The organism is Pseudoalteromonas sp. AWH4_217, assembly GCF_056161105.1.
The window spans coordinates 1-46,411 of the sequence record NZ_JBSWYM010000027.1; the positions used below are offsets into that span (position 1 = coordinate 1).

A 46,411-nucleotide genomic window follows, 5' to 3' on the forward strand; every position below is an offset into this window, starting at 1 on the left:
GAAAATACAGGCGCGGGATGGAGCAGCCTGGTAGCTCGTCGGGCTCATAACCCGAAGGTCGTCGGTTCAAATCCGGCTCCCGCAACCACTTTCTAAGTGGTAACGAATGAAGGTCGTCGGTTCAAATCTGACTACCAACTTCTTTAAGTAGAAGTAAAACACTGAAAATACAGGCGCGGGATGGAGCAGCCTGGTAGCTCGTCGGGCTCATAACCCGAAGGTCGTCGGTTCAAATCCGGCTCCCGCAACCACTTCCTTATGTGGTAACGCCGAAGGTCGTCGATTCACTCTTCATAAATCAAGGTCTCCCGCAACCACTTCCTTATGTGGTAACGTCGAATATCGTCGGTTCACTCTTCATAAATCAAAGGCTCCCGCAACTACTTCCTTATGTGGTAACGTCGAATATCGTCGGTTCACTTTTCATAAATCAAGGTCTACCGAAAACACTTCCTTTTATGGTAACGCCGAAGGTCGTCGATTCACTCTTCATAAATCAAGGTCTCCCGCAACCACTTCCTTATGTGGTAACGCCGAAGGTCGTCGGTTCACTCTTCATAAATCAAGGGCTCCCGCAACCACTTCCTTATGTGGTAACGCCGAAGGTCGTCGATTCACTCTTCATAAATCAAGGTCTCCCGAAATCACTTTTTAGTGGTAAGGCCGAATGTTGTCGGTTTACTCTTCATTAATCCAGCTTTGTAACATTCAGCACAATTTTATGATTCAGCACAATTTTATGTCTAATCTGTGGTGGGTTGGGCAGTTAATGTCTTTCCATGCCCTAGGCTTGGTATTCGTTCGGTGTGGTGAGTATTTAAATGCGTGTGTTCACACACACGCGTCAGGACCTGTGACCTGCATTAACACAGACAGCTGTAATCTGTTCTGTTGCAGCTCATAAGATCCGAGTGGTTACATCCACCAGATGGACAGTCCACAGTATCACGGCAAGTACCTCCAGGGTATAGCGTTCTGCAGGTAAGCGTGTTGTTATAATCGCCGCCAGCCACATTCGGTGTTGCATTACGATTAAGATCCTGAGATGCGTTCAGTTTTTTCAAGCTTTTCTTGTGTAGTGATAGTTTCATTTTCATTTCCCTAAACAACTAAATTATTATTTGATTTTCATTGGCTAGAGTTAAAAAATTCCTTTCTAGCGAATTGAAGTTAGCACTTTAATTGCACAGTTGTAAATAGCTATTTGTGATTGTTGTTATTTTGTATAAAGTTGAGGGTGCGCATCGTAGAGTCTGAACTGAGAGAGTTTAATTCGGGAAGCTGCCGGGCAGCCTCCGAAATAGGAAAGTAGAGACTGTATTAAAACTGTCTGGCGTACTCTTCAGCCTGTCGCCATACACGCAGGGTGTTACCGCCGAGGATTTTCTTGATCTGACCTTCGGTGTAGTTACGATCTAGCAGTCCCTGAACCAGGTTCGGGTACGTCGAAACATCTTTTAGCCCGATAGGTAATGAATCACCTACACCGTCATAGTCTGAACCAATGCCTACATGGTCTATGCCGATCAGCTTAACCACGTGATCAATGTGATCGAGTACTTGTTCTAGGGTCGCGAAAGGAAACGGGTTTTTCGCCCGATAAGCCGCTCTGAAATCGGTTTTACTCTTGCCCTGACTGGTGGCCTGCGCTTCTGCCTCATTACGTTGGTCGTACCAAGCGCGTGAGCTGCTGGTAACAAAGCTGGAACCAAAGTTAATCTGAATCACACCACCATTCTTTTTCAGTGCTTTAAGCATCTTGTCATCCATATTGCGCTCAAAACCTGGTGTGTATTTACGCAAGGATGAGTGTGAGGCAATCACAGGCACTTTTGACAACTCCATTACCTGATAAAACGCAGCATCTGAGATATGGGAAACGTCGATCAACATGCCAATCTTGTTCATTTCTGCGACCAGCTCTTTACCAAATGGGCTCAGGCCTTTCCACTTGCGGCGAATATCGTATGATGAGTCGGAAATATGGTTGCTTTGCGAGTGGGCCAGTGTGATGTAACGCACACCACGGTCGAAGAAATGCTTCAGGTTGGCCATATCGCCTTCGATAGGCGAGCCGTTCTCCATGCCCATAGCGACAGAGATTTTCTTTTCACGGAAGTGGCGAAATATGTCTTTGGTATTGTAGGCCATGGCAAACTTGTCTGGTGCACGTTGTGCCAGCGCTTCCATCCCGTCGATCAGCTGGTTAGCCAGCTGGTAACTCTTGCCTTTACCCTCAAATTCCAGATTAGCAGGAATGTAGATCGACATAAACGGCGCATTCAATCCACCTTGCACAGCACGAGGGTAGTCGAAGTCGCCGCTTTTGGTGGCTTTTGTCACATCTTCCCAGTGCTCCAGAATACGATAGGGCACATCAATGTGGGTATCGATCAGAATATTTTGCTTCGCGATGTGTCTGGCGCGCTCAGACGCCTGAATATCGTTGGCATAGGCGTTCGACAGGCTTAAAGCCAGTGCGCAGAGTGTAGCGGGTAACTTCATGGATTGACCTTATTATTCTTTGTAGTGTGTATCGATTGTAGCAAGTTGGTGCTTATCTACAATTCATTCTGTCGGTCAGCCAGGCTGGCTGACCGCATTTATTCGTAGTCGTATTCCTGTGTCTGCATGGCGTGGAACTGAGCTTTTGAAACAATATTCACCGACTCGTGTAGCTCGGAATAAACAAGCAGAGCTTCACCCGATTTGAGTTGAGCGTGAACCTGCTCGACCTTGCGCTCTGTGCTGACTTCATTGTCACCATAGTCGGTGCCTTCACGCAACACATAGTGTTCAATCAGATTGCTCAATGTGGTTGGGTCCAGTTGTTGATATGGAATGATCATAAATTTCTTAAACTCGATGAGTGTGTAATGAATGCAAATAGGCCGGTATGATCTGCTCAAGCCAGAAAACCGGCTTAAAAGGATTACGGCCTGAAATAAAGCCCACATGTCCGCCACGCTGTGACACGGCCAGGGTAACCTGATCACTGATCTGAGCCTGAGTGGGCACTGCACGGCTCGATAGCATAGGATCATCGGCTGCGTGGATCAGCAAGGTTGGTGTGGCTATCTGTTTTAGATAGGGTTGAGCACTGGCCTTGGCGTAGTAATCTTCAGCGCCTTTAAAGCCGTGCAATGGCGCCGTGATCCGCTCATCAAATTGCCACAGATCGCGGATCTGTTGTATCTCGTCGCGGCCGATCTGTAAGGCGTGCTCTATCTGATCAAACTTACGGGCGAACGATCGCTTCATGCGATCCAGCAAATACTTTTGATACAGTTTAAAACAACTTTTTCGGATCACCTGGCACGAGGAGGACAAATGATAGGGCGCAGAGATCACGGCAGCACCATCGAGCTGACTATTACGACCTTGTTCACCTAAATATTTGGCCAATACATTGCCACCGAGTGAGAATCCCACGGCGTATATTGGGCGCTCTGCAAAACGTTGCCTCAAAGTGCGGAGCAAAAAGTCTAGGTCGCCCGTTTCGCCACTGTGATAGGCTCTGGGCTGGCGATTCACCTGACGTGAACAGTTGCGGAAATGCATCAGGACGGCATCCAACCCGGTGGCAGTCAATGCACGTAGTAAACCCTTTGCGTAGAAGCTGTTGATATTACCTTCGAGTCCATGCAAGACCACAACCAAGGGAGCGTGTTCATCTGCATTTTTTGCCCACGCGAGTTCCAAAAAGTCATCGTCGGGTGTGTCGAGATGCTCATAGCGTACATTGGCTTTCAGAGTGGGTCTGAACAGGCGAGGCAAAATGGTTTGCAAGTGGCGATTACGCATCCACCAGGCGGGTTGAAAGGTTAACTCTGACGGCTTTAACATGTGGTTCGTATTTCCTGTAAATACCTCTGCAACGGCGAAGCTCATACCCTGAGTAGCATTGTGGTTTGTTTCTGTGTTGTCCGCGATATTGGCGAGACTGGTATGATGAGCCTGAAATGGGATCAGTGTATCAAACTGAGGGAAATAACCCAAAAAATGTTCGGGTAATACCAATTTGCTTAATTAAGTGTTCTATTTTGAGGCGAGAAAATATGGTCGATAACAAGGCGAAAATTTTGCTATTTAGTTGTTCTAAATGAGAAATTTTTAACGCCGTTAGCGTCATATTTGCTCCGTCAAATTGAACAGGTATTAAGTGAAATTGGTATAATAAAAAGCACCCGACCAGCAGGGCTGATAAGGTGCTTTGTGCGTCGTGCTTAATTCTAGAACGGGAACTAATTGCTTAACGTTTTAACAACATGTTTCGAATAACATAAAAGAGTGTCGACTGTTACTCAGGTACTTCTGCTTCTTGCACTTTCTTGATGAAATAGTAGACGTAGAAACAACACAGTACGATTACCACGCCCAAGATGCCGAAAGAGAGAAATAACACTGGGTCAGTAAAAAAGTCTCTGAAGAATACGTTCATGTCTGTGCCTCCTGATTTGTCGATGAGGTAATCTTAGTCGAGCACTCACAAGGCAGATATGATCAAGATCAAGTTTCACCAGTGCCCACGCGGGACTTGGTAAATTGCTTGATCCCGATCATGTTTTTGTGGGGATGCAGGCTTGTTGAGCGGGTGTCAGGTAGTGATTTAGATTGTCTGGTGTTGGGTTTTGCTGCAGAGGGTGTTGATTAAGGTAGTCGATAAGCAGAGACTGTTGCAGCTTCTCCTGGGCCAGCTCCGCTTTGAGCATGTGCTGACGCAGTTCAGCATAAGCCTGGTAGTGCTTATGCTGTTGCTTCAGTGTGGCGCGTACTTTACGTTGGGGGTGCAAAACGCAGCGGTCAAATGCTTCGCACTCCGTGCACAGTTCTGCAAACTGCTCAGCTGTGAGCGTGATACCGAGTTCGTCGAGATACATCAGCAACAAAATCAGGTTCACATTTTTGTGTTCAGCCTCTTGTAGCGTGAGTAGTGCGTCCTGCATACCTGCACGGGCATAGTGCGTGCAGGCATAGCTCCAGAACTCTTCGGCATCTAGCATATTTCGCCACTTTGCTCGAAGTGAGCCTGTTTCTCTTCCAGCTCTTCAAGCGCCAGTAACAGGGCTTCCTCGGTGTCATTCAGCTGAGGTGTCAGCTTGGCCTGTTGAGCCAGCATCTCACTGAGTTTGCCTTTATTTTGCTCTGAGTACAGGTCGTTGTCGGCCAATGCCGTTTCCACTTCGCCAAGGGCAGCGCTGAGCTTATCCAGCTCTTTTTCGAGCTTATCTATCGATTTCTTCAGCGGTTGAACAGCCTTGCGGAACTCGGCTTCCAGGCGTTTCTGCTCTTTACGGTTCACGCTCGAGTGGGCTTTGTCTTCACAGCTGTCTTTGCGCACCGCTTCTTTATTGACGTTGAGTAGCCACTGGTAATAGGCATCCAGGTCATAGCCAAATGCACTCACCTCGCCCTGATCAACCAGGTAATACTCGTCTGCGGTGTGTTTAAGCATGTGGCGATCGTGCGAGACGGTGACCATTGCACCTTCAAAGCCTTGCAGTGCCATGACCAGCGCATGGCGCATCTCCAGATCCAGGTGGTTGGTTGGCTCATCCAGCAATAACAGGTTAGGCTTTTGATAGACCAGCATGGCCAGCACCAGACGCGCTTTTTCACCACCGGAAAACGGCTTGACCGGCTCCAGCGCTTTGTCGCCATTAAACGCAAATCCCCCCAGAAAATCGCGCAATGATTGCTCGCTGGCCTGAGGATCAAGACGTTGTAAGTGGGTTACCGCACTGGCAGAAAGATCCAACGACTCCAGCTGGTGCTGGGCGAAATACCCAATTTTCAGCCCCTGATGCTGAAAGACTTCCCCTGCCTGCGGGGATAGCTCACCTGCGAGCAGTTTGATAAGCGTTGACTTACCGGCGCCGTTACGGCCCAACAGGGCAATGCGGCTGCCTGGCACCAGGTTGAGTTTGATCTTGTGTAAGATAGTCACATCGCCATATCCGGCCTGAGCCTGATCCAGTGTCATCAGTGGGTTAGGCATATTGTCCGGGTTGCTAAACTCAAAACTGAACGGCGAGTCGGCATGAGCGGGGGCCAGTTTTTCCATCCGTTCCAGCGCTTTAACCCGGCTCTGTGCTTGTTTGGCTTTACTCGCTTTGGCTTTGAAACGGGTAATAAACTGCTCCAGGTGAGCAATGGTAGCTTGTTGTTTTTCGTACAACGCCTGTTGCTGCGCCATGCGCTCGGCCTTTTGGCGCTCAAACTGCGAGTAGTGACCTTTATACACATTGAGCTGTTGCTGGTCGACATGCCAGATCTGATCGACCACGGCATCAAGGAATTCACGGTCGTGTGAGATCAGCACTAACGTGCCCTGGTAGGCTTTTAAGAAACGCTCCAGCCAGTATACAGCATCGAGATCAAGGTGGTTGGTTGGCTCATCCAGCAGTAACAGATCGGCATCGCGGATCAGTGCCTGAGCGAGGTTCAGACGCATTCGCCAGCCCCCGGAAAACGCGCTCACAGCATCGCTGAGTTGTGCATTACTAAACCCTAAGCCATGCAGTAGTTCTCCCGCTTTGGCTTCAATACCATAGCCGCCAACCACTTCTATCTGCTGATGCAAGCGCGCCTGTTCGGCACCATCGCCGGATGCTTCGGCACTGTGCAGCGCACTACGCAGGGCATAGTATTCCGGATGACCCTGCAGCACGTATTCCAGTGCACTGACAGCCAGTGCCGGGGTTTCCTGTTTTACAGATGCAATGGACCAGTCTTTCGGGATTTGTAACTCGCCCGCATCCAGGTGTAATTCTGATTTGAGCAAAGCAAATAGGGAGGACTTGCCACAGCCATTGGCCCCGACCAAACCCACTTTGTGCTGTGGGAATAAGGTGGCACTGGCATTTTTCAGCAGTGTTTTACCACCGCGCATAAGTTCAATAGTCGAAAGCTGGATCATACCGTTACATCACTGTTTGATAGTGCGCTCATCATAACACGGATCCCCGAAGACACTCCAAGCGTATCAACAGTGAGTAATATAGGATAAAATACACGGAGAGGGCGCTGTGCCCATACTGTGAGTTGTAAACTGAACCACAAACCTGAGGTAACTAAAGGTGAGAAAGAAAAAGCGCTTTATTGCAGGAGCATCCTGCCCTGAATGTCATGAAGCAGACGTCATGATGTTGTACAAAGAGCACGACGTGGAAAAGGTTGAATGTGTGAAGTGTGGTCATATCATGACGCAACCGAAAGAGGCTGTTCAGGCTTCAACGCGCCAGTTTGAACAGGTTATTGGTGTGTTCAGACCTGAATAATCGGAGCCAGAACGGCTCCGTAGCACTATCAATAGTGTGGCGGAGGCGGCTCCTGATGCTGCGGCATCATACCCGAGTCTTTACCTTCTTTAATCTTTTCAGCCAGTAATTCAATCTGGCGCTGCATTTTGGCAAGGCGTACCTGATGCGCACTCAGCTCATTGTTTAAAGTCTCTATGGTATCGTCCTGAAACGCCACTTTGGCTTCCAGCTCATTAACACGATTTTCGAGGTCTGTCATGGTTACTCTCTTGCAAATTGTTCTAACAGGCCGCTGGAACTTTCTGTCAGCAGGGTTGCATCGTCTCCTGTAAATGCGACATCAAAGACAACGGCAGACTTGGGGCGGCTCCCCTGCCTTGGTTTTACGCGCCAGGTAGCGAGTTTTTCACCGTCTTCAACCTGCCACAGGGTGAGTTGTCGGTTTGGTGAGCCTGTTGCAATTAACCGCCCATCCTGATTAAAGCGCACGGCACTGAATATCTTTTGTCGCGCAATATACTGTAATTGCGCTTTGATTTCACCTGAAGTGAGCTGCCAGATACTGGCCTTTTTCATACTGTCAGCGGTAAAGGCATAACGTCCCTCGGGATCCAGCGCGACTTTAGTGACCCGGCTGGGGTGGTTAAAACGGTGGATCACCTGCCCGGTACGGGTGTCCCAAAAGTAAGCACTGTAATCGTTGGCGCCACTTAATGCGAAGTGGCCATTGGGTGACAACGCAATACTATTAATTTTTTCTTGGTGACCAAGGAACTCTATGCGCCTGCCGCTATCTAAGTCGAGATGTACGACGACGTTGTCGCTGCGTCCGTATAGGACATAGCGACCTTCGTTGCTGATTGCGATGTCTCTGATGGTGCCTTGTTCTATCTGGTAATAGCCAATATTCTGGCCGTCAGATAAACGCCAGATGGCAAAGCGATCATTGGCCGCTGTGACGGCGCTGGAGTTATCGTGGGCAATGGCCAGTGAGTGAACCAGTTCATCGGCCTGTTGAGACTGGGACCACTGATATTTTAGTCCATGTGTGGTGTTGTCCCATAAAACCACCCCATGTTCGATGGATGACACTAAACTGTAACGCCCATCGTGTGAAATAGCGGCGGCGAATGCACCTCGGGCGGCATGTTCGACGGTTAACAGGGCGTCAGAGCTGTCCCCTGAACAGCCAGATAGTGATGAAGTGATGAGTAATAAGGCATATTTTGTATTGTGCCGTAAATTTTTGGGCATAAATTCGGTATTTCCTCTTAACTCCATGATTTGCACCGAGTAGACTAGTGGGTAATTTGCAGAGGCCGCTCAACAGATATTAGCCTATCGGTACATGAATGTCGCCGATCACGAAATGAATTTTATGTCAAATTAGAGAAATTTGGCTTTATGCGCTTCGGATGTTAATGTGGCATCCACCCTTTTTAAGATTAATATAATTTTAACAAAGACACCCAACCAGGATAGTGATTGTCGCACTCTGAGCCTGGGTTTGTCGGAGAGAAAACATGAAACACACAATTAAGTTATCTTTAGTGGCTGCCGCAGTTCTGGCACTGACCGCTTGTAATCAAAAAGCAGAAGAAAAAACTGCCAAAGTTGAAGAAGTGAAGCTGGAAACAGAAGTTCAGCAGCAGGCTTATGGTATCGGTGCATCGGTTGGTAACTTCCTGCAAAAAGACATGGCAGACAAAAAAGAGCTGGGTATTGAGTTAGACCAGGCTTTGATCATGCGTGGTTTCAAAGATGCGCTGGATGGCAATGCAAAGCTGGACGAAGCGAAAATTCGTGAAGTGCTGACTGCATTAGATTCATCTGTACGTGAAAAGCAAACTGCAAAAGCACAAGCAGATGCTGAGAAGAACAAAGCGGAAGGCGCTGAGTACCTGGCCGCAAACGCTAAGAAAGACGGTGTGACTGTAACCGAATCAGGTCTTCAGTATGAAGTACTGAGCGAAGGCGAAGGTAAAAAACCAGTCGCCACTGACATCGTTAAAGTACACTACAAAGGTACTTTGCTGGACGGTTCTGAATTTGACAGCTCTTACTCACGCAACCAGCCTGCAACTTTCCCTCTGAACCAGGTTATCGCTGGCTGGACTGAAGGTCTGCAGCTAATGGCAGTTGGTTCTAAGTATAAGTTCACTATCCCTTCAGAGCTGGGCTACGGCGAACGTAACCTGGGTAAAATCCCTGCTAACTCAACACTGGTATTCGAAGTAGAGCTACTTGAAATCCAGGAAGAGAAAGACCACGGTCACGCACACGACTCTGAGTAATATGTTGTGTTGTTCCAGCCTCGTCTATCGGTGGGGCTGATAAAACAGACAATAAAAAAGGACCTGAGCGGTCCTTTTTTATTGGGTCTTCAATCAACGTATATCAGTCTTCACTGTGGTTGGCGTAGAGGTTGTCAATCAACTCATCTTCGAGTGCAAAGCGCAATTCCAGTGCTTCTCCCAGCTCAGAGAGATCCTTATCAAAATCAGACATCAGATTATCTGATTGCATTTCTGCGTACTTGTCGTTGAAGTCCAGTGCCAGGTCGGTTGTATCTGTGATCCTAGGATACAGAGACTGCGCCAGTTTCAGGCTTTGCGGGCCTTTTTCTTTACAGGCTGCGACCAGGTTATCATAAATTTCAAAGTGCCCGGCTGACAGGTAATCCATCAGGATCTGACAAAAAGTCTGGATCTGTAGCTGGTCAGGCAGGGCGTGGTCATCTTGTTCGAAAGGTGACAGTCCTGCGACTTTACAATACAGCAGCAAAAGCTCCTGTCGCTCAGCTAACCAGTTGTCGATAACGCTATGGCTACCTCCCCACCTTTGTTGGGCTTGTTCTAAGCGTGACAGCATAGTTATCTCCTTAGCGGGTCATTATCTGCCCGTGGCTTGCCAAAAACATCGGCACAGATTGACCCAAAATGGGGTCAAAACTTGATAGTAAACACCGAAAACCGGTTATGCCGAAATTGTTTATCTGACCTCTATAAAAAGGAAAACTGATGCAAAGGTCAACCTCTTTTTTTACCAAGTGAGCAATTTGCAGGAAGTGTTTCTGATGTAGGTTCGGTAATAACTCTTGTTTACAGGTCAAACAGTTAAGTATTGGGTAGGGTGACTGAAGATATGTTTAAAAAAGTTAAACAAAAAAGCCGCCTCAGGTGGTATTCCTGAGCGGCTATCAATGCAGTTTAGCAATAGAGCTTTATTATTATTGGTTTTAAAGGTGTTTTTATTCTTCTTAGCGCAGCAAATTTATAGCAAGCTTTTACCCTTGTTGCAAACAGTTTAATCGAGTGTTTTAAGTCTGGTTTGTAATTTGTTGAAGTAAAAGGGTTTTAATTTTACGCGTGTTGGGTGAAAAGTGACCGCTCTCTCTGAGTTCTGTTAATCCAGATCATACTGACGGGAATTTGCATGCTGTTTCAATAGTGACGTATTCAAGTTAATGATACAATCTGAGCAATTTTTACAGCATTGGAATGAAATTACGCTATGAGCGAGTTGAAAAATGATCGTTACCTGCGCGCGTTGATGAAGCAACCCGTAGATGTTACGCCCGTTTGGATGATGCGTCAGGCTGGTCGCTATCTTCCTGAATACCGAGCGACCCGTGCGCAAGCCGGCGACTTTATGAGTCTGTGTAAAAACGCGGAACTGGCGTGTGAAGTTACCCTGCAGCCATTGCGTCGTTACCCGCTTGATGCGGCGATCTTATTCAGCGATATCCTGACTATTCCGGATGCGATGGGACTGGGTCTGTACTTTGAAACAGGGGAAGGCCCTAAATTCGAACGTCCAATCAGCTCGCTGAGCGATGTGCAAAAGCTGCCTAAGCTGGATCCAACCGATGAGCTGGGCTACGTGATGAACGCCGTGAGCACTATCCGTCGTGAACTCAAAGGCGAAGTGCCGTTAATCGGGTTCTCAGGCTCGCCGTGGACACTGGCGACCTATATGATTGAGGGCGGCAGCAGCAAGACCTTTGGCAAGATCAAGAAAATGGCGTTTGCGGAGCCTAAGACCTTGCACCTGCTACTCGATAAAGTCGCGGATTCCGTCATTGACTACCTGAATGCACAGGTCAAAGCTGGTGCTCAGTCTCTGATGATCTTTGACTCATGGGGTGGGGTGCTAAGCCCACGCGACTACAAGGAATTCTCGCTACAATACATGCATAAGATCGTAGATGGTCTGATCCGTGAAAACGATGGTCGTAAAGTACCGGTCACTTTGTTCACCAAAAATGGCGGCCAGTGGATTGAAGCCATTGCGGCAACGGGCTGTGATGCGGTTGGCCTGGACTGGACAATCGACATCGCTGATGCTAGACGCCGTGTGGGTGACAAAGTCGCACTGCAAGGCAATATGGACCCGTCTATGTTGCACGGTACACCAGAGCGTATTCGTGAAGAGGTACAGCATATCCTGTCTGGCTATGGTCAGGGATCAGGACATGTGTTCAATCTGGGTCATGGTATTACTCCAGATGTGGACCCTGAGAATGCAGGCGTGTTTATTAACGCCGTACATGAATTCAGCCGTCAGTACCATCAGGAATAACTGACAGGCAAAAAACAAAAAACCCGGCAGATGCCGGGTTTTTTTATGTCTGGACAAACGCTGCCAGTGAGCAGGTATTAATCTTTGCTTTCAAAAGCACGGCGCATAAACCCAGGGGTTGCCAGCGCACCTTTGTGTACTCCGGTGTTGTAGTACTCGGTGTCAAAGCCAGCTTGTTCGGCATCCTGTTCGCGGAAGCCGTTAAACATCTCGCCTTTACGTGCCAGTGTTGCTGACCACAGACCACTTGGGTAGATAGGTTGCGGGAATGGCAGGGTTTGCAGATCAACAAAGCCAACATCCAGCATGGCCTGGCGCATTTCTTTTAGCAAGGTCATGTGCATCAGTGGAGACTCGCTTTGCTGAACCAAAATACCGCCCGGACGCAGTGCTTTCAGGCAGCTGGTATAAAATGCATGGTTAAACAGGCCCTCGCCAGGTCCAACCGGATCGGTACCATCGACAATAACCACATCAACGGATTCTGGCGCTGCGTTGTGCATATATTTGATGCCATCATCAAACATCACGGTGGCGCGCGGGTCATCGTTAGAGGCACACAGTTCAGGAAAATACTTTAATGACATTTGCGTAACGACTTCGTCAATGTCGATTTGAGTCACGGTTTCTACGTCCGGGTGTTTGAGTACTTCACGTAGCGTACCGCAGTCACCACCACCGATGATCACTACATTCTTGGGTGCCGGATGAGAAAACAAAGCCGGGTGGCTCATCATCTCATGATAGAAAAAGTTTTCCCGGGTACTGACCATAGTACAGCCGTCGATGATCATCAGATTACCAAAATCTGTGGTCTCGTACATTTCAACATTCTGAAATGGCGACTGGATCTCGTCCAGTTTACGGTTGACGCGCAATGAGAACGCGCTGCCATCACGGTCGCTGATCTCAGTAAACCAGCGGTTTGCTTCTAAATTTGACATTGTTGCCTTCATGCAGATGTAATTTTCAGAGATTTTGCCAGCGCTTTCGCCCCAGCTCAATCTATTTTAGCGCATAAACGACGACTCGGTTAGGAACAAAACAAGGCGAGAAAGTAGTTCGGCCAGCAAAGCTCGCCAAAATGACGGGCCTGTTTTGTTGCTTGGTCTGGCAAAAGATTGTCACATCTTGGCCTTAAGTATTAAAATATGCAGTCTGTAAAGCTAGTTAATAGAGATTGCCATGACCTGGGGTTTGCAAACCGCACGTGCTACTTATAACGTCACTCACTGGAGTGAAGGATATTTTGACATCAATGAGCAGGGGGAGCTGGTTGCCTATCCCGATGGCGATCGCGCAAAACCGGCTATTTCATTGGTTGAGTTAACCGAGCGCTTCAAGGAGCAAGGCCTGACTTTGCCCGTGCTGGTACGATTTACCGATATTCTCAATAGCCGCGTCGAGACCATGACACAGGCTTTTTCACAGGCAACTGCAGCCAAATCTTATCAGGGGCAATACACTTGTGTTTATCCTATCAAGGTGAATCAGCAACGCTCCGTAGTCAGTAAGTTACTGGCACATCCGAGCGGCCTGGTTGGTCTTGAAGCCGGGTCTAAACCCGAACTCATGGCGATACTGGGCATTGCCAAAGATCCCATCACCATTGTTTGCAATGGTTACAAAGACAGCGAGTTCCTGCGCCTGGCGATGATCGGTCAGGCGATGGGCCATAAAGTGCAGATCGTGATTGAAAAGCTCTCTGAGCTGGATACTTTGCTCAAGGAGATCTCGACTCTGGGCATTGAGCCGGCCATTGGCATTCGTATTCGTCTCAATTCCATTGGCAAAGGAAAATGGCAGAACACAGGCGGAGAAAAAGGGAAGTTTGGTCTGACAGCCAGTCAGGTACTCAGTGCGGTGGACAAGCTCAAAGCGCAAGGCAAACTGCACTTAATGCAACTGGTGCACTTCCACATTGGCTCGCAAATCGCCAATATCCGTGACATTCAGCGTGCACTGCGCGAGTGTGCCCGCCACTATGCCGAGCTGTCTCAGTTGGGTGTGCCATTGAAAACAGTCGATGTGGGTGGTGGCCTGGGCGTGGATTACGAAGGGTCCGGCTCTCGCAGCGCCTGCTCAATGAACTACACGGTGGCGGAATATGCCCGTAACGTGGTCGGTGCCTTTGCCGAGGTGGCAGAGCAGCACGGGTTGCGTCATCCGGATATTATCACTGAATCCGGCCGAGCATTGACGGCACACCATGCAGTGCTAATCACCGACGTGATTGACGTGGAAAAAGCGCCTTATCAGGTCAACCCCAGTGCGCCAACGCAATCAGCACACCATATCCAGCAGGAGCTGTGGTTATCATTGCAAAGGCTGACTCCCAGACTGGCGATAGAAACATACCATGATGCCATGCACCTGTTTGGTGATGGTCATGATCAATATGTTCATGGCCTGATTGGCATGCAGCAATGGGCACAAATTGAGCAGCTGTATTTCACTATCTTACAAAGAGTCAAAGAATGCCTGAATATTCATTCGCGCTCGCACCGCGAAGTGCTGGACGAGCTCAATGAAAAGCTGGCGGATAAGCTGTTTGTGAACTTCTCGTTATTCCAGTCCTTACCGGATGTCTGGGGGATCCAGCAGCTGTTCCCGGTAATGCCTATCGCGGCGCTGGACCAACCTCTGACTCAACGTGCGGTGATTCAGGATATCACTTGTGATTCAGACGGCCAGATCCGGGAGTACGTAGAAGGGGCGGGGATTGAATCCAGCTTGCCTATTCCGCCTTATCAGCCGGGTGAGCAGTACCATATTGCAATGTTTATGGTGGGGGCATATCAGGAAATCCTCGGCGACTTGCACAACCTGTTTGGCGATACCGATTCGGTTCATGTGGAACTCACTCAGTCAGGCTACGAGCTGAGCAATGCCATCAAAGGCGACAGCGTTGAAGATGTACTGAGATTTGTACACTATGACAAAGCCGCACTGGCAGAGAATTTTACCACGCAAATCTCTGCACTGGCGGTTGATGAGGCGACTAAAGCTGACTATCTGGCACAGCTACATGCCGGACTCAGTGGCTATACCTATTTTGAAGACTAAGTTCCCGTCCATTCGTAAGTAAGTACCGGCTGCCCCACGAACCTTGGCAGCCGAGGCCCCGGTATGATGTAATAGGGCCAGCTTGTTTGTCTAAATATATGGTCTGAGTGTGCAATCACTCACACCATCGTCAGTCGTAGTAAAGGAACATTGCATGTCGTTAATCCGTCAGGTGCTGGGGTTACTGTTATACGCCATAAATACATTGGTCTGGTTTATTCCTATTTTTTTATTAGGGGTGCTCAAACTCTTACCAATTGCGCCTTTGCAAAAAGTCGCCAGCCGCATTGCAAAAGGGTGTGCCAGTTTGTGGGTTGCAGGTAATAATCTCAACCAATCGGTTGTTTCACCATTTCAACTCAATGTGTCGATGCCTGAGACCGTGAAAGCGAAAGACTGGTATCTGGTTATTGCCAACCATCAAAGCTGGGTAGACATATTGATCTTACAGCGGGTACTGCACCGTAAAATTCCTTTTCTGAACTTTTTTCTGAAAAAAGAACTGCTTTACGTGCCTGTGCTTGGACTTGCCTGGTGGGCGCTTGATTTTCCGTTTATGAAACGGACCAGTAAAAGTCAGCTGAAGAAAAATCCTAAGCTGCGCGGTAAAGACGTTGAAACTACACGTAAGGCATGCGAAAAGTTTAAAACCATGCCGGTGAGTATCGTCAACTTCGTCGAAGGGACGCGTTTCACAGAGCAAAAGCACCAGCGTCAGAATAGCCCTTTTAAGCATCTGCTCAAACCAAAAGCGGGTGGTATCGCATTTGTGATGCAGGCAATGGGAGAGCAGATCAATCAGGTGGTGAATGTGACCATCCATTATCCTGGTGGTATTCCCAGCTTTATGGACTTTGTAGCTGGGCGCGTTGACGAGGTTAGCGTGCAGATTGAGTTGATGCCAGTCAGTCAGGATTTGATTGGCGACTACAGTAATGACAATGAATTCAGGGTGCGCTTTCAAAGCGAGCTAAACCGTCTGTGGGGGCAAAAAGATCAGCAACTCGAGGCGTTGGCAGCGGATCACAGCCGGGCTGTCGTGTCTGCCGATCAGCATGAAAAGTCGCAACAGTCCTGAGTTTTTGTTTAGGTGAAGGAGGTGGTATGTTGAAAAGGTTTTTACCAGCCTGGCTAGCTGGATCGCTGGCTACTATGATACTCCTGGTCAACACCCTGCTGTGGGGCGTTGTCGTATTTGCATTGGGATTGGTAAAGTGTATTTTGCCACTGCGCGGTGTGTCAGACATACTGCACTGGGCATATAAAGGCTGGTGCCGGGGCAATCGTCTGGGCCTTCAGCTTGGTTGTGCTGAGGTCGTGCTGGACTTGCCTGAGCAAATGAGTGAGCAGGCCTGGTATATGTTGGTGGCCAATCATATCAGCTGGTTAGACATTGTGGTGCTTAGCGCACTAGAGCGATTACCGGCACCTAAATTTTTTCTTAAAGATGAACTCAAGTACGTGCCGCTGATCGGCACCGGTGCGTGGGCGCTGGGCATGCCCTTTATGAAGCGTGCAAGCAAGGCGAAAATCGCTAAAAACCCTAAGCTTAAAGGGATGGATGTCGAGCGTACGCGGCACAGTTGTCGTCATTTTCGACAGCACCCTACGACGGTGATTAATTTTGTTGAAGGGACTCGTTTTACCGCACAAAAGCACCAGCGTCAGGGGGGAGAGTTTCACAATTTGCTCAAGCCCAAAGCGGGTGGAGTGGCTTTCGCGCTAGAAGTATTGGCACAGCAACTCGACGGCATGCTTGATGCTACGGTGATTTATCAGAGCCCGGATCAGCATATCTGCCGCAGCTTTATGTGTGGCAAATTGCAGCGCATCGATGTGCGTATCCGACTATTATCAATGGCCAGTGTGCCACTGGGCAACTACCAGACAGACAAGCAATACCGGGTGGCATTTCAGGCTTACCTGAATCAGCTGTGGCTCGACAAAGATGCGCAACTGACTGCTTATTGGGAGCAACAACAGGGGCAGGGCACGGTGTGTGTCGATGAGGTGAAGCAAGCATGAAGGTAACGCACCTCAGTGAAGTGCTGGCTCCCTGGGTCGGCTCAACCTCTTATTCAGGTTTGCTGATACTGGGTACCAATGTACTTGCGCTGGTGATCTTGCTGTTGGTCTTTTGGTTGATCCGCCAGTGGCTACTGCCGCGTATTCAGCACTTTTTAAGTGAGTACTCAACATCTAAAATCGGTTTTCTTGCCCCTTATCTGAGTAAATTCAGCGGCCGTTTCTCGCTGGTGATGTGTACGCTGATGTTTATCGCGTTCAAAGAAGCGCTGTTTATTGCGCCGCTGTGGTTATTTAACGTGCTGGGCGTGGTCTCTCAGGTTTTGCTGGTGATCAGTATAGGCTTCTTGCTGAGCAGTTTGGTTAACATAGTGAACGCGATTTATAACCAGCAGCCATTTGCCAAAAGTGTCCCTATTCAGAGCTTAGTGCAGGTCAGCAAACTGCTGATCTTTATTGTGTGTGCCATTTTAGTGATCAGCCTGGCGATAGATAAGTCGCCAACGTATATCTTGTCCGGGTTTGGTGCCATCGCTGCCGTGACCTTATTGGTGTTTAAAGATACCATTTTGGGGTTAGTGGCCAGTATTCAGATTGCGGCTAACCGCCTGCTGGCAACCGGAGACTGGATCCAGGTTGATGCATTTGGTGCCGACGGTGAGGTGATCGAAGTGGGTCTTAATACCGTGCGCGTGCGCAACTGGGATAACACAGTAACTACGATTCCTACCTATAAAATCATTTCTGACTCATTTAAAAATTGGCGGGCCATGCAGGAGTCCAACGGACGCCGGATAAAGCGAGCTATCTATATTGATTTTGATTCTATCCACTTACTGAGTCCCGATGAGTTGAGCGCGCTGAGCCAAGAGCTGCCTGAGGTGGCAGAGATTGTGCAGCATAGTACTGAGCAGCGCTGGAGTAATGTGTCTTTGTTTCGCCGCTATGCCGAAGCTTATCTGAAAACGCATCCACAAGTGAATCCGGAATGTTTGTGTATGGTGCGAGAGTTGGCCCCCACGCAGTATGGTTTGCCTGTAGAGTTATACTGCTTTAGTCAGGATAAACGCTGGGTACCATATGAACATTTGCAAGCCGACTTGCTTGATCATGTACTGACGGTGATGCCCTATTTTTCGTTGCGACCCTACCAGGTTATTTCGAGTCATCAAAACGAAATAAATCACAAAAAACCAGAGTAAGCCGCGAGACCTTGTGTTATCTTTACGATTAAGATTTTATCTTTTTATGACATATTTGTGACATGGAGACGAGTTAGGTTGCTGAGTTGCCCAAGAGGTAGGTAGTGCAATGAAGTTTTTTTTAGCAATCATGCTGGTATTGAGCTTGTATTCAACAAAACAGGCCTTTGCTGACCATGAGCAAATTCTGGTAGCGGTCGATCACGCACCGCCATACAGCGCATTGGATGAAAAGGGGAATGCAAAAGGCCTGATCCTCGACATCCTCAATTATATTAAGCACCACAGTGACGAAGACATAACCGTCAAGGCCGTGCCCTGTCCTTTTTCCCGTTGTATTCGCATGCTGGCCCAGGGAGAGGTTGATGTAATGGGTGGCCTGGTCAGAACACCCGAGCGTGAGAACCAGATGTCGTTTGTGACACCGCCCTACATGGCGCTGTCTTCCTCCTATGTTTTTTACGGGCATCAGCATGGCCAAGTAAAAGTTGAGCGTTACGAAGACCTGATTGGCAAACGGATCGCAATAATGCGCGGGGCTGCCTTCTTCCCACGTTTTGATAAAGATACACGGCTTGATAAAGTCGAAGTACCATCTGAGCGCGTTGCCATTGATCTGGTGCTCAAAGGGCGGGTCGATCTGGTTATTGCCGTGGAAGACACTGCCGATTTGGCAATGAATGTGCTGTCGCAGCCAGCCCATCAGCTGAGAAAGATGGCTTACCGTCATACTCAGGTGATTTATGGTCATATGGCAATGAGCCGTGAATTTGCACAAAGCCATGTTGGTCGTGAATTTAGTAATCACATGCGTCAGATGGCGGAAAACAAAATCCTGGATAAGCTGGTCGCACCGTATCAGCTACCTGCTATCCCGCCTCAGCTGTTATCAGAAGAGACGGGGCGCATGCACACTAATACATTCTAAGGTGTGGCTCTGGTGTGCGCGGTGAAGCTGTTGCTAAATTGCAGAACCAGTCGCTCTATATTGTCGTAAGCCTGTGCGCTGGCTTCGTTGCCTGAATCCCCATTGGTAAGCAATACAAAACCACTTTGGTGACGTAAATCACCGTAGATCTGAGTGAGCACGCCTGGATCATCGCCACTATGATAAATCTTATCACCATCGATTCCCCAGAAATACCCTCGCTCAACTGTGATACTTGGGACAGGTGTTTGCGGGCTGAGCATCGCGCTAACCGCGTTGGCAGACAGGCTCTGCTGGCCATTGAATTGACCTTGCTGCATCGCAGCTATCAGAAAGTTCCCCAGGTCATGCGCAGTAGAGATCGCGCTTCCTTCACTGTAGGTGATGTTGCCATAAGCAGGTAAAGGGACCAACTGCTGACTAACCGGGTGGTGAATATAGCGTTGTACCACAGCATCGCGAGGCTCTGTTACAGCCCATTCACTGCGTGCCATAGCCAGCGGCGTAAAGACAAAATGCTGGGTTAATTCAGGCAGTGTTTTGCCACTGGCAAGTTCAGTGACATAGCCGGCCAGGGCAGAGCCTATGTTCGTGTAGATAGCGGCTTGATTGTTCGTCAGAGCAAAGCGACTGACAAAGTTTTGCGTGTGGTAGTTGCTGCCTGATTGTGTCAGATAGGCTGAGAAAAACTTCCCAGGGTGGGTATCAACTGGCTCAGCACAAACGGGATTTTGACTGATTCGATTATATAAGCTGCCTCCGTCCTCATGAATATAATAGGTACAACGATATACGTCCTCAAAGTCCATGATACCGCTGGTGTGGGTGATCAGCTGACGTAAGGTAATGGCCTGAGCAAGAGGAGTCGGAAAATCGATAGAGAAATTCAGATAGTGCACAATGGGGATATCGAGGTCCACTTGCTGCTGTTCAACGGCATGCGCTAAGGTGGCCCCTAATAGCGTTTTACTGACAGAACCCAGATAAAAACGGCTGTGTGCATCAACCGCTGTGCCCTGAGTATCCGCCTGACCAAATCCTTTTTTGTAGACTGACTGACCATGATGAATAATATTGACGGCGACCGCCGGTATCTTTCCCTGTTGCTGCAATGCGGTTATCTGACGTTCAAACTCATTGACGGACAAGGATGTTGTGGTGTTTTTGCCGAGCAAATTCAGCGCCAGGTCGTAGCTTTCAAAGCGGCCACTTTCCAGCGCATGCATGGAAAAGGCAGGCACGGAAATATCTGGTTGGATCCCTTTTTGTTCATATAACATGCCCTGAGCATCCCGGTAAACTTCATTGGAAAGTGAAATTTCCCATCCATTGGGTAAGGTGAAAAAGCGCATATCCGACAACGCCCCCGAGGTTTCTTCCCCGATTAACGTGACGTGTGGCAGGTGCATCATGGCCATTGCAAAAACTTCCCCGGCACTGATCGTCAGCTGACTGGTGAGTAAGTAAACAGGTTGGGTATAGGCTTTGGGGTGTGCGTTCAGAGATTGACTGAGTAATACGCCCTGGCCTGCGCGATTGAGTGCTTGCTTGTTAAACGCCAAGCGACTAGATGAGTTGAACCGAGAGGCTATAGCCAGGGCAATGGCATCGTCGCCACCTATGTTGTTGCGAATGTCGAGGATCAGCCCATCGGTATCGGCCAGCTCGGTCATAATGTTATCTATCAGCACTGTGGCAGCGTCGAGATGCTCAGTCTCATCAGCATCCGAGTCACTGCTGTATTGTGACAGATTGTTGATCACCAGTACGCCAACATTGTCCTTGGTTCTGCCCCAGAGTAAGGTTTTTTCCTGCCGCTCTGCAGGAAAACTGCCTATGCTGTCAGCGAGCAGGTATTGTTGGCTGACAGTCAGTGAATCCAGAACCAGCTCAGAGAAGACCTGCTCGTCGCTTAGTTGCATGTCATAGCGCAGATAATAGCTGGCTGTGCCGCGGGCTGCGCGCAAAATAGGCGCGTCTTTCATCACAAAATACGGATGTCCCGGCGTTCTGGCAACCGAGATATGGCCATCGGCAAGGGGGTCAATCATTTGCGTCAGCACTTCAAACAGGGCATCGTCAGACATCTCGTTCTGGATCTGAGGGCGATAGTAGGCGTATTGTGCCTGCCAGTCCATATCGCGCAGGGCAAAGAAGGCATAATAATCGTTAAATGCGTGCCAGAAGTACTCAAAAACCTGTACCGGACTGGCATCCGCACTGACGGATAACGGTGACTGGCAAACCTCGGGGAGTGATGTCTGACTATCATAGATATGCGGGTAGACTTCGCCTGCATAGGTCAGTTGTAGTTGTTCTTTGTTGCGTAACTGTGCCTGGGCTACCTCAAACTCATCACTGAGTGGCAGTGGATGCTGCGCGACTTTGATGCAAGCATAGGTATTAAACTCATAGCGGCTTAGGCTCTGTGCCGAGATATCGAGCGCTTCGCCGTAGGCAGTTTTTTGCCAGACTCCCGGGTGCTTTTGTACTGCGCCACGGTGATCTTTGGTGTCGCCGCAGCCACTGAGCAGCGCAGAGATAAGCAATCCTGTGGTGAGAAGAGAAAAGCCTTTTAACATGATTGTCTCCTTAACTGAATAACCCGAATGCGTTGTTATTGTGTGCTCAGTGTAAGGTCAGGGTAGGAGCTTGTGCTGTTAGCGAGTTGCGCCAAAGGGTCAGAAAATGTACTCGGCCGTTGACACTTTTAAACAGAGGGTAACGCCGACTCTGGCTACACTGGCTGATAAGTAAACTGATCTTGTGAGGTCGATATGATGCAACGAACTGCCGCCAAGTATTTCGCCATGAGCGAAGAAGTATGGGCACGCCATGCCAACCCCTGGAGTGTCTGGAGCCGCTACTCCTGTTTGCCTTTGATGATTGCCTGTTTGTGGTGGCGAGACTGGCTTGGCATTGCTTTTTGGCCTGTACTGGTGGCATTGCTGCTTTGGGTTTGGCTGAATCCCAGATGTTTCAGCAAGCCCAGAGATACGCACAATTGGGCGTCACAAGCCGTTCTGGGTGAACAAATCCTGATCTATCAGCTCGAGCGGGTACCTTTAGTGCATTATCAGGTGATCAAAGTGATTATGGTACTGCTGACACTGAGCACACTGGTGTGTGCCGTAGGTTTGTGGTTTCATGAAGCCATTAGCACCAGTGTTGGGGCCTTAGGTGTGATCCTGAGCAAAACCTGGTTTCTTGATCGCATGGTCTGGCTGTATCAAAGTGTCACTCGCTCAGATGCTGATATCGCCGCCCGTCAGGCGAAGACCTGACATACCTCATCGGCTTTGCAAGTGATCACACTGACATTCTGGTAACCAATGCGCGTGAGCTGTTCGGCAGCAAACACAGCCCGGCTGCCAGCAGCGCAGTGCAGATACAGCGGCCTGCCTGGGTCTTTTTCCAGCGCTGGTAATTGGAATTCCAGCACACCTCGGGGAATATTCAGCGCACCTGGTGCGGCTTTTTCCTGATGTTCCTGAGGTTCGCGTACGTCAATCAGCAGGCCCAGATTGGTCGCTATTTCTGCTTTGGCCTGCTCGGCTGTGATACAGCGCTGGTTAGGCCGAACGGTTTTTAATATGTCCTGCGGGGATGTCAGCATAGGTTAATTCTCCATTCCAAGTTTTTTAAGTAATGTCATCATAGGGCACCAGCCAGTAAAAGCGGATTGGATCAGGTTCAGTGCAATAAACACACTAAACCACACCCAGCGTGGGTCCATAAACCAGGTCAGTAAAAACGACAGGATCAGCATACTGCCGGCGATCAGTCTGATGGTGGCTTCAAGTCTCATATTCTTTACCTCCTGCATTCAAGTATATTGCAAGATTTAATATTAGCAAGATCTAATATTAGTAACTTCTAATGTTTTGCATTATACTGATCTCAGACTCATTGTGGGAGGAAGTATGGATCTACACGCTATGGCCGACAGCGCTGCACAGGCTGAGGCTTTACTTAAAATGCTCGCCAATCGGAATCGCCTGATGATTTTATGCAGTTTGCAAAGTGCAGAGCTCAGTGTGGGTGAGTTAAATGCCCAGGTCCCGCTGGCTCAGTCGGCCTTGTCTCAACACCTGGCTGCAATGAGAAAAGCCGGCGTCGTTGCATCTCGGCGAGAAGGGGCGACAGTCTATTATCGCATTGCGGATGACAAAGTCCTTGCGTTGCTGGCCCAGCTTTACCAGCTGTTTTGTGCGGATAAGGACCTCTCATGAGTACCATGACCAGCTGGACGGAACACATACTGAAGCAAAGTTTGTCTGGCCGCTTGCCCGCCCTGTTATTCTTCTTTGCCATAGTACTGGGTGCACTGGCGCTGCAATTCATGCCACGGGAGGAAGAGCCTCAGATTGTCGTGCCGATGCTTGATATTCATGTGACGGCGCCCAACATTGCAGCACCAGAAGTCGTGCGCCTGGTGACCACGCCGTTGGAGAAGCTATTAATGCAAATCCCCGGGGTCGAGCATGTCTATTCCACGACCAACAGCGACAATACGGTTGTGACATTGCGATTCCATGTCGGAGAAAGCCGAGAGCTGGCCATCCTGAATACCTATACAAAACTCTATGCCAATGAGCATCAGATGGCTGCCGTCGTCAGTGATTGGCAGATCCGGCCGGTTGAGGTGGACGATGTGCCTATTGTGATGTTGGGCTTGTACAGTGAAAAGCCTGAGCAATATGATGATTATGACTTAACCCGTTTTGCGCAGGAAATATCAACGCAGCTACAGCAGCTGCCTGATACCAGCGAAGTCAAAGTGGTTGCAGGACGGCAACGGGTGTTAAACGTATGGCTGGATGCAACCGCTCTGGCGGCGCACCAGAGTACACCTTTGGATGTATTACAGGCCATTCAGAGCAGCAATCAGCTCCAGCAGGTAGGGAAGCGTGTTGCAGGAAATAAGCAGATTGTCCTGGAAGCTGGCGATGTATTACGCACCTCTGATGCCTTACGGGAATTAGTGATCACTGTGGTGAACGGACGCGCTGTTAAACTGAAAGATGTAGCCCGCATTGAGGATGGTCCGGGCGAGCCAGAGCATTATCAGTGGCTTGCGCTCAATCATGAACATCAGTCATTACCTCTTGTCACCATAAGTGTAGCCAAGCAAAAGGGCAGTAATGCGGTAGCTGTAGCAGAACAGGTTCACCGACTGATGCGCCGTTTACAGACCCAGTTGCTGCCGCCTGAGGTAGCGGTCAAGGTACTACGCGACTACGGACAGACAGCGGATGAGAAGGTGAATGACCTGATGGCCAGTCTGGTCTTTGCGGTGCTGACCGTGGTGATCTTTGTCGGCGTTTTTCTCGGCTGGCGACCCGCAATTGTGGTAGGTCTGGCGATCCCAGTGTGTTATGGGATCACCCTGGCACTGGACTGGGCGTTTGGTTATACCATTAATCGGGTGACGCTGTTTGCGTTGATCCTCTCACTGGGCCTGCTGGTGGATGACCCCATTACAGGCATCGACAACATTAGCCGCCTTTTGCTGCCTGGTAAGTCTCGAAAGCAGCAAATAGTGACGGCAATGACGGAGATCCGGACAGCTTTATTGATGTCGACGCTGACCATCATGATGGCATTTCTGCCACTGGCCTATATTACCGGCATGATGGGGCCGTATATGGCACCGATGGCGTTTAACGTGCCCGTGAGTGTCATGATATCAACGGTTGTGGCGTTTTTTATCACACCCTGGCTTGCCAGTCGCTTGCTGACGACGAAGTCATCGGCTGTGCCGAGCCAGGATAATCATTGGTATGCGGCCTTACTTACACCACTGTTACGTTCGCCGCGCAGAGCTAAAGGGATGTTATGGGCAGTACTGGCGTTATTTGTACTGAGTGCCAGTCTGCCAGTGTTTCGGGCTGTGCCCCTTAAGTTATTACCTTACGACAACAAAAACGAAGTGCAGGTACTGATCGATTTACCGGAGGGCAGTAGTCTGGAAGCCACTGCGCGTCTGACACGTGCGCTGCAGCAACGAGTTTGGCAGATCAATGAGGTGAACGCCATTGCTGCCTATGTGGGCCAGCCTTCGAGTATGGATTTCAATGGTATGGTACGCGGGTATTATCGTCGCCATAGTGACAATCTGGCAGAGCTGAGGGTGTTATTGCTAGACAAAAGCGAGCGTGTGCATCAGTCCCATGCTGTGGTGCTGAGGCTGCGCGACGCATTGGCTGAGTTTAATCGTGATGGCACGGTGGTGAAAGTGGTTGAGGTGCCGCCGGGTCCGCCTGTGATGAGTACCCTGACAGCAGAAGTGTATGCTGAACCTTTTGTCTCAGAAGATACGCACCGTGAAGCGGCGCTGCAATTGATGACACGTTTGCGCCAGGAAGCACATGTTGTGGAAGTTGATACATCTTTATCGGCACCCGCCACGCTGCAACGCTTTGTCGCTGACAAGCAAAAAGCTGCAATGTCCGGTGTGAGTAGCATTGAAATTAATCAAACGCTGACACTGATCAGCCAAGGCATGCAGGCAGGACTATTGTATCAGCCGCGTGAGGCGCAACCTGTACCTATCAACTTGCAGCTGGCCTATGCGGACCGTCAACGCTGGTCCGCCTTACTCGCGACCCAAATTCGAGGCTCCGGTGATGTGACCCAGGAGCAACAGGGCTTTGGTCTGAGTCGTGCGGCTCGACCTATGGTGGCTTTGTCAGAAGTAGGAGAGGTTCACACTCTGGCGGTTGAGCCCGCGATTTACCGAAAAGACCTGGTACCAGTGATTTATGTTTTTGCTGAGTTGAACGGCCGTACACCTGCGGAGGTGATTGCCGATGTGGTGGCCGATGAGCAGCAAGCTGGCATGTCCGTAAAGAGTGACACGCAGGCAATCCCCTGGCAGCAAAGAACATTTCTCAGTAATGGCGGTGCACTACCATGGCAGCTGCCAGAGGGGACCAGTTATCGCTTCAGTGGGGAGGGAGAGTGGCGGATCACCGTGCGGGTTTTCCGTGATATGGGGATTGCTTTTGCTTTTGCGCTCGCGGCTATCTTTGTGATCCTTCGTTGGCAGACCGCTTCTAATGCAGTGGCACTGATCATTATGTCAGCCATCCCATTGACCATGATAGGGATTATGCCGGGCTTCTGGGCACTGAATCAATTTGGTGAGCGCACTATTGCAGGTGCGCCGGATCCCGTGCTGTTCACAGCTACCGCTATGATTGGCATGATTGCATTGGCTGGAATCGTGGTCAGAAACTCTCTGATCCTGGTGGAGTTTATCACTCAGGCAAGACAAGCCGGCATGCCATTGCTGGCGGCGCTGGTCCGCGCAGGTAGTGTGCGCATGCGACCGGTATTGCTGACCGCGGGAACGACCTTATTGGGTAATCTGGTGATTATTCTGGATCCGGTATTCAGTGGTCTGGCACTGGCAATTATGTTTGGCATCGTTGCATCGACCTTATTCTCTTTGTTGGTTGTGCCTGTTGTTTATTATTTGGTGTTTAGAACATCGGATGATAAAGCGGCCCCGACCTCGATTTCTGACAGTTTGGAGACCACTCATGTTTAAGATTCGCCTGTTACGCCCGATTGCGGCCATACTGCTATTGTTACTCGCAGTAGCCTGGATGGCCGGACTGTTTAATCGTGCGACACCACCGGGAGAAAAGCCGCTGACACCTGCGCCTCAGCTAACTACCCATGTCATTGAGCAGCGGCTGGTTCACGATGTTGAGGAAATCCCGGGCAGTGTGATCGCAAAACACAATACGGTTGTTGCAAGTCGCGTACTGGCGCAGCTCAAAAGTTTGACCGTACGCTCCGGAGACACAATCCAGGCGGGGCAATTGATAGCCACTCTGGATGATGCCGATCTGCGTGCGCAGTTGCGAGCGGTCAAGGCACAGCAGCAGGCCAACTTGGCACAATTGACGCAGGCGCGAAAACAGTTGGTGCGTGCCCAGGCTTTACAGCGCAACGGCTTGGTTGCACATAATCAGGTCGATGAGTGGCAAACTCAGGTCAATGAGCTGACAGCCAGAGAGTCGGTGCTGCAGCAACAGTACAAAGGCGCAGAAGTGGCATTGAGTTATACTCAGGTCAGGGCACCAATCTCGGGTACGCTGGTGGCGCGGTTGCAAGAACCCGGTGCCATGCTCAACCCCGGGTCACCGTTAGTCTCAATCTATAACCCGGCACAACTGCAGGTTGAAGTGTCGGTCAGGGAGCGCTTGCTCACGGAGCTGACTGTGGGCGCTCGTCACCAAATCAGTATTCCGGCTGCAGAGGCAACTCAGTACGCCACCATTAGTGAGCTGGTGCCTGTAGCTGATAGCGGGGCGAGAAGTTTTACGGTTAAGCTGGATATGCAGTGGATGCAGGGAGTGATCCCGGGAATGTATGCAATGCTGAAACTTCCGGTAGCCCCGCGCTCGGCTGTGTTGATCCCCAAATCTTTAGTCCAGCAGTATGGGCAGCTTAGCAAAGTGGAGGTGTTGTATAACGGGCAGGTTCAGAGCCGGTTTATCCGTCTGGGTAATGAATATGGCGATGAGGTTGAAGTGGTCAGTGGCTTGCTCGCCGGTGAGCACCTGGTAACGGGTTCACCGACGGCATTACCTGTGGCTACAGAAAAGTCGCAATCTCCTCAAGCGGCTTTTTAACCAGAGCATGTTCCGGCACAGTGGCGTCTTCAGCAGGATAACCGGCAATTAACAGCATATATGGACGCTCATTTTCCTTATCCCGTTGGCAGATTTCAGTCAGAAAGCTCATGGGTTTAGGGGTGTGTGTCAGTGTTGCCAGACCCGCATGGTGTAAGGCCTGGATCAGAAAACCGGTGGCAATGCCAACGGACTCATGCACATAGTAGTTGGTATTTTTATCTTCCGTGTGGATACCGCCTTTTTTCTGGCTGAAGATGGCGATTAACCAGGGAGCATGTTCCAGATAAGGTTTGTCTGCATCGGTCCCCAGCGGTTTTAAGGCATCGAGCCACTCTTCACCTGCACGACCCTCATAAAAAGCCTGCTCCTGTTGTTCAGCGGCGGCGCGGATCTGTTTCTTCACGTCCTGGCTGTGGATAGCAACAAAATGCCATGGCTGGTGGTTGGCGCCGCTGGGCGCTGAGCCTGCGGTTTTAATGCAGGCTTCAATAATCTCTTTGGGTACTGGTCGGTCGCTAAAACTGCGGATGGTATGACGGCGCTTGGCTTCATCCAGAAATGCAGTGGCACGATTGAGCATTTCATCCTGCGAATATTCAATAAAGTCGTTGAGGGGCACGTTCGCATGTTGTTTCATGATTTACCTTTATCTTTTTTGTTTATAATTTGTTATATCCTGACTGCGCTTCCCTTGCAACTGACCGACACTCAGTGTGCAGGCACAATGTAAAGCTGGCGATAGTCTGACGGCAATTTTACTTTACCTTTGCTGACTAGAGTAAAAATGCGCCGGTTATTCCTACTGGTTATATTGAACATTCGCAACCAGCACTCTGTCACTGTATTGGGATCTGCTACTATAGCCGCTCAATTCTGAACGGAGGTCACTATGTATAAGCATGTATGGGAATCAGGTGAGTCGATTGCATTGCCAGTTGGCAAAGCGGTGTGTGTGGGTCGTAACTATGTTGCACATGCCGAAGAACTCAATAATCCGGTACCGGATAGCCCTTTACTTTTTATCAAACCCGCGTCGGCGTTCTGCCATTTTCAATCACCACTGAGACTTAATAGCGCACTGGGTGAACACCATTACGAAGCTGAGTTGGTACTCCTGGTAGGCAGTAAGATAGACCACACTACAAGCGCGCCATTAGAGCACGTCAGTGGTATCGCCACGGGGCTGGATCTGACGTTAAGGGATTTACAGTCTGAATTGAAGCAACAGGGACATCCCTGGGAACGTGCGAAAGCGTACGATAACAGCTGTAGCCTTACACCATTCAGACCGGTTGATGGATTGGATGAGAGCAGCGTGTTGCACTATGCATTTTGGCAAAATGGCCAGTTAAAGCAGCGCGGAGACAGCAGCTTGATGATTTTTAACCTGCATACCCTGTTAAAGGCCTGTGCTCAATATTTCACCTTGTTACCAGGTGACATCGTTATGACCGGCACACCCAAAGGAGTAGGGGCTTTACAATCCAAAGATGAGCTGACTTTGAGTCTGCTCGATGGTCCTGCTTATTCTGCGACGGTGGACATTAGCTAAGCGGTTCGTTTATCTGGTTTGCGATGCTGTCAGTGCAAAGTGTGCTACTGTTTGTGCCAATCTGTTGAACGTTATTAAGGATCAAGTCATGAAAGTAAAACCTCTTGGGACACCATTTAGTGCGACGTCATGCAAAGTATTATTGTGTGGTGGTGGCGAGCTGGGTAAAGAAGTGGTGATTGAATTTAAACGACTTGGTGCAGAGGTGGTGGTACTGGATCGCTATGACCATGCGCCAGCGATGCAAGTTGCTGATCGCAGCTACACTCTGTCGATGTTCGATGGTGACAAGCTGGCAGCTGTCATTGAGCAAGAGCGGCCTGACTATATTGTGCCTGAGATTGAAGCCATTGCAACCGATACCTTAGTGGCGCTGGAACAGCAGGGCTATACCGTCGTGCCCTCAGCGAAAGCTACGCAGCTGACTATGAACCGTGAGGGGATCCGCCGGCTGGCTGCGGAAGAGCTGGGTTTGGCAACGTCGCCCTACCGGTTTGTTGATACACAACAGGAATTCATCAGTGCGGTCGCTGAGATAGGCATGCCCTGTGTAATCAAACCTATCATGAGCTCTTCTGGTAAGGGACAAAGTGTGGTGCGCAGTGAGGCTGATCTTGAATCCGCCTGGGAGTATGCGCAACAGGGTGGCCGTGCAGGTCAGGGCAGAGTGATAGTTGAAGGCTTTGTCGACTTCGATTATGAAATTACCCTGCTGACCATTCGCCATATTGATGGCACCAGTTTCTGCGAGCCAATTGGTCATGTACAACAGGATGGTGACTATCAGCAAAGCTGGCAGCCGCAAGCCATGTCTGAGCTGGCCTTATCGCGCGCCAAAGCAATGGCCGAGCAGATCACCGAAGCGCTGGGTGGCCGGGGCTTGTTCGGGGTTGAATTGTTTATCAAAGATGACGAGGTGTATTTCAGTGAAGTGTCGCCGCGTCCTCATGACACCGGCATGGTGACCCTGATCTCTCAGGACCTGAGTGAATTTGCCCTGCATGTGCGGGCCATTCTGGGATTGCCTATTCCTAATATTCAGTGTCACGGACCGTCGGCATCGAGTGTTATACTGGTCGACGGCACGTCACAGCAACTGAGTTTTACTCAGGTCGCCGAGGCCCTTTCTGAAGCCGACACCGATTTACGTATGTTTGGCAAACCTGAAGTGGCAGGCCGGCGCCGTATGGGGGTTGCACTGGCGCGTGATGAAAGCTGTGAACTGGCCACAGAGAAAGCAAAACGAGTAAGTTCAACCATAGGCACGATTTTATGACACACAAGGTAATGGGCGATCTGGTCGCCGGGTTCTGGCGTTTACTGGACTGGGAGCACAGCCCGGCTCAGACTTTAGATTTTGTAAAGCAACTGACAGAGCTGGGTATACGTGACACCGATCACGCCGATATCTATGGCCAGTATGAATGCGAAGCGGCTTTTGGTCGTGCTCTGGCATTAGAGCCATCGGTCCGTGAGCGGATCCGTATCATCACCAAATGCGGCATTCGTCCGGCTCTGGCGAGTAAGGGACTGGCGGGCAAAGCCAATCACTATGACTCAAGTAAAGCCCATATCATTGCCTCAGTGCAGCAGTCTTTACAGCACTTTGGCACAGATCGCATCGATACACTGTTGATCCACCGACCTGATTATCTGATGGATGCAGATGAAGTCGCTGAAGCCTTTAACACACTCAAGCAAAATGGTGATGTACTGCACTTTGGAGTGTCTAATTTCACTCCTTCGCAGCTGAGTCTGCTGCAGTCTCGCCTTGACTTTAAGCTGGTGACTAACCAGGTGGAGTTTTCGCCCTATGAGATGAAGGCACTGGATGACGGTACCTTAGATCAGTGTCAGCAGTTGAGTATTCATCCTATGTTGTGGTCGCCATTGGCCGGGGGACGCCTGTTTGCATCACAAGATAATAAGGCGATGCGTTTGCGTGCTTGTCTCAGTGAAGTGGCTGAAGAAGTAGGTGCCAGTGGCATCGATGCGGTGATTTATGCCTGGTTGTTAATGCACCCAAGTAAGCCGTCCGTGGTATTGGGCACAGGTAACATTGAGCGGGTACGTACGGCCGTGGCGGCACGTACGCTGACTTTATCCCGTGAGCAATGGTATCGTATCTGGCAGGCATCGACCGGCCATAGCGTGCCTTAAGCCTGTGAGGGACTGGACTCAGAGCGTAAAGTCCAGTGCATAACTTACATAAGCCTTGATGTCATCATCGGCATCAAGGTCTGTTTTCACGAATCCCAGTGTAAACCCTCCGGTGCTTAAACTGACGCCATAATCCATATAGCTATCATCCTCACCCGTCCATTCCATGACGGTATCACCACTGGAGCGGCCAATATGCAGACCCAGTTCAGACTCTGTAAATACCGAAAATGCTGCGTTCAGTTCGAGATATAACATGTCTTCTTCTGTGGTGGAATCATCTTGGGCGGTAGTCAGGTGACTCAGTTTGATGGTGATAAATTCCCAGCCCAGAGAGGCATAAAGTTCACCAAAGTCGATATCTCCTGCTGCGTCCGGATAGGCATAGTGAATATAGCCCACGTCATAGCTCACTTGATTGAACTCGCCACTGAATCCCGCATAGAGATCTAACTCGTAGCTGGTGCTGGCCGTATCACCAAAATCTACGTTGGATGCCCAGGCGCCAAGGTAGAATCCCTTGCCGCTGTCGTAATCCAGCCCGCCGGAGACTGCGGCACCATCGTCTGACTGGGTAATGCCGCGCCAGAAATAGTTTGAGCTGGCGGCCACATTGGCGCTGACTGTACCGGCAGATTCTGCGAAAGCCATCGAATGGGTGAGCAGCAGTGAGATTGCACAGATCAATGAGTGTTTTTTATTCATGTAGAGTCCTCTGGAGCACAAAGTTGTTGTCGTGCGTGAGGGTGCAATGGCTAAGCCAGTCTTGAATAAATTATGCTTTTATTATTTTATGTGACTGATTCTTATAGATGTAGTTCTATTTTAGCGTGGTGTATTACAGGTTAAGCTGGGCGTAAGTATGCACGCAGCTGGTGCAGATAGGCTCGATGTTGCACAATAATCAGGCAGCTTGTCTACTGCCTGATTATCTGAGTGAATGCTTCAGTTACCCGAAAATGGTACGCATCAGTGAGATGGTTTCATCGACGCTGCGGCCTTTTTCTACTTCGGCAATAATGGAGTCGCGTTTGGCTCGGATATGTTCCGGAATACTATCATCACTTAAAGCACGGTCAACCAGCGTTTCTGCTGACTCTTTCGTACGACGAGTCGTTTTGGTCCCACCACTGCTTGTTGTCCGCTTAGGCTTATTCAGCAGTTTGTAATAGTTTGAGCTCTGCGGCGTATCTTCGTCTGCATAATAGAACAAGCACGGCAGTAAAGCTTTAATAGCAAGCAGGCGGGCTTCGGAGTCGTCTGCGGCAGTACCCGTTGCAAACCAGGGCATCCTATTGATGGAAACAACCACATCCTGCCAGTAACGTTCGAAATCCCGGTTGGTCAGTTTCGCAATGCCCAACGCCTGACACAGGGCATCCAGCTTACTGTTGACCAGCGGCGTGAACACATCCGGGCGGCGCATTGCCAAAAGGCGAGTAGCCGGTGCCAGAGTCGGCTTTTCATCGCTGTGACCAAATGCCATCAGGTAAGCCAGTACAAACTCCTGGTAATGCTGCTCCGTCACTTCGCCTTCCAGTGGGATATGGGCCAGCGCAGTATCAAACTCGCCGGGCAAGTCGGCCAATAATTGATGGAACCCTTTGGCACTTTTCGTTGACGCAAACCACTCAACATCAAACTGATACACACTGGTATCCAGGCTGGCTGCGTGTTTGCCACTGAATGCCAGGCGATCTTCGCTGATCATGTCCTGTAAGGGGGTCGCACGCAGTGGGGCCAGGTAATCAATCAGTTTTAGCTGCTCGTCCAGTGCCAACTCCGCCTCACGTTGACGAATGAATTCGCAGATCACAGGCCAGGGTGCAATACGCAGAGTTTTTAGCTGCAAAAAGCTGATGGCACTGATCAGCATATCCTGAAGCTTCTTCACGATAGGCAGTTGATGGTCGTCAAGCAGCTCAAAATTAATGCGGTTCTTCGCTACATCCAGCAGTTCATAGCACCACCCCAGAAAGTCTTCAGGATGATTTTCGACCTTTACGGCCATCAGGTTGAGACTGATCTCGGTCGCCTGTTTCAGGATGTTCTGGTAAATCTGACTTTCTTGTTCGCCCAAAGCCATGTTCGACGGTGAAATGAGCAGCTTCTTCATGTCGCAGCGGTTCTCCAACTAGAGGGTTAAATACAGACTATTCAGTTTAGCGAAAGGTCGGTAAAACTGACAAGGGCGTGGATCATACCGAGATCTCTCACAAGTGCAATGCGAGATAGTCCAGATTGAAAAATCTTCCCGGGTGAAGGTGAATTTATCAACCAAATCGCTATCATAGAATGAGTCATTGATGATTTATAAAGGAAGAGATATGAAACGCGTGCTCAAACTGATAGGCGCTCTGGTGTTATTGCTGTTGGTTGCCGTTGTTGTCGCTCCGATGCTAATCCCGACTTCCGCGATTATTGCGCAGTTAGAGCAACAGGTCGAAGCGAATACCGGCCGTAAGCTGGCAATCGCAGGCGACAGCGAGCTCAGCATTTTACCGCGGCTGAATATTACCCTCAACGATGTACGCTTTGACAATATGTCTGGTGGTAGTCAGCCTCATATGCTGACGATGGAGCAGCTGGCAGTCCATATCCCCTGGGTTTCGCTGTTTTCCGGAGAGTTTAAGCTAGAGCAGTTCGTGATCCGCAATCCAAAGATTCTGCTGGAAAAGAATGCCGCGGGACAGGCCAATTGGGTATTGGCGCTGGGCAAGGGCGCCACACCGACACAACCAACAGAGCAAACACCGGCTTCATCAGGCCCGGTAACATTACCAGCAGGGTTTGATATTGCTCTGGGCGAAGTGGCTATTTATGGTGGTGAGCTGATCTACGCTGATGAAACATCCGGCACGCGTCATACGTTGTCTGATTTAGCTCTGACTATTACCTTACCATCTCTTTATCAGGCGCTGGAACTAGATGGCAAGGTCACCTTTCAGGAAGAAATGTTTGCCCTTAACATGACCGTTGACACGCCTGCAAAGGCGATAGAGAGCAAAGACTTCAGCTTTTCACAGATGCTTGAATCGCGTCTGGTTAACATGACCTTTGATGGCCAGATCACTGAGCAGGGTAAGGTGTTCAGTGGGGCACTGACGTTATCCGGTGATTCAGTAAAGGACATTGCGCAGTGGCAAAAGGTTGAACTGAACGCCAAACCCGAGGCCTTTAATCAGTTCGAAATGACCGGAGAAATGCGTTTTGCCAATGATGTATTCGCATTGCAGTCTTTAAAAGCCAAACTGGATAAGCTCGATATTCAGGGGCGTAGTGAGATTAAGCTGGGAGAGCGCCTGGCTGTGACGGCCGATGTTGACCTGGGTATGCTGGATCTGAATCCTTATTTGCCAGAGCCGGTTGAGGCACCCAAGCAGCCAGAGAGTGCACCGGGTGAACCACAACCCATTGTCTGGGACGACAGTGAAATCGATTTGTCGGCACTCAATATGCTCGACGCCAGCGTCGTGATCCGCTCCAGCGGCCTGCGCGCCAGAGAGATTAAGCTAGGTGCTAACCAGTTTTCTGTTGCACTGAATAAGGGAAAAGCAAAGCTGTCTATGGATAAGTTTGTAGCTTATGAAGGTAACGGTAAAGGGGTGATTCATGTTAATGCAGCAACTAAGCCGTATCAAATCACTACCAACTTTGCCCTTAATAATATCAATGCCGAGCCGCTTCTGACCGATGCGATTGGTTTTGACAAGGTGCTGGGTAAGGGTAGCCTGAATTGGGATCTGGAAACCCGGGGCGTCAGCCAGAAACAATTTGTCTCGGCGCTGGCCGGGGAGCTAGCATTTGAGTTTAAAGATGGGGGGGTTAAAGGCGCCAACCTGGCTGAAATGGTGCGCAAAGGCAAAGAGATGCTTAAAGGCAACTTCTCTTCTGTCTCTGAGGGCATCAATGCCGACTTTGACCCAAACCAGAAAACAGACTTCTCGGCACTGACTGGCAGCTTTCAATTTCTCAATGGGGTTGGCCGTAACCGCGACCTGATTTTAGCAAGTCCTTTGATCCGTATTACCGGAGAAGGTGAAGTTGACTTGCCAAAAACCTATTTGAACTATCGAGTGGTTACCGGCATTGTCGATACCATTGAAGGTCAGCAGAGCCAGGACGACAGCACAGGTTTTAAAGTACCAGTCAGAATTAAGGGTCCATTCCACAAGGTGGAAACTAAGCTGGATCTGAGTAGCGCGGCTAAAGACAAAGCCAAAGACGCGGTAAAAGACAAGCTCAAAGACAAGTTGAAAGGCTTTTTTGGCGGCTAGCAGACAACAAATATTCTCATGCCGGGCTTAGTTGCCCGGTATGTTATACAACAAATTCATAGCCTTAATCCCACCATAAGCTTCCTTCAGAAAACCTTCAGTTACGTAATTTACTCGGCTTTGTCAGAATAAAAGTCTGAGTAAAATCTAAACCTGGTCTTTTTCCTGTGGAGGGATGTATGACAAGCATGACACGACTACTGACTCTTTTAGGCTGCACGCTCTGCCTGTCTGTTGCTCAGGCCAATACTCCGGCGGTAACAGACAAGCAGCAAGCTGATGTATTCAGCTATCCTGAGGGAGCGAAATATGCGGTGAGTCTGACATTTGATGATGCCAGAGCAAGTCAACTAGACGTAGGTGTCCCAATTCTTGATAAGTATGGCGTGAAGGCCACCTTTTATGTGATGCCAGATCCTGTACAAGCGCGCCTAGACGATTGGCGTAAAGTTGTGGCTACAGGCCATGAACTCGGCAATCATACCCACTCTCATTTGTGTACAGGCAACTTTGCCTGGTTGAGAGCACAGGATAAAGGGCTGGAGCAGGTTGATCTTGCCTGGCTGGAACAGGACATTCTTAAAACCAACCAGTTTTTGAAAGCCCGACTCAGTGTAGAGCCAAAAAGTTTTGCCTACCCCTGTGGTAATACCTTTGTTGGTCGCGGCGCTCAGGTGAAAAGTTATGTGCCTCTGATTGCCAAACATTTCAGTTCCGGGCGCACCTGGCTTGATGAAACTGCTAACAATCCGACCTACACTGACTTCGCGCAACTGACAGGAATACGCATGGATGGTATGCGCTTTGAGGAGTTGAAAACAATGATCGAAGCACTGCGCGAAGACAACAAATGGATCATCCTGGCAGGCCATGAAGTCGGTGAAAACGGACTTTACAGTGTGGATAGTAAGGTGTTGTCACAATTAATTCATTACCTTCAAGCGCCGGAAAATGGCTATTGGGTCGACACCGTTAATAAAGTGGGGACTTACATAAAAATGCATCGTAATTAACTTCGCCTGAGTGTTTTTTGTGCGCTGAGAGTGGGTTATAATCGATGCTGCTTCATCCCACCTGCATAATTAGTTTCACTGCATGACTTGTGAACGGGTGGTTTGTCCCCATATCCCTGTTTTACAGCAAGTTCGGCACAGCGGTGTAGTCAAATTAATTAAAAATTGAACTATCTTTAGCGCTGCTTTGCTGTTACAATTGCCCGCCCTTGAAACACGACACGTTCGTAATTTGAGTGGAAATTAATCTAAATGCTTAGGTTTTAAACAAAATCTAGGCGAGTTGTAATTACACCGGAGCTCATCAAGATGATCCAAATGCAAACTCAGCTGGACGTTGCTGATAACAGCGGCGCTCGCAAAGTGCAGTGTATTAAAGTCTTAGGTGGTTCGCACCGTCGCTACGCAGCGGTTGGCGACATCATTAAAGTTTCTGTTAAAGAAGCGATTCCTCGCGGTAAAGTGAAGAAAGGTGATGTTAAAAACGCAGTAGTTGTGCGCACCAAAAAAGGCGTTCGTCGTCCAGACGGTTCTTTGATCCGTTTCGACAGTAATGCTGCTGTTATCCTTAACGATAGCCTACAGCCGATCGGAACTCGTATCTTCGGCCCTGTGACTCGTGAACTACGTAACGAAAAGTTCATGAAGATCGTTTCACTAGCACCAGAAGTACTATAAGGAGTCGATCATGGCAGCAAAAATCCGTCGTGATGACGAAGTAATCGTACTAGCCGGTAAAGACAAAGGTAAGCGCGGTAAAGTGCTTTCAGTTGTAACTGATACTGGTCGAGTATTTGTCGAAGGCATCAATATCATCAAAAAGCACCAGAAGCCTGTACCACAACTACAGCAAGCTGGCGGCATTGTTGAGAAAGAAGCGTCTATCGACGTATCTAATGTCGCGATCTTCAATGCCGAAACTGGCAAAGCAGATCGTGTAGGTTTTAGATTTGAAGACGGTAAAAAAGTCCGTTTCTTCAAGTCTACTGGTAAAACTATCTAATAGTTGGAGTAGACGATGGCGAAACTGCATGAAGTGTACAAAGACAAAGTAGTAAAAGAACTTTTTGAAAAGTTCGGTTACAGCTCTGTCATGCAAGTCCCTCAGATCGAAAAGATCACACTAAACATGGGTGTGGGCGAAGCCCTAGCTGACAAGAAAATTCTAGAGAATGCAGTAGCTGACCTAGAAGCTATCTCTGGTCAGAAGCCTCTGGTTACTAAAGCACGCAAATCTGTTGCTGGCTTTAAGATCCGTGAAGGTTACCCAATTGGCTGTAAAGTAACCCTACGCGGCGAGCGTATGTGGGATTTCCTAGAGCGTCTAGTCTCTATCGCGATGCCACGTATTCGTGACTTCCGCGGTGTTAGCGCAAAGTCTTTTGACGGTCGCGGTAACTATTCTATGGGCGTACGTGAGCAAATCATCTTCCCAGAAATTGATTATGATAAAGTCGACCGTGTTCGCGGTATGGACATCACAATCACTACTTCTGCGAAAACAGATGATGAAGGCCGTGCGTTGTTAGAAGCGTTCAACTTCCCATTCAAAAAGTAAGGGTAGGGTTATGGCAAAGAATTCAATGAAAGCACGTGACGTAAAACGTGCTAAATTAGTTGCTCAGTATGCTGAAAAGCGTGCTGCGTTAAAAGCTATCATCAGCGATGTTAACGCATCTGATGATGAGCGTTGGGATGCAGTGTTAAAGCTACAGTCTTTACCACGCGATTCTAGCCCTTCACGTCAACGTAATCGTTGTAACATCACGGGCCGCCCACATGGTTACCTTCGCAAGTTCGGCATGAGCCGTATCAAAGTACGCGAAGCTGCTATGCGCGGTGAAATTCCTGGCCTTAAAAAGGCTAGTTGGTAATAGAATCACGGGAGTAAGACATGAGCTTGCAAGATCCAATTGCGGATTTGTTTACACGCATCCGTAACGGTCAGACTGCGAAGAAGGTATCTGTAACTATGCCAACTTCAAAGCTGAAAGTAGCTATTGCTAAGGTACTAAAAGACGAAGGTTACATCGGTGACTTCGCAGTATCTGGTGACGTTAAAGCAGAATTGACTATCGAACTTAAGTACTTCGAAGGCAAAGCTGTTATCGAAAACATCCAGCGTGTTAGCCGCCCTGGTCTACGTATCTACAAGAAACGTGACGAATTACCTAAGGTAATGGGTGGTCTAGGTATCGCTATCGTATCAACTTCTAAAGGCCTGATGACAGACCGCGCTGCGCGTAACGCTGGTGTTGGTGGTGAAATCATTGGCTTTGTAGCTTAATCGGAGGGGAACTATGTCTCGTATAGCGAAGGCTCCTATTACTGTTCCTGCCGGTGTTGAAGTTACAGTTAACGGCCAGGACATCAAAGTTAAAGGCAAAAACGGTGAATTAACGCGCACTATCAATGCTGCGGTTGAAGTTTCACTTAACGACAACGTTATCACTACAACTCCACGTGAAGTTGCTAACGCTTGGGCTCAAGCGGGTACTGCACGTGCGTTGATCAATAACATGATCATTGGTGCTAACGAAGGTTTTGAGAAGAAACTACAACTAGTAGGTGTTGGTTACCGTGCGGCAGTTAAGGGTAAAGTATTAGACTTAACTCTTGGCTTCTCTCACCCTGTGAACTTCGAGATCCCTGAGGGAATCACTATCGAAGCTCCAAGCCAAACTGAAATTGTTGTTAAGGGCGCAGACAAGCAGCTGGTTGGTCAAACTGCTGCTAACATTCGTTCATACCGTGAGCCAGAGCCTTATAAAGGTAAAGGTGTACGTTATGCTGACGAATACGTGCGTCGTAAAGAGGCTAAGAAGAAGTAAGGTAAGACGATGGATAAGAAAACAGCTCGTCTACGTCGTGCTAAGCGCACTCGTAGAAATATTATCGAACAGGGCACAACTCGCCTTGTTATCCACCGCACGCCACGTCACATTTACGCTCAAGTAATTAACGTTGAGGGTAATGTACTGGCTGCTGCTTCTACTGTTGAAAAAGCAATTGCTGAAACAGTTAAAGGCACAGGCAACATCGAAGCGGCTCAAGCAGTTGGTAAAGCAATCGCTGAGCGCGTAGCTGACAAAGGCGTTGAAAAAATCGCTTTTGATCGCAGTGGCTTTAAATATCACGGCCGTGTGAAGGCGCTTGCTGATGCAGCGCGTGAAGCCGGTCTGCAATTCTAGGAGTAGACAATGGCTAACGTAGAAGCAAAAGCACAACAGCCTGAATTGGCTGAAAAGCTAATCGCGGTAAACCGTGTGTCTAAAGTAGTTAAAGGTGGTCGTATCTTTAGCTTCACAGCACTGACTGTAGTTGGTGACGGCGCAGGTAAAGTAGGTTTCGGTTACGGTAAAGCACGTGAAGTTCCAGCTGCTATTCAAAAAGCAATGGAAAAAGCACGCCGTAACATGATCTCAGTAGACCTTAATGGTCATACTTTGCAGCACCCTATCAAGGGTCGTCATGCTGGTTCTAAAGTATACATGCAGCCTGCATCAGAAGGTACAGGTATCATCGCCGGTGGTGCGATGCGTGCAGTACTAGAAGTTGCTGGTGTACAGAACGTACTTTCAAAAGCATACGGTTCTACTAACCCGATCAACATCGTTCGTGCAACAGTTGCCGCTCTAGAGAACATGAATTCTCCAGAAAGCATTGCTGCTAAACGTGGTCTTAGCGTTGACGAAATTTTGGGGTAAGACACCATGGCAAACACAGTAAAAGTAACTCAAGTACGTAGCTCAATCGGTCGTTTACCGAAGCATAAAGCTACATTACGTGGCCTTGGTTTACGTCGTATCAACCACACTGTTGAGCTAGAAGATACGCCAGCAGTTCGCGGTATGATCAACCAAGTTTCTTACATGGTTAAGGTAGAGGGTTAATTCGATGCATTTGAATACACTTTCACCTGCTGCTGGTGCAAAGACAGCTGGTAAGCGTGTTGGCCGTGGTATCGGTTCTGGTCTTGGTAAGACTGGTGGTCGTGGTCACAAAGGTCAAAAATCACGCTCAGGCGGTAAAGTACGCGTTGGTTTCGAAGGCGGTCAAATGCCTATGCAACGTCGTCTGCCTAAGTTCGGTTTCACTTCTCGCAAATCTCTAGTATCTGCTGAAGTTAACCTATACGAAATCGCTAAAGTTGAAGGCGATGTGGTAGACGTAAACGCGTTACAAGCAGCTGGTATCGTTAAAAAGAACATCCAGTTCGTAAAAGTTGTTAAATCTGGCGAAGTTTCACGCGCAGTTACCGTTAAGGGCATTAAAGTGTCTAAAGGTGCTCGCGAAGCTATCGAAGCTGCCGGAGGCAAGGTAGAAGACTAAGGAAGTACACTATGGCTAAACCAGGTCAAGATATGCAAAGCGCACAGAGTGGGCTAGCGGAACTGAAGCGCCGACTACTGTTTGTATTGGGTGCTATCATTATTTACCGTTTAGGTTCGTTCGTGCCGATCCCTGGGATTGATGCCGCCGTACTTGCCGAATTCTTCGAGCAACAAAAGGGCACCATTGTTGAAATGTTCAACATGTTCAGCGGTGGTGCGCTTGAGCGTGCCTCGGTACTCGCGCTGGGTATTATGCCCTATATCTCAGCTTCAATTATTATGCAGCTATTAACGCATATACATCCTGCGATGATAGAGCTTAAGAAAGAAGGTGAGCAAGGTCGTAAGAAGATCAGTCAGTACACGCGTTATGGTACGCTTGTGCTTGCTACATTCCAGTCTATCGGTATTGCCACTAACCTCCCTAATATGATGGATGGGTTAGTCGTAAATCCTGGTTTCGGTTTCTACTTCACCGCTGTGGTGAGCTTAGTAACCGGTACTATGTTCCTGATGTGGTTGGGCGAACAAATCACAGAGCGCGGTATTGGTAACGGTATCTCGGTTCTGATTTTTGTTGGTATTGTAGCTAACCTGCCGTCTGCAATCGGTTCGACAGCAGAAATGGCGCGTCAAGGTGATCTGAACGTATTAGCTTTGGTTGTGATTGCGGTAATCGTATTCGCTGTAACTTATTTGGTAGTGTTCTTTGAGCGTGGTCAACGTCGTATCGTTGTTAACTACGCAAAACGTCAGCAAGGCCGTCAGGTCTTCGCAGCGCAGAGCACGCATTTACCATTGAAAGTAAATATGGCGGGTGTTATTCCACCAATCTTTGCTAGCAGCATCATTTTGTTCCCTGGTACAATTGCAAGCTGGTTCGGTCAAGGTGAAGGTCCAGTTGCTGACTTCTTACAAGCCGTCTCTGCAGTGTTGACTCCTGGTCAGCCTCTGTATGCGATGGTACTTGCAGCAGCGATTATCTTCTTCTGCTTCTTCTACACTGCGTTGGTATTTAACCCGCGTGAGACAGCAGACAACCTGAAGAAATCTGGCGCATTTATTCCAGGCATTCGCCCAGGTGAGCAGACATCTAAATACATTGATAAAGTAATGACACGCCTGACTTTGGCCGGTGCGTTGTATATTACCTTTATCTGTCTGGTGCCCGAGTTTATGACCATGGCGTGGCAAACGCCGTTCTACTTCGGCGGTACATCAATTTTGATTATCGTTGTGGTTATCATGGACTTTATGGCACAAGTACAGACCCATCTGATGTCTCATCAGTATGATTCTGTGCTGAAAAAAGCGAACCTTAAAGGCTACGGCCGCTAAGGTCTGTTTACGGAGTTGAGTAATGAAAGTACGTGCTTCCGTTAAGAAAATCTGCCGTAACTGTAAAGTTATCAAACGTGCCGGTGTGGTACGCGTGATCTGCAGTGAGCCTAAGCACAAGCAAAGGCAAGGCTAAGAAATCTAGTCGTGCAGGCTAAGTAATCTACTTAGCCTGTTTCATTGGTAAAACCTGAATGTCGGTTGGGTATCCTATACGGGCTTTCCAGCAAGATGATAATCAGGTTTATTTATAGGAGATATGTTAGTGGCCCGTATCGCAGGCATTAACGTTCCTGATCATAAGCATGCTGTTATCGGTTTAACAAGCATCTATGGTGTAGGTAAAACTCGCGCTAAGGCTATCTTAGCTGCGACAGGTATCGCTGAAACTACTAAAATCGGCGATTTAAACGACGAAACTCTTGACATCCTTCGTGAAGAAGTTGGCAAGTACACTGTTGAAGGTGATCTTCGTCGTGAAGTTACACTAAACATCAAGCGTCTTATGGACCTTGGTTGTTTCCGTGGCTTACGTCACCGTCGTTCGCTTCCACTACGTGGTCAGCGTACTAAGACTAACGCGCGTACTCGTAAGGGTCCTCGCAAGCCTATCAAGAAATAAGGTGGGGTAAGTTATGGCAAAAGCACCAATTCGTCGTAAAAAGGTCAAAAAGCAGGTTGTTGACGGCATGGCTCACGTTCATGCATCTTTCAACAACACGATTGTGACCATCACTGACCGTCAAGGCAATGCTCTTTCTTGGGCGACTGCAGGTGGTTCAGGTTTCCGTGGTTCTCGTAAGTCTACTCCTTTCGCTGCACAGGTTGCTGCGGAGCGTGCAGGTACTGCTGCTCAAGAGTACGGTCTTAAGAACCTAGAAGTGTTCATCAAAGGTCCAGGTCCAGGCCGTGAGTCTGCTGTTCGTGCATTGAATGCTGCTGGTTTCCGTATCACAAACATCACTGACGTGACGCCAATCCCACATAATGGTTGTCGTCCACCGAAGAAACGTCGCGTATAATTAATAGGTTAGGAGAAAGAACATGGCAAGATATTTGGGCCCTAAGCTCAAGCTGAGTCGTCGTGAAGGTACTGACCTGTTCCTTAAAAGCGGCGTAAGAGCTATTGACTCTAAGTGTAAACTAGAAACAGCACCTGGTCAGCACGGCGCACGTAAAGGTCGTCTATCTGACTACGGTCTACAGCTACGTGAAAAGCAAAAAGTTCGTCGTATCTACGGTGTACTTGAGAAGCAATTCCGTAACTACTACAAAGAAGCTGCTCGCCTTAAAGGCAACACAGGTGAAAACCTGCTTCAGCTTCTAGAGCAACGTCTGGACAATGTTGTATATCGCATGGGTTTTGCAAGCACACGTGCTGAAGCGCGTCAGCTAGTAAGCCACAAAGCGATTATGGTTAATGGTCGTGTTGTTAATATCCCTTCTTTCGTAGTTACTCCAGAAGACGTGGTAGTAATTCGCGAGAAGTCTAAAAAGCAAGCGCGTATCATCGCTGCTCTAGAGTTGGCTGAGCAACGCGAAAAGCCAACTTGGATTGAAGTTGACGGTTCGAAAATGGAAGGTACTTTCAAGCGCCTACCAGAGCGTTCTGATCTGTCTGCGGACATTAACGAACAACTAATCGTCGAACTTTACTCGAAGTAAAGTTAAGAGTTAAGAGAGGATAAAATGCAGGGTTCTGTAACCGAATTCCTAAAACCAAGATTAGTCGATATCGACGCTGTAAGCTCAACGCGTTCTAAAGTAGTTTTAGAGCCTCTAGAGCGTGGTTTCGGCCACACACTAGGCAATGCTCTACGTCGTATACTTCTTTCATCTATGCCTGGTTGTGCTGTGACAGAAGTTGAAATTGACGGTGTATTGCACGAGTACAGCGCGAAAGAAGGCGTACAAGAAGACATCATTGAAATTCTGTTGAACCTGAAAGGTCTGGCAGTATCTCTAGAAGGTAAAGATGAAGTTTTCCTTACCCTGACTAAGTCTGGTGTAGGCCCTGTGACTGCGGCTGATATCCAGCACGACGGAGACGTGACTATTGCCAACCCTGAGCATGTGATCTGTCACCTTACGGCTGACAATAGTGAGATCAGCATGCGCATTCGCGTTGAGCGTGGTCGCGGTTATGTACCGGCGTCTAGTCGTTTATCCTCTGATGACGATGAGCGTCCAATCGGCCGTTTGCTGCTTGATGCATCATTCAGCCCGGTTGAGCGTATTGCGTACTCGGTTGAGTCAGCTCGTGTTGAGCAACGCACAGACTTAGATAAACTAATCATCGATATGGAAACGAACGGCACTTTGGATCCTGAAGAAGCGATCCGTCGTGCGTCTACTATTCTTGCTGAGCAGCTGGAAGCATTCGTAGACTTACGTGATGTTTCTGAGCCGGAAGAAAAAGAAGAGAAGCCAGAGTTCGATCCTATTCTGCTTCGTCCAGTCGATGACTTAGAGCTAACTGTACGTTCTGCGAACTGTCTGAAAGCCGAGCAAATTCAATATATCGGTGACTTAGTACAGCGTACTGAAGTTGAGCTTCTGAAAACACCAAACCTTGGTAAGAAGTCTCTGACTGAAATTAAAGACGTGCTAGCTTCACGTGGTCTTTCTCTGGGCATGCGCCTGGAAAACTGGCCACCTGCAAGTCTGGCTGAGTAATCTAAGTTACTATATTAGTTTAGTTAGAAGGATAGGGTCATGCGCCATCGTAAGAGTGGTCGTCAATTAAACCGTAACAGCAGCCATCGCAAAGCGATGTTCAGCAACATGGCTGGTTCTTTGGTGAAGCACGAAATCATCAAAACAACTTTGCCTAAAGCGAAAGAGTTGCGCCGTGTAATTGAGCCTTTAATCACACTGGCTAAGACTGACAGCGTAGCAAACCGTCGTTTAGCGTTTGCTCGCACGCGTGATAAAGAAGTAGTTGGTAAATTGTTCTCTGAGATCGGTCCTCGTTTTGCGGATCGTCCAGGTGGTTACACTCGTATTCTGAAGTGTGGCTTCCGTGCAGGTGACAACGCGCCAATGGCTTACATTGAACTACTAGATCGCCCAGTTGCGACCGAAGAAGTTCAAGAAGACGCGCAGTCTGCAGAGTAAGTCTTACTAGTTAAGACACAGAAAAGCCGGGCATTGCCCGGCTTTTCTACGTTTGGTGAAAAGATTATCACCGTTGCGATAGCACCGTCTTAGAAGTTCCAGTGCAACAAAATACCAAAGTGATCCGCATCTACTTTATTTGCACTTGCGAGTTCATTATTTACAGAATAACTGCCGATCTTTGATACTTCATATTCGACCATGCTGTATCTTAACTCGAGGCTGGCATTCCAGTCTTCGAATGTGTACATGCCTGACACAATGAATTTACCTGCACTATCGAACTCGATATCATTGCCAAAATCATTGTCCAGCTCAACAGACGTATCCAGCCCGGCACCAAGACCAAGTTTCACCTGTTCGCTTACTTTGTAATAAGGGATGGCTTCCCAGGTGAAGCGGCTAAATGTAAGATCGCCGTTTTCTGCATCGGCAGAGTCCATGTGTAATGCTGCATTCAGGCGAATATCAAAGTCTTCGTTAAGTGCGTAGTTAAGTCCACCGCCCAGAATGACGCCAGTTCCAGCCTTCACACTGTTGTCACTGTCGTCTTCATAGACCAATGTGCCTAATGTGTCACCACCAGTGGTATATCCAATGGTTGCAGAAAAGGAAAGTGGATTGTTGGTTTCTTCTGATGCAAAAGCGGTTGTAGAGAGTGCAGCTAATACAGCTAAACTGAACTTTTTCATGATTTTCCTATTTTAATTACATAAATCCTGCGAGGATTTTGTACAAAAAGACGGGGTTTGTACAGAAAATGAGGAAATATCTAAGAGGGAAAGGTGAATAAATCAGCTTTTCGTTGTGTTTTTGTCCGAACGCACCGTTTTTCTCACTTTTCTTCAAAAAAGGGGTTGCGCTGGGTTTCGATTTCCCTATAATGCGCATCCACCGACACGGGG

At 48.8% G+C, this 46,411-nt stretch carries 53 protein-coding genes and 2 tRNA genes; 36 read left to right on the top strand and 19 right to left on the bottom strand.

Features of this window, described 5'->3' with window-relative positions; all coding sequences use genetic code 11:
• Window positions 1-11: 11 nt before the first annotated feature.
• Window positions 12-88 (top strand) — tRNA-Met (locus ACXAH1_RS22255).
• 86 nt (window positions 89-174) lie between these two features.
• A tRNA-Met gene (locus ACXAH1_RS22260) sits at window positions 175-251 on the top strand.
• Window positions 252-898: 647 nt separating this feature from the next.
• On the opposite strand, the gene ACXAH1_RS22265 is transcribed toward ACXAH1_RS22260, so the two are convergent.
• The 7 genes from ACXAH1_RS22265 to ACXAH1_RS22295 form a co-directional block, all read right to left on the bottom strand.
• Window positions 899-1,027 (bottom strand): hypothetical protein, encoded by a 129-nt coding sequence (locus tag ACXAH1_RS22265; RefSeq protein ID WP_268795184.1) that lies wholly within the window; start codon window positions 1,025-1,027, stop codon window positions 899-901.
• 293 nt (window positions 1,028-1,320) lie between these two features.
• Window positions 1,321-2,505 (bottom strand): dipeptidase, encoded by a 1,185-nt coding sequence (locus ACXAH1_RS22270; protein WP_475199752.1) that lies wholly within the window; start codon window positions 2,503-2,505, stop codon window positions 1,321-1,323.
• A gap of 98 nt (window positions 2,506-2,603) precedes the next feature.
• Window positions 2,604-2,849, bottom strand: coding sequence for a YheU family protein (locus tag ACXAH1_RS22275; protein ID WP_475199754.1), 246 nt, complete (start codon window positions 2,847-2,849; stop codon window positions 2,604-2,606).
• Window positions 2,850-2,856: 7 nt separating this feature from the next.
• Entirely contained in the window at window positions 2,857-3,846 is a 990-nt protein-coding gene (locus ACXAH1_RS22280; RefSeq protein ID WP_475199818.1) for a hydrolase, read from the bottom strand.
• 454 nt (window positions 3,847-4,300) lie between these two features.
• Window positions 4,301-4,441 (bottom strand): DUF3149 domain-containing protein, encoded by a 141-nt coding sequence (locus tag ACXAH1_RS22285; protein WP_010386996.1) that lies wholly within the window; start codon window positions 4,439-4,441, stop codon window positions 4,301-4,303.
• A 118-nt stretch (window positions 4,442-4,559) separates the two neighbouring features.
• Window positions 4,560-5,003, bottom strand: coding sequence for a TIGR02444 family protein (locus ACXAH1_RS22290; protein ID WP_475199756.1), 444 nt, complete (start codon window positions 5,001-5,003; stop codon window positions 4,560-4,562).
• The gene (locus ACXAH1_RS22295) at window positions 4,997-6,919 is read right to left on the bottom strand and encodes an ATP-binding cassette domain-containing protein (RefSeq protein WP_475199758.1); all 1,923 of its coding nucleotides are present in this window, start codon (window positions 6,917-6,919) and stop codon (window positions 4,997-4,999) included. Before ACXAH1_RS22295 ends, ACXAH1_RS22290 begins: the two co-directional genes overlap by 7 nt.
• A 160-nt stretch (window positions 6,920-7,079) precedes the next feature.
• Here ACXAH1_RS22295 and ACXAH1_RS22300 point away from each other — a divergent pair, with 160 nt between their 5' ends.
• Window positions 7,080-7,280, top strand: a complete 201-nt coding sequence (locus tag ACXAH1_RS22300) for a YheV family putative zinc ribbon protein (protein ID WP_010386993.1) — start codon at window positions 7,080-7,082, stop codon at window positions 7,278-7,280.
• Window positions 7,281-7,308: 28 nt separating this feature from the next.
• Here the strand turns inward: ACXAH1_RS22300 and ACXAH1_RS22305 are convergent, their stop codons facing one another.
• Both ACXAH1_RS22305 and ACXAH1_RS22310 read right to left on the bottom strand, forming a co-directional pair.
• Window positions 7,309-7,521 carry a SlyX family protein gene (locus ACXAH1_RS22305; protein WP_475199760.1) on the bottom strand — a complete coding sequence of 71 codons (213 nt, stop codon included), beginning with the start codon at window positions 7,519-7,521 and terminating at the stop codon, window positions 7,309-7,311.
• A gap of 2 nt (window positions 7,522-7,523) precedes the next feature.
• The gene (locus tag ACXAH1_RS22310) at window positions 7,524-8,516 is read right to left on the bottom strand and encodes a WD40 repeat domain-containing protein (protein ID WP_138549640.1); all 993 of its coding nucleotides are present in this window, start codon (window positions 8,514-8,516) and stop codon (window positions 7,524-7,526) included.
• Between the two features lie 269 nt (window positions 8,517-8,785).
• Between ACXAH1_RS22310 and fkpA the strand changes: the two genes are divergently transcribed.
• On the top strand, window positions 8,786-9,556 hold the full coding sequence (gene fkpA, locus ACXAH1_RS22315; protein WP_475199762.1) for an FKBP-type peptidyl-prolyl cis-trans isomerase: 771 nt from the start codon (window positions 8,786-8,788) through the stop codon (window positions 9,554-9,556).
• A 103-nt stretch (window positions 9,557-9,659) separates the two neighbouring features.
• Here fkpA and ACXAH1_RS22320 read toward each other — a convergent pair whose 3' ends face one another.
• Entirely contained in the window at window positions 9,660-10,133 is a 474-nt protein-coding gene (locus ACXAH1_RS22320; protein ID WP_054017636.1) for an Rsd/AlgQ family anti-sigma factor, read from the bottom strand.
• A 642-nt stretch (window positions 10,134-10,775) separates the two neighbouring features.
• On the opposite strand from ACXAH1_RS22320, the gene hemE reads away from it, so the two are divergent.
• Window positions 10,776-11,843, top strand: a complete 1,068-nt coding sequence (gene hemE / locus ACXAH1_RS22325) for a uroporphyrinogen decarboxylase (protein WP_046006930.1) — start codon at window positions 10,776-10,778, stop codon at window positions 11,841-11,843.
• Between the two features lie 77 nt (window positions 11,844-11,920).
• On the opposite strand, the gene speE is transcribed toward hemE, so the two are convergent.
• Window positions 11,921-12,787, bottom strand: a complete 867-nt coding sequence (gene speE / locus ACXAH1_RS22330; protein ID WP_475199765.1) for a polyamine aminopropyltransferase — start codon at window positions 12,785-12,787, stop codon at window positions 11,921-11,923.
• A 241-nt stretch (window positions 12,788-13,028) separates the two neighbouring features.
• Between speE and speA the strand changes: the two genes are divergently transcribed.
• From speA to ACXAH1_RS22355, 5 genes are all read left to right on the top strand, one after another.
• The gene (speA, locus tag ACXAH1_RS22335) at window positions 13,029-14,909 is read left to right on the top strand and encodes a biosynthetic arginine decarboxylase (RefSeq protein ID WP_475199767.1); all 1,881 of its coding nucleotides are present in this window, start codon (window positions 13,029-13,031) and stop codon (window positions 14,907-14,909) included.
• Window positions 14,910-15,063: 154 nt separating this feature from the next.
• Entirely contained in the window at window positions 15,064-15,987 is a 924-nt protein-coding gene (locus ACXAH1_RS22340) for an acyltransferase (protein ID WP_475199768.1), read from the top strand.
• Between the two features lie 26 nt (window positions 15,988-16,013).
• Window positions 16,014-16,934 (top strand): acetyltransferase, encoded by a 921-nt coding sequence (locus ACXAH1_RS22345; protein ID WP_475199770.1) that lies wholly within the window; start codon window positions 16,014-16,016, stop codon window positions 16,932-16,934.
• Window positions 16,931-18,136, top strand: a complete 1,206-nt coding sequence (locus tag ACXAH1_RS22350) for a mechanosensitive ion channel family protein (RefSeq protein WP_475199771.1) — start codon at window positions 16,931-16,933, stop codon at window positions 18,134-18,136. Before ACXAH1_RS22345 ends, ACXAH1_RS22350 begins: the two co-directional genes overlap by 4 nt.
• Before the next feature lie 109 nt (window positions 18,137-18,245).
• Window positions 18,246-19,064, top strand: a complete 819-nt coding sequence (locus tag ACXAH1_RS22355) for a substrate-binding periplasmic protein (protein ID WP_475199773.1) — start codon at window positions 18,246-18,248, stop codon at window positions 19,062-19,064.
• Here the strand turns inward: ACXAH1_RS22355 and ACXAH1_RS22360 are convergent.
• Window positions 19,061-21,646 (bottom strand): serine hydrolase, encoded by a 2,586-nt coding sequence (locus ACXAH1_RS22360; RefSeq protein ID WP_475199775.1) that lies wholly within the window; start codon window positions 21,644-21,646, stop codon window positions 19,061-19,063. The genes ACXAH1_RS22355 and ACXAH1_RS22360 overlap by 4 nt on opposite strands.
• Before the next feature lie 195 nt (window positions 21,647-21,841).
• Here ACXAH1_RS22360 and ACXAH1_RS22365 point away from each other — a divergent pair, with 195 nt between their 5' ends.
• Window positions 21,842-22,348 carry a DUF6653 family protein gene (locus ACXAH1_RS22365; protein WP_475199776.1) on the top strand — a complete coding sequence of 169 codons (507 nt, stop codon included), beginning with the start codon at window positions 21,842-21,844 and terminating at the stop codon, window positions 22,346-22,348.
• Here ACXAH1_RS22365 and ACXAH1_RS22370 read toward each other — a convergent pair.
• Together ACXAH1_RS22370 and ACXAH1_RS22375 are read right to left on the bottom strand one after the other, a co-directional pair.
• Window positions 22,333-22,680 (bottom strand): rhodanese-like domain-containing protein, encoded by a 348-nt coding sequence (locus tag ACXAH1_RS22370; protein ID WP_475199778.1) that lies wholly within the window; start codon window positions 22,678-22,680, stop codon window positions 22,333-22,335. The genes ACXAH1_RS22365 and ACXAH1_RS22370 overlap by 16 nt on opposite strands.
• A 3-nt stretch (window positions 22,681-22,683) precedes the next feature.
• The gene (locus ACXAH1_RS22375; RefSeq protein WP_054017626.1) at window positions 22,684-22,872 is read right to left on the bottom strand and encodes a YgaP family membrane protein; all 189 of its coding nucleotides are present in this window, start codon (window positions 22,870-22,872) and stop codon (window positions 22,684-22,686) included.
• Between the two features lie 115 nt (window positions 22,873-22,987).
• Here ACXAH1_RS22375 and ACXAH1_RS22380 point away from each other — a divergent pair, with 115 nt between their 5' ends.
• The 3 genes from ACXAH1_RS22380 to ACXAH1_RS22390 are packed head-to-tail and all read left to right on the top strand — an operon-like array spanning window position 22,988 to window position 27,712.
• Window positions 22,988-23,296 carry an ArsR/SmtB family transcription factor gene (locus ACXAH1_RS22380; RefSeq protein WP_475199779.1) on the top strand — a complete coding sequence of 103 codons (309 nt, stop codon included), beginning with the start codon at window positions 22,988-22,990 and terminating at the stop codon, window positions 23,294-23,296.
• Entirely contained in the window at window positions 23,293-26,619 is a 3,327-nt protein-coding gene (locus ACXAH1_RS22385) for an efflux RND transporter permease subunit (RefSeq protein ID WP_475199781.1), read from the top strand. Before ACXAH1_RS22380 ends, ACXAH1_RS22385 begins: the two co-directional genes overlap by 4 nt.
• Complete coding sequence (locus tag ACXAH1_RS22390) at window positions 26,612-27,712, top strand: efflux RND transporter periplasmic adaptor subunit (protein WP_475199783.1); 1,101 nt, start codon at window positions 26,612-26,614, stop codon at window positions 27,710-27,712. The genes ACXAH1_RS22385 and ACXAH1_RS22390 overlap by 8 nt, the downstream gene beginning before the upstream one ends.
• Here ACXAH1_RS22390 and ACXAH1_RS22395 read toward each other — a convergent pair.
• Window positions 27,675-28,352 carry a nitroreductase family protein gene (locus ACXAH1_RS22395; RefSeq protein WP_475199785.1) on the bottom strand — a complete coding sequence of 226 codons (678 nt, stop codon included), beginning with the start codon at window positions 28,350-28,352 and terminating at the stop codon, window positions 27,675-27,677. The genes ACXAH1_RS22390 and ACXAH1_RS22395 overlap by 38 nt on opposite strands.
• A gap of 252 nt (window positions 28,353-28,604) precedes the next feature.
• Between ACXAH1_RS22395 and ACXAH1_RS22400 the strand changes: the two genes are divergently transcribed.
• From ACXAH1_RS22400 to ACXAH1_RS22410, 3 genes are all read left to right on the top strand, one after another.
• The gene (locus ACXAH1_RS22400) at window positions 28,605-29,267 is read left to right on the top strand and encodes a fumarylacetoacetate hydrolase family protein (protein WP_475199788.1); all 663 of its coding nucleotides are present in this window, start codon (window positions 28,605-28,607) and stop codon (window positions 29,265-29,267) included.
• 88 nt (window positions 29,268-29,355) lie between these two features.
• The gene (purT, locus tag ACXAH1_RS22405) at window positions 29,356-30,543 is read left to right on the top strand and encodes a formate-dependent phosphoribosylglycinamide formyltransferase (protein WP_475199789.1); all 1,188 of its coding nucleotides are present in this window, start codon (window positions 29,356-29,358) and stop codon (window positions 30,541-30,543) included.
• On the top strand, window positions 30,540-31,427 hold the full coding sequence (locus tag ACXAH1_RS22410; RefSeq protein WP_475199792.1) for an aldo/keto reductase: 888 nt from the start codon (window positions 30,540-30,542) through the stop codon (window positions 31,425-31,427). Before purT ends, ACXAH1_RS22410 begins: the two co-directional genes overlap by 4 nt.
• An 18-nt stretch (window positions 31,428-31,445) precedes the next feature.
• Here the strand turns inward: ACXAH1_RS22410 and ACXAH1_RS22415 are convergent, their stop codons facing one another.
• Both ACXAH1_RS22415 and ACXAH1_RS22420 read right to left on the bottom strand, forming a co-directional pair.
• Window positions 31,446-32,132 carry a TorF family putative porin gene (locus ACXAH1_RS22415; protein ID WP_475199794.1) on the bottom strand — a complete coding sequence of 229 codons (687 nt, stop codon included), beginning with the start codon at window positions 32,130-32,132 and terminating at the stop codon, window positions 31,446-31,448.
• Between the two features lie 244 nt (window positions 32,133-32,376).
• Window positions 32,377-33,543: a hypothetical protein gene (locus ACXAH1_RS22420; RefSeq protein WP_475199797.1), complete on the bottom strand. Its 1,167-nt coding sequence runs from the start codon at window positions 33,541-33,543 to the stop codon at window positions 32,377-32,379.
• Window positions 33,544-33,754: 211 nt separating this feature from the next.
• Here ACXAH1_RS22420 and ACXAH1_RS22425 point away from each other — a divergent pair, with 211 nt between their 5' ends.
• From ACXAH1_RS22425 to rplQ, 19 genes are all read left to right on the top strand, one after another.
• Window positions 33,755-35,704 carry an AsmA family protein gene (locus tag ACXAH1_RS22425; RefSeq protein ID WP_475199799.1) on the top strand — a complete coding sequence of 650 codons (1,950 nt, stop codon included), beginning with the start codon at window positions 33,755-33,757 and terminating at the stop codon, window positions 35,702-35,704.
• 179 nt (window positions 35,705-35,883) lie between these two features.
• Window positions 35,884-36,717, top strand: a complete 834-nt coding sequence (locus ACXAH1_RS22430; RefSeq protein WP_475199801.1) for a polysaccharide deacetylase family protein — start codon at window positions 35,884-35,886, stop codon at window positions 36,715-36,717.
• A 309-nt stretch (window positions 36,718-37,026) separates the two neighbouring features.
• Window positions 37,027-37,395 (top strand): 50S ribosomal protein L14, encoded by a 369-nt coding sequence (rplN, locus tag ACXAH1_RS22435; RefSeq protein ID WP_010386947.1) that lies wholly within the window; start codon window positions 37,027-37,029, stop codon window positions 37,393-37,395.
• Between the two features lie 10 nt (window positions 37,396-37,405).
• On the top strand, window positions 37,406-37,720 hold the full coding sequence (gene rplX, locus ACXAH1_RS22440; RefSeq protein ID WP_054017615.1) for a 50S ribosomal protein L24: 315 nt from the start codon (window positions 37,406-37,408) through the stop codon (window positions 37,718-37,720).
• Window positions 37,721-37,735: 15 nt separating this feature from the next.
• On the top strand, window positions 37,736-38,275 hold the full coding sequence (gene rplE, locus ACXAH1_RS22445) for a 50S ribosomal protein L5 (RefSeq protein WP_010386945.1): 540 nt from the start codon (window positions 37,736-37,738) through the stop codon (window positions 38,273-38,275).
• A gap of 10 nt (window positions 38,276-38,285) precedes the next feature.
• Window positions 38,286-38,591: a 30S ribosomal protein S14 gene (gene rpsN / locus ACXAH1_RS22450; RefSeq protein ID WP_010386944.1), complete on the top strand. Its 306-nt coding sequence runs from the start codon at window positions 38,286-38,288 to the stop codon at window positions 38,589-38,591.
• A gap of 20 nt (window positions 38,592-38,611) precedes the next feature.
• Window positions 38,612-39,004, top strand: coding sequence for a 30S ribosomal protein S8 (rpsH, locus tag ACXAH1_RS22455; protein ID WP_046006906.1), 393 nt, complete (start codon window positions 38,612-38,614; stop codon window positions 39,002-39,004).
• A 13-nt stretch (window positions 39,005-39,017) separates the two neighbouring features.
• Window positions 39,018-39,548, top strand: coding sequence for a 50S ribosomal protein L6 (gene rplF, locus ACXAH1_RS22460; RefSeq protein WP_475199808.1), 531 nt, complete (start codon window positions 39,018-39,020; stop codon window positions 39,546-39,548).
• Between the two features lie 9 nt (window positions 39,549-39,557).
• Window positions 39,558-39,908, top strand: a complete 351-nt coding sequence (rplR, locus tag ACXAH1_RS22465) for a 50S ribosomal protein L18 (RefSeq protein ID WP_054017614.1) — start codon at window positions 39,558-39,560, stop codon at window positions 39,906-39,908.
• 9 nt (window positions 39,909-39,917) lie between these two features.
• On the top strand, window positions 39,918-40,424 hold the full coding sequence (gene rpsE, locus ACXAH1_RS22470; RefSeq protein ID WP_054017613.1) for a 30S ribosomal protein S5: 507 nt from the start codon (window positions 39,918-39,920) through the stop codon (window positions 40,422-40,424).
• Between the two features lie 6 nt (window positions 40,425-40,430).
• A complete protein-coding gene (gene rpmD / locus ACXAH1_RS22475; RefSeq protein WP_010378276.1) occupies window positions 40,431-40,610 on the top strand; it encodes a 50S ribosomal protein L30 in 180 nt (59 codons plus the stop codon).
• Between the two features lie 4 nt (window positions 40,611-40,614).
• Window positions 40,615-41,049, top strand: coding sequence for a 50S ribosomal protein L15 (rplO, locus tag ACXAH1_RS22480; protein ID WP_054017612.1), 435 nt, complete (start codon window positions 40,615-40,617; stop codon window positions 41,047-41,049).
• Window positions 41,050-41,060: 11 nt separating this feature from the next.
• On the top strand, window positions 41,061-42,389 hold the full coding sequence (gene secY, locus ACXAH1_RS22485; RefSeq protein ID WP_046006901.1) for a preprotein translocase subunit SecY: 1,329 nt from the start codon (window positions 41,061-41,063) through the stop codon (window positions 42,387-42,389).
• A gap of 22 nt (window positions 42,390-42,411) precedes the next feature.
• Window positions 42,412-42,525: a 50S ribosomal protein L36 gene (gene rpmJ, locus ACXAH1_RS22490; protein WP_002959476.1), complete on the top strand. Its 114-nt coding sequence runs from the start codon at window positions 42,412-42,414 to the stop codon at window positions 42,523-42,525.
• Window positions 42,526-42,654: 129 nt separating this feature from the next.
• Entirely contained in the window at window positions 42,655-43,011 is a 357-nt protein-coding gene (gene rpsM / locus ACXAH1_RS22495; RefSeq protein WP_010386936.1) for a 30S ribosomal protein S13, read from the top strand.
• Between the two features lie 13 nt (window positions 43,012-43,024).
• Window positions 43,025-43,411, top strand: coding sequence for a 30S ribosomal protein S11 (gene rpsK / locus ACXAH1_RS22500; RefSeq protein ID WP_010386935.1), 387 nt, complete (start codon window positions 43,025-43,027; stop codon window positions 43,409-43,411).
• Between the two features lie 22 nt (window positions 43,412-43,433).
• The gene (rpsD, locus tag ACXAH1_RS22505; RefSeq protein WP_046006900.1) at window positions 43,434-44,054 is read left to right on the top strand and encodes a 30S ribosomal protein S4; all 621 of its coding nucleotides are present in this window, start codon (window positions 43,434-43,436) and stop codon (window positions 44,052-44,054) included.
• A 24-nt stretch (window positions 44,055-44,078) separates the two neighbouring features.
• Window positions 44,079-45,065: a DNA-directed RNA polymerase subunit alpha gene (locus tag ACXAH1_RS22510; RefSeq protein WP_010386933.1), complete on the top strand. Its 987-nt coding sequence runs from the start codon at window positions 44,079-44,081 to the stop codon at window positions 45,063-45,065.
• A gap of 39 nt (window positions 45,066-45,104) precedes the next feature.
• On the top strand, window positions 45,105-45,506 hold the full coding sequence (gene rplQ / locus ACXAH1_RS22515; protein ID WP_010386932.1) for a 50S ribosomal protein L17: 402 nt from the start codon (window positions 45,105-45,107) through the stop codon (window positions 45,504-45,506).
• Between the two features lie 89 nt (window positions 45,507-45,595).
• Here the strand turns inward: rplQ and ACXAH1_RS22520 are convergent, their stop codons facing one another.
• Together ACXAH1_RS22520 and ACXAH1_RS22525 are read right to left on the bottom strand one after the other, a co-directional pair.
• The gene (locus tag ACXAH1_RS22520; RefSeq protein ID WP_475199815.1) at window positions 45,596-46,198 is read right to left on the bottom strand and encodes an outer membrane beta-barrel protein; all 603 of its coding nucleotides are present in this window, start codon (window positions 46,196-46,198) and stop codon (window positions 45,596-45,598) included.
• Between the two features lie 16 nt (window positions 46,199-46,214).
• Window positions 46,215-46,411 (bottom strand): hypothetical protein (locus ACXAH1_RS22525; protein ID WP_475199816.1); only part of this gene is annotated, 197 nt, incomplete at its 5' end.

What these genes read in the sequence shown, in the direction of transcription:
- ACXAH1_RS22380 (WP_475199779.1), top strand. Translation starts at nt 22,988, where the DNA reads ATGGATCTACACGCTATGGCCGACAGCGCTGCACAGGCTGAGGCTTTA.
- ACXAH1_RS22265 (WP_268795184.1), bottom strand. Translation starts at nt 1,027, where the DNA reads ATGCAACACCGAATGTGGCTGGCGGCGATTATAACAACACGCTTACCT.
- ACXAH1_RS22410 (WP_475199792.1), top strand. Translation starts at nt 30,540, where the DNA reads ATGACACACAAGGTAATGGGCGATCTGGTCGCCGGGTTCTGGCGTTTA.
- purT (WP_475199789.1), top strand. Translation starts at nt 29,356, where the DNA reads ATGAAAGTAAAACCTCTTGGGACACCATTTAGTGCGACGTCATGCAAA.
- ACXAH1_RS22365 (WP_475199776.1), top strand. Translation starts at nt 21,842, where the DNA reads ATGATGCAACGAACTGCCGCCAAGTATTTCGCCATGAGCGAAGAAGTA.
- ACXAH1_RS22340 (WP_475199768.1), top strand. Translation starts at nt 15,064, where the DNA reads ATGTCGTTAATCCGTCAGGTGCTGGGGTTACTGTTATACGCCATAAAT.
- speE (WP_475199765.1), bottom strand. Translation starts at nt 12,787, where the DNA reads ATGTCAAATTTAGAAGCAAACCGCTGGTTTACTGAGATCAGCGACCGT.
- rpsK (WP_010386935.1), top strand. Translation starts at nt 43,025, where the DNA reads ATGGCAAAAGCACCAATTCGTCGTAAAAAGGTCAAAAAGCAGGTTGTT.
- ACXAH1_RS22510 (WP_010386933.1), top strand. Translation starts at nt 44,079, where the DNA reads ATGCAGGGTTCTGTAACCGAATTCCTAAAACCAAGATTAGTCGATATC.
- ACXAH1_RS22290 (WP_475199756.1), bottom strand. Translation starts at nt 5,003, where the DNA reads ATGCTAGATGCCGAAGAGTTCTGGAGCTATGCCTGCACGCACTATGCC.
- ACXAH1_RS22390 (WP_475199783.1), top strand. Translation starts at nt 26,612, where the DNA reads ATGTTTAAGATTCGCCTGTTACGCCCGATTGCGGCCATACTGCTATTG.
- rplR (WP_054017614.1), top strand. Translation starts at nt 39,558, where the DNA reads ATGGATAAGAAAACAGCTCGTCTACGTCGTGCTAAGCGCACTCGTAGA.
- ACXAH1_RS22355 (WP_475199773.1), top strand. Translation starts at nt 18,246, where the DNA reads ATGAAGTTTTTTTTAGCAATCATGCTGGTATTGAGCTTGTATTCAACA.
- fkpA (WP_475199762.1), top strand. Translation starts at nt 8,786, where the DNA reads ATGAAACACACAATTAAGTTATCTTTAGTGGCTGCCGCAGTTCTGGCA.
- ACXAH1_RS22425 (WP_475199799.1), top strand. Translation starts at nt 33,755, where the DNA reads ATGAAACGCGTGCTCAAACTGATAGGCGCTCTGGTGTTATTGCTGTTG.
- speA (WP_475199767.1), top strand. Translation starts at nt 13,029, where the DNA reads ATGACCTGGGGTTTGCAAACCGCACGTGCTACTTATAACGTCACTCAC.
- ACXAH1_RS22430 (WP_475199801.1), top strand. Translation starts at nt 35,884, where the DNA reads ATGACAAGCATGACACGACTACTGACTCTTTTAGGCTGCACGCTCTGC.
- hemE (WP_046006930.1), top strand. Translation starts at nt 10,776, where the DNA reads ATGAGCGAGTTGAAAAATGATCGTTACCTGCGCGCGTTGATGAAGCAA.
- ACXAH1_RS22295 (WP_475199758.1), bottom strand. Translation starts at nt 6,919, where the DNA reads ATGATCCAGCTTTCGACTATTGAACTTATGCGCGGTGGTAAAACACTG.
- ACXAH1_RS22395 (WP_475199785.1), bottom strand. Translation starts at nt 28,352, where the DNA reads ATGAAACAACATGCGAACGTGCCCCTCAACGACTTTATTGAATATTCG.
- ACXAH1_RS22320 (WP_054017636.1), bottom strand. Translation starts at nt 10,133, where the DNA reads ATGCTGTCACGCTTAGAACAAGCCCAACAAAGGTGGGGAGGTAGCCAT.
- ACXAH1_RS22345 (WP_475199770.1), top strand. Translation starts at nt 16,014, where the DNA reads ATGTTGAAAAGGTTTTTACCAGCCTGGCTAGCTGGATCGCTGGCTACT.
- rplX (WP_054017615.1), top strand. Translation starts at nt 37,406, where the DNA reads ATGGCAGCAAAAATCCGTCGTGATGACGAAGTAATCGTACTAGCCGGT.
- ACXAH1_RS22350 (WP_475199771.1), top strand. Translation starts at nt 16,931, where the DNA reads ATGAAGGTAACGCACCTCAGTGAAGTGCTGGCTCCCTGGGTCGGCTCA.
- ACXAH1_RS22520 (WP_475199815.1), bottom strand. Translation starts at nt 46,198, where the DNA reads ATGAAAAAGTTCAGTTTAGCTGTATTAGCTGCACTCTCTACAACCGCT.
- ACXAH1_RS22400 (WP_475199788.1), top strand. Translation starts at nt 28,605, where the DNA reads ATGTATAAGCATGTATGGGAATCAGGTGAGTCGATTGCATTGCCAGTT.
- secY (WP_046006901.1), top strand. Translation starts at nt 41,061, where the DNA reads ATGGCTAAACCAGGTCAAGATATGCAAAGCGCACAGAGTGGGCTAGCG.
- rpsE (WP_054017613.1), top strand. Translation starts at nt 39,918, where the DNA reads ATGGCTAACGTAGAAGCAAAAGCACAACAGCCTGAATTGGCTGAAAAG.
- ACXAH1_RS22385 (WP_475199781.1), top strand. Translation starts at nt 23,293, where the DNA reads ATGAGTACCATGACCAGCTGGACGGAACACATACTGAAGCAAAGTTTG.
- rpmD (WP_010378276.1), top strand. Translation starts at nt 40,431, where the DNA reads ATGGCAAACACAGTAAAAGTAACTCAAGTACGTAGCTCAATCGGTCGT.
- ACXAH1_RS22305 (WP_475199760.1), bottom strand. Translation starts at nt 7,521, where the DNA reads ATGACAGACCTCGAAAATCGTGTTAATGAGCTGGAAGCCAAAGTGGCG.
- ACXAH1_RS22285 (WP_010386996.1), bottom strand. Translation starts at nt 4,441, where the DNA reads ATGAACGTATTCTTCAGAGACTTTTTTACTGACCCAGTGTTATTTCTC.
- rpsH (WP_046006906.1), top strand. Translation starts at nt 38,612, where the DNA reads ATGAGCTTGCAAGATCCAATTGCGGATTTGTTTACACGCATCCGTAAC.
- rplE (WP_010386945.1), top strand. Translation starts at nt 37,736, where the DNA reads ATGGCGAAACTGCATGAAGTGTACAAAGACAAAGTAGTAAAAGAACTT.
- ACXAH1_RS22275 (WP_475199754.1), bottom strand. Translation starts at nt 2,849, where the DNA reads ATGATCATTCCATATCAACAACTGGACCCAACCACATTGAGCAATCTG.
- rplQ (WP_010386932.1), top strand. Translation starts at nt 45,105, where the DNA reads ATGCGCCATCGTAAGAGTGGTCGTCAATTAAACCGTAACAGCAGCCAT.
- ACXAH1_RS22270 (WP_475199752.1), bottom strand. Translation starts at nt 2,505, where the DNA reads ATGAAGTTACCCGCTACACTCTGCGCACTGGCTTTAAGCCTGTCGAAC.
- ACXAH1_RS22420 (WP_475199797.1), bottom strand. Translation starts at nt 33,543, where the DNA reads ATGAAGAAGCTGCTCATTTCACCGTCGAACATGGCTTTGGGCGAACAA.
- rpsN (WP_010386944.1), top strand. Translation starts at nt 38,286, where the DNA reads ATGGCAAAGAATTCAATGAAAGCACGTGACGTAAAACGTGCTAAATTA.
- rplO (WP_054017612.1), top strand. Translation starts at nt 40,615, where the DNA reads ATGCATTTGAATACACTTTCACCTGCTGCTGGTGCAAAGACAGCTGGT.
- ACXAH1_RS22280 (WP_475199818.1), bottom strand. Translation starts at nt 3,846, where the DNA reads ATGTTAAAGCCGTCAGAGTTAACCTTTCAACCCGCCTGGTGGATGCGT.
- ACXAH1_RS22310 (WP_138549640.1), bottom strand. Translation starts at nt 8,516, where the DNA reads ATGCCCAAAAATTTACGGCACAATACAAAATATGCCTTATTACTCATC.
- rplN (WP_010386947.1), top strand. Translation starts at nt 37,027, where the DNA reads ATGATCCAAATGCAAACTCAGCTGGACGTTGCTGATAACAGCGGCGCT.
- rplF (WP_475199808.1), top strand. Translation starts at nt 39,018, where the DNA reads ATGTCTCGTATAGCGAAGGCTCCTATTACTGTTCCTGCCGGTGTTGAA.
- rpmJ (WP_002959476.1), top strand. Translation starts at nt 42,412, where the DNA reads ATGAAAGTACGTGCTTCCGTTAAGAAAATCTGCCGTAACTGTAAAGTT.
- ACXAH1_RS22415 (WP_475199794.1), bottom strand. Translation starts at nt 32,132, where the DNA reads ATGAATAAAAAACACTCATTGATCTGTGCAATCTCACTGCTGCTCACC.
- ACXAH1_RS22360 (WP_475199775.1), bottom strand. Translation starts at nt 21,646, where the DNA reads ATGTTAAAAGGCTTTTCTCTTCTCACCACAGGATTGCTTATCTCTGCG.
- ACXAH1_RS22370 (WP_475199778.1), bottom strand. Translation starts at nt 22,680, where the DNA reads ATGCTGACATCCCCGCAGGACATATTAAAAACCGTTCGGCCTAACCAG.
- ACXAH1_RS22375 (WP_054017626.1), bottom strand. Translation starts at nt 22,872, where the DNA reads ATGAGACTTGAAGCCACCATCAGACTGATCGCCGGCAGTATGCTGATC.
- rpsD (WP_046006900.1), top strand. Translation starts at nt 43,434, where the DNA reads ATGGCAAGATATTTGGGCCCTAAGCTCAAGCTGAGTCGTCGTGAAGGT.